Source organism: Streptomyces humicola (genome assembly GCF_024436035.1).
Classification (GTDB): Bacteria; Actinomycetota; Actinomycetes; order Streptomycetales; family Streptomycetaceae; genus Streptantibioticus_B; species Streptantibioticus_B humicola.
Genome location: NZ_JANFNG010000003.1, coordinates 169,251 through 226,142, shown reverse-complemented (window position 1 = coordinate 226,142; position 56,892 = coordinate 169,251). Strand labels below are relative to the sequence as shown.

General features: G+C 70.5%; 53 protein-coding genes and 1 pseudogene (2 of these 54 running past the window's edge). 27 read left to right on the top strand and 27 right to left on the bottom strand.

Annotated features, from left to right (window positions below; genetic code table 11):
- Positions 1-48, top strand: partial view of an outer membrane protein assembly factor BamB family protein gene (locus tag NGB36_RS07050; protein WP_255919246.1) — the end only. 1,185 nt of this gene lie to the left of the window's left edge; 48 of the gene's 1,233 nt are visible here — the last part of the coding sequence; the start codon falls outside the window, past its left edge; the stop codon is at positions 46-48.
- Between the two features lie 13 nt (positions 49-61).
- Here the strand turns inward: NGB36_RS07050 and NGB36_RS07045 are convergent, their stop codons facing one another.
- From NGB36_RS07045 to NGB36_RS07025, 5 genes are read right to left on the bottom strand one after another with little or no spacing between them, the layout of a single operon-like run.
- Positions 62-1,309, bottom strand: coding sequence for a styrene monooxygenase/indole monooxygenase family protein (locus tag NGB36_RS07045; RefSeq protein ID WP_255919245.1), 1,248 nt, complete (start codon positions 1,307-1,309; stop codon positions 62-64).
- A gap of 22 nt (positions 1,310-1,331) precedes the next feature.
- Positions 1,332-1,958: a GTP-binding protein gene (locus tag NGB36_RS07040; RefSeq protein WP_255919244.1), complete on the bottom strand. Its 627-nt coding sequence runs from the start codon at positions 1,956-1,958 to the stop codon at positions 1,332-1,334.
- Between the two features lie 25 nt (positions 1,959-1,983).
- Positions 1,984-2,382, bottom strand: coding sequence for a DUF742 domain-containing protein (locus tag NGB36_RS07035; protein WP_255919243.1), 399 nt, complete (start codon positions 2,380-2,382; stop codon positions 1,984-1,986).
- Positions 2,382-2,936: a roadblock/LC7 domain-containing protein gene (locus NGB36_RS07030; RefSeq protein WP_255919241.1), complete on the bottom strand. Its 555-nt coding sequence runs from the start codon at positions 2,934-2,936 to the stop codon at positions 2,382-2,384. Before NGB36_RS07030 ends, NGB36_RS07035 begins: the two co-directional genes overlap by 1 nt.
- A complete protein-coding gene (locus tag NGB36_RS07025; protein ID WP_255919238.1) occupies positions 2,933-5,404 on the bottom strand; it encodes a sensor histidine kinase in 2,472 nt (823 codons plus the stop codon). The genes NGB36_RS07030 and NGB36_RS07025 overlap by 4 nt, the downstream gene beginning before the upstream one ends.
- Positions 5,405-5,785: 381 nt before the next feature.
- On the opposite strand from NGB36_RS07025, the gene NGB36_RS07020 reads away from it, so the two are divergent.
- Entirely contained in the window at positions 5,786-6,640 is an 855-nt protein-coding gene (locus NGB36_RS07020; protein ID WP_255919235.1) for a hypothetical protein, read from the top strand.
- A 54-nt stretch (positions 6,641-6,694) separates the two neighbouring features.
- Here NGB36_RS07020 and NGB36_RS07015 read toward each other — a convergent pair whose 3' ends face one another.
- Together NGB36_RS07015 and lon are read right to left on the bottom strand one after the other, a co-directional pair.
- Positions 6,695-7,117 (bottom strand): MarR family winged helix-turn-helix transcriptional regulator, encoded by a 423-nt coding sequence (locus tag NGB36_RS07015; protein WP_255919233.1) that lies wholly within the window; start codon positions 7,115-7,117, stop codon positions 6,695-6,697.
- A gap of 113 nt (positions 7,118-7,230) precedes the next feature.
- Positions 7,231-9,696, bottom strand: coding sequence for an endopeptidase La (lon, locus tag NGB36_RS07010; protein WP_255919231.1), 2,466 nt, complete (start codon positions 9,694-9,696; stop codon positions 7,231-7,233).
- A gap of 125 nt (positions 9,697-9,821) precedes the next feature.
- Between lon and NGB36_RS07005 the strand changes: the two genes are divergently transcribed.
- From NGB36_RS07005 to NGB36_RS06990, 4 genes are all read left to right on the top strand, one after another.
- The gene (locus NGB36_RS07005) at positions 9,822-10,526 is read left to right on the top strand and encodes a spermine/spermidine synthase domain-containing protein (RefSeq protein ID WP_255919228.1); all 705 of its coding nucleotides are present in this window, start codon (positions 9,822-9,824) and stop codon (positions 10,524-10,526) included.
- A gap of 64 nt (positions 10,527-10,590) precedes the next feature.
- Positions 10,591-11,337: a response regulator transcription factor gene (locus NGB36_RS07000; protein WP_255919393.1), complete on the top strand. Its 747-nt coding sequence runs from the start codon at positions 10,591-10,593 to the stop codon at positions 11,335-11,337.
- A gap of 119 nt (positions 11,338-11,456) precedes the next feature.
- On the top strand, positions 11,457-12,542 hold the full coding sequence (locus NGB36_RS06995; protein ID WP_255919392.1) for a HAMP domain-containing sensor histidine kinase: 1,086 nt from the start codon (positions 11,457-11,459) through the stop codon (positions 12,540-12,542).
- A gap of 237 nt (positions 12,543-12,779) precedes the next feature.
- Positions 12,780-16,694, top strand: coding sequence for a multifunctional oxoglutarate decarboxylase/oxoglutarate dehydrogenase thiamine pyrophosphate-binding subunit/dihydrolipoyllysine-residue succinyltransferase subunit (locus NGB36_RS06990; RefSeq protein WP_255919226.1), 3,915 nt, complete (start codon positions 12,780-12,782; stop codon positions 16,692-16,694).
- A gap of 61 nt (positions 16,695-16,755) precedes the next feature.
- Here NGB36_RS06990 and fxsT read toward each other — a convergent pair whose 3' ends face one another.
- The 7 genes from fxsT to NGB36_RS06955 form a co-directional block, all read right to left on the bottom strand.
- Positions 16,756-19,743: an FxSxx-COOH system tetratricopeptide repeat protein gene (fxsT, locus tag NGB36_RS06985; RefSeq protein ID WP_255919225.1), complete on the bottom strand. Its 2,988-nt coding sequence runs from the start codon at positions 19,741-19,743 to the stop codon at positions 16,756-16,758.
- 100 nt (positions 19,744-19,843) lie between these two features.
- On the bottom strand, positions 19,844-21,052 hold the full coding sequence (locus NGB36_RS06980) for an FxsB family cyclophane-forming radical SAM/SPASM peptide maturase (protein WP_255919224.1): 1,209 nt from the start codon (positions 21,050-21,052) through the stop codon (positions 19,844-19,846).
- A 120-nt stretch (positions 21,053-21,172) separates the two neighbouring features.
- A complete protein-coding gene (locus NGB36_RS06975) occupies positions 21,173-21,382 on the bottom strand; it encodes a YxD-tail cyclophane-containing RiPP peptide (protein WP_255919223.1) in 210 nt (69 codons plus the stop codon).
- A complete protein-coding gene (locus NGB36_RS06970) occupies positions 21,379-24,678 on the bottom strand; it encodes an SAV_2336 N-terminal domain-related protein (RefSeq protein WP_255919222.1) in 3,300 nt (1,099 codons plus the stop codon). The genes NGB36_RS06975 and NGB36_RS06970 overlap by 4 nt, the downstream gene beginning before the upstream one ends.
- 5 nt (positions 24,679-24,683) lie before the next feature.
- A complete protein-coding gene (locus NGB36_RS06965; protein WP_255919221.1) occupies positions 24,684-25,790 on the bottom strand; it encodes an AAA family ATPase in 1,107 nt (368 codons plus the stop codon).
- Between the two features lie 132 nt (positions 25,791-25,922).
- Positions 25,923-27,914 (bottom strand): VMAP-C domain-containing protein, encoded by a 1,992-nt coding sequence (locus NGB36_RS06960; protein ID WP_255919220.1) that lies wholly within the window; start codon positions 27,912-27,914, stop codon positions 25,923-25,925.
- 52 nt (positions 27,915-27,966) lie between these two features.
- Entirely contained in the window at positions 27,967-28,458 is a 492-nt protein-coding gene (locus NGB36_RS06955; protein ID WP_255919219.1) for a CU044_2847 family protein, read from the bottom strand.
- 107 nt (positions 28,459-28,565) lie between these two features.
- Between NGB36_RS06955 and NGB36_RS06950 the strand changes: the two genes are divergently transcribed.
- The 3 genes from NGB36_RS06950 (at position 28,566) to NGB36_RS06940 (ending at position 30,707) form a co-directional block, all read left to right on the top strand.
- Entirely contained in the window at positions 28,566-28,745 is a 180-nt protein-coding gene (locus tag NGB36_RS06950) for a DUF6104 family protein (RefSeq protein ID WP_255919218.1), read from the top strand.
- 128 nt (positions 28,746-28,873) lie between these two features.
- Complete coding sequence (locus tag NGB36_RS06945) at positions 28,874-29,773, top strand: DUF4097 family beta strand repeat-containing protein (RefSeq protein WP_255919217.1); 900 nt, start codon at positions 28,874-28,876, stop codon at positions 29,771-29,773.
- 1 nt (position 29,774) lies between these two features.
- A complete protein-coding gene (locus tag NGB36_RS06940; RefSeq protein WP_255919216.1) occupies positions 29,775-30,707 on the top strand; it encodes a PadR family transcriptional regulator in 933 nt (310 codons plus the stop codon).
- 31 nt (positions 30,708-30,738) lie between these two features.
- On the opposite strand, the gene NGB36_RS06935 is transcribed toward NGB36_RS06940, so the two are convergent.
- Entirely contained in the window at positions 30,739-31,701 is a 963-nt protein-coding gene (locus tag NGB36_RS06935; protein WP_255919214.1) for a zinc-binding dehydrogenase, read from the bottom strand.
- 381 nt (positions 31,702-32,082) lie between these two features.
- Here NGB36_RS06935 and NGB36_RS06930 point away from each other — a divergent pair, with 381 nt between their 5' ends.
- The gene (locus NGB36_RS06930; RefSeq protein WP_308288813.1) at positions 32,083-33,282 is read left to right on the top strand and encodes an NAD(P)-dependent malic enzyme; all 1,200 of its coding nucleotides are present in this window, start codon (positions 32,083-32,085) and stop codon (positions 33,280-33,282) included.
- An 82-nt stretch (positions 33,283-33,364) separates the two neighbouring features.
- Here NGB36_RS06930 and NGB36_RS06925 read toward each other — a convergent pair whose 3' ends face one another.
- A complete protein-coding gene (locus tag NGB36_RS06925; RefSeq protein WP_255919213.1) occupies positions 33,365-34,117 on the bottom strand; it encodes a class I SAM-dependent methyltransferase in 753 nt (250 codons plus the stop codon).
- Between the two features lie 81 nt (positions 34,118-34,198).
- Here NGB36_RS06925 and NGB36_RS06920 point away from each other — a divergent pair, with 81 nt between their 5' ends.
- The gene (locus NGB36_RS06920) at positions 34,199-34,789 is read left to right on the top strand and encodes a CGNR zinc finger domain-containing protein (RefSeq protein WP_308288812.1); all 591 of its coding nucleotides are present in this window, start codon (positions 34,199-34,201) and stop codon (positions 34,787-34,789) included.
- Here NGB36_RS06920 and sodX read toward each other — a convergent pair.
- Positions 34,786-35,187, bottom strand: coding sequence for a nickel-type superoxide dismutase maturation protease (sodX, locus tag NGB36_RS06915; RefSeq protein ID WP_255919211.1), 402 nt, complete (start codon positions 35,185-35,187; stop codon positions 34,786-34,788). The genes NGB36_RS06920 and sodX overlap by 4 nt on opposite strands.
- Before the next feature lie 139 nt (positions 35,188-35,326).
- Between sodX and sodN the strand changes: the two genes are divergently transcribed.
- The 4 genes from sodN to NGB36_RS06895 all read left to right on the top strand — a co-directional run bounded on the left by sodN (position 35,327) and on the right by NGB36_RS06895 (position 37,853).
- Positions 35,327-35,722, top strand: coding sequence for a superoxide dismutase, Ni (gene sodN, locus NGB36_RS06910; RefSeq protein ID WP_255919210.1), 396 nt, complete (start codon positions 35,327-35,329; stop codon positions 35,720-35,722).
- A gap of 629 nt (positions 35,723-36,351) precedes the next feature.
- A complete protein-coding gene (locus NGB36_RS06905) occupies positions 36,352-36,795 on the top strand; it encodes a large conductance mechanosensitive channel protein MscL (protein ID WP_255919209.1) in 444 nt (147 codons plus the stop codon).
- Between the two features lie 289 nt (positions 36,796-37,084).
- On the top strand, positions 37,085-37,372 hold the full coding sequence (locus NGB36_RS06900) for a hypothetical protein (RefSeq protein WP_255919208.1): 288 nt from the start codon (positions 37,085-37,087) through the stop codon (positions 37,370-37,372).
- Positions 37,373-37,526: 154 nt separating this feature from the next.
- Positions 37,527-37,853: a hypothetical protein gene (locus NGB36_RS06895; protein ID WP_255919207.1), complete on the top strand. Its 327-nt coding sequence runs from the start codon at positions 37,527-37,529 to the stop codon at positions 37,851-37,853.
- Positions 37,854-38,002: 149 nt separating this feature from the next.
- On the opposite strand, the gene NGB36_RS06890 is transcribed toward NGB36_RS06895, so the two are convergent.
- Positions 38,003-38,185 (bottom strand): hypothetical protein, encoded by a 183-nt coding sequence (locus NGB36_RS06890; protein ID WP_255919206.1) that lies wholly within the window; start codon positions 38,183-38,185, stop codon positions 38,003-38,005.
- A gap of 307 nt (positions 38,186-38,492) precedes the next feature.
- Between NGB36_RS06890 and NGB36_RS06885 the strand changes: the two genes are divergently transcribed.
- The 4 genes from NGB36_RS06885 (at position 38,493) to NGB36_RS06870 (ending at position 41,456) form a co-directional block, all read left to right on the top strand.
- On the top strand, positions 38,493-38,813 hold the full coding sequence (locus NGB36_RS06885; protein WP_255919205.1) for a hypothetical protein: 321 nt from the start codon (positions 38,493-38,495) through the stop codon (positions 38,811-38,813).
- A gap of 565 nt (positions 38,814-39,378) precedes the next feature.
- Complete coding sequence (locus NGB36_RS06880) at positions 39,379-39,942, top strand: hypothetical protein (RefSeq protein ID WP_255919204.1); 564 nt, start codon at positions 39,379-39,381, stop codon at positions 39,940-39,942.
- Positions 39,943-40,274: 332 nt separating this feature from the next.
- Complete coding sequence (locus NGB36_RS06875) at positions 40,275-40,565, top strand: hypothetical protein (protein WP_255919203.1); 291 nt, start codon at positions 40,275-40,277, stop codon at positions 40,563-40,565.
- A 348-nt stretch (positions 40,566-40,913) separates the two neighbouring features.
- A complete protein-coding gene (locus NGB36_RS06870; RefSeq protein ID WP_269469935.1) occupies positions 40,914-41,456 on the top strand; it encodes a hypothetical protein in 543 nt (180 codons plus the stop codon).
- A gap of 342 nt (positions 41,457-41,798) precedes the next feature.
- Here NGB36_RS06870 and NGB36_RS06865 read toward each other — a convergent pair whose 3' ends face one another.
- The 3 genes from NGB36_RS06865 to NGB36_RS06855 form a co-directional block, all read right to left on the bottom strand.
- Positions 41,799-42,182 (bottom strand): hypothetical protein, encoded by a 384-nt coding sequence (locus NGB36_RS06865; RefSeq protein ID WP_255919202.1) that lies wholly within the window; start codon positions 42,180-42,182, stop codon positions 41,799-41,801.
- Positions 42,183-42,347: 165 nt separating this feature from the next.
- Positions 42,348-42,626, bottom strand: a complete 279-nt coding sequence (locus NGB36_RS06860) for a hypothetical protein (RefSeq protein WP_255919201.1) — start codon at positions 42,624-42,626, stop codon at positions 42,348-42,350.
- A 313-nt stretch (positions 42,627-42,939) separates the two neighbouring features.
- Positions 42,940-43,356, bottom strand: coding sequence for a hypothetical protein (locus NGB36_RS06855; RefSeq protein ID WP_255919200.1), 417 nt, complete (start codon positions 43,354-43,356; stop codon positions 42,940-42,942).
- A 393-nt stretch (positions 43,357-43,749) separates the two neighbouring features.
- Between NGB36_RS06855 and NGB36_RS06850 the strand changes: the two genes are divergently transcribed.
- Positions 43,750-44,685, top strand: a complete 936-nt coding sequence (locus NGB36_RS06850; RefSeq protein ID WP_255919199.1) for an alpha/beta fold hydrolase — start codon at positions 43,750-43,752, stop codon at positions 44,683-44,685.
- Positions 44,686-44,799: 114 nt separating this feature from the next.
- Here the strand turns inward: NGB36_RS06850 and NGB36_RS06845 are convergent.
- Together NGB36_RS06845 and NGB36_RS06840 are read right to left on the bottom strand one after the other, a co-directional pair.
- Positions 44,800-45,141, bottom strand: a pseudogene (locus tag NGB36_RS06845) (SAM-dependent methyltransferase); the annotation flags it as partial.
- Between the two features lie 141 nt (positions 45,142-45,282).
- A complete protein-coding gene (locus NGB36_RS06840) occupies positions 45,283-46,617 on the bottom strand; it encodes an ammonium transporter (RefSeq protein ID WP_255919198.1) in 1,335 nt (444 codons plus the stop codon).
- 223 nt (positions 46,618-46,840) lie between these two features.
- Here NGB36_RS06840 and NGB36_RS06835 point away from each other — a divergent pair, with 223 nt between their 5' ends.
- The gene (locus NGB36_RS06835) at positions 46,841-47,761 is read left to right on the top strand and encodes a 1-aminocyclopropane-1-carboxylate deaminase/D-cysteine desulfhydrase (protein WP_255919197.1); all 921 of its coding nucleotides are present in this window, start codon (positions 46,841-46,843) and stop codon (positions 47,759-47,761) included.
- 20 nt (positions 47,762-47,781) lie between these two features.
- Here the strand turns inward: NGB36_RS06835 and NGB36_RS06830 are convergent, their stop codons facing one another.
- Positions 47,782-49,428 carry a Na+/H+ antiporter gene (locus tag NGB36_RS06830; protein ID WP_255919196.1) on the bottom strand — a complete coding sequence of 549 codons (1,647 nt, stop codon included), beginning with the start codon at positions 49,426-49,428 and terminating at the stop codon, positions 47,782-47,784.
- Between the two features lie 59 nt (positions 49,429-49,487).
- Between NGB36_RS06830 and NGB36_RS06825 the strand changes: the two genes are divergently transcribed.
- From NGB36_RS06825 to NGB36_RS06810, 4 genes are all read left to right on the top strand, one after another.
- Complete coding sequence (locus tag NGB36_RS06825) at positions 49,488-49,748, top strand: UBP-type zinc finger domain-containing protein (RefSeq protein ID WP_255919195.1); 261 nt, start codon at positions 49,488-49,490, stop codon at positions 49,746-49,748.
- Positions 49,749-49,806: 58 nt separating this feature from the next.
- Positions 49,807-50,358, top strand: a complete 552-nt coding sequence (locus NGB36_RS06820; protein ID WP_255919193.1) for a GNAT family N-acetyltransferase — start codon at positions 49,807-49,809, stop codon at positions 50,356-50,358.
- Positions 50,359-50,623: 265 nt separating this feature from the next.
- Positions 50,624-51,037, top strand: coding sequence for an ATP-binding protein (locus tag NGB36_RS06815; protein ID WP_255919192.1), 414 nt, complete (start codon positions 50,624-50,626; stop codon positions 51,035-51,037).
- Between the two features lie 193 nt (positions 51,038-51,230).
- Positions 51,231-52,124 (top strand): RNA polymerase sigma factor SigF, encoded by an 894-nt coding sequence (locus tag NGB36_RS06810; RefSeq protein ID WP_255919390.1) that lies wholly within the window; start codon positions 51,231-51,233, stop codon positions 52,122-52,124.
- A gap of 38 nt (positions 52,125-52,162) precedes the next feature.
- Here the strand turns inward: NGB36_RS06810 and NGB36_RS06805 are convergent, their stop codons facing one another.
- The gene (locus NGB36_RS06805; RefSeq protein ID WP_255919191.1) at positions 52,163-52,603 is read right to left on the bottom strand and encodes a hypothetical protein; all 441 of its coding nucleotides are present in this window, start codon (positions 52,601-52,603) and stop codon (positions 52,163-52,165) included.
- An 86-nt stretch (positions 52,604-52,689) separates the two neighbouring features.
- Here NGB36_RS06805 and NGB36_RS06800 point away from each other — a divergent pair, with 86 nt between their 5' ends.
- Positions 52,690-53,667, top strand: a complete 978-nt coding sequence (locus tag NGB36_RS06800; RefSeq protein ID WP_255919190.1) for a diacylglycerol/lipid kinase family protein — start codon at positions 52,690-52,692, stop codon at positions 53,665-53,667.
- Between the two features lie 326 nt (positions 53,668-53,993).
- The gene (locus NGB36_RS06795; RefSeq protein WP_109452013.1) at positions 53,994-54,251 is read left to right on the top strand and encodes a WhiB family transcriptional regulator; all 258 of its coding nucleotides are present in this window, start codon (positions 53,994-53,996) and stop codon (positions 54,249-54,251) included.
- A 612-nt stretch (positions 54,252-54,863) separates the two neighbouring features.
- Here NGB36_RS06795 and NGB36_RS06790 read toward each other — a convergent pair.
- Both NGB36_RS06790 and NGB36_RS06785 read right to left on the bottom strand, forming a co-directional pair.
- Positions 54,864-56,321, bottom strand: coding sequence for a sensor histidine kinase (locus NGB36_RS06790; RefSeq protein WP_255919189.1), 1,458 nt, complete (start codon positions 56,319-56,321; stop codon positions 54,864-54,866).
- Positions 56,322-56,680: 359 nt separating this feature from the next.
- Positions 56,681-56,892, bottom strand: partial view of an SIS domain-containing protein gene (locus NGB36_RS06785; protein WP_255919188.1) — the 3' portion only. Its footprint extends 901 nt past the window's final position; the window shows 212 of its 1,113 coding nt (coding positions 902-1,113); its start codon lies off the right edge, out of view; its stop codon occupies positions 56,681-56,683.

Here is a 56,892-nt window from a genome sequence, read left to right as displayed (position 1 = left end):
CTCTACGTCCAGCACGGCAACGCGGTGTATGCGCTGCCAATGGACTGACATGGACCGACGCTCAGCCAGCCGCCACCGACGCGAGATACGCCTGGGCGAGCCCGGGCTCGAAGAACCACTCCTCGAAGTCGGCCGGATTGTCGAAGGCGTTGGCGAACCGGTCGGCCACGGCCTGGAACCGGCCGCCCGCGCCGATCAGTTGGAGCACGTGCTCCGGCGGCGGCGCGAGCATGGCGTTGGTCCACTTGGTGACGTGCTGCGCGTACTCCCAGTACCGGTCGAAGGCGGCCTGCATCCACTCGCGGTCGAAGGGCTTGTCGCCGTGGGAGACGATGCTCTCCAGGTACGAAGCGGCGCACTTCGCCGCGTTGTTGGAGCCCTGTCCGGTGATCGGGTCGTTGGCGACGACGACGTCGGCGACGCCGAGCACGAGGCCGCCGGAGGGCAGCTCGCCGATCGGGTTGCGCACGGTCGGGGCGTAGCGTCCGGCCAGAACGCCGCCCGCATCGGTGAGTTCGACGTCGCGCGCCCGGTCGTACTCCCACGGCAGGAACTGCTTCATCAGCTCCAGGGTGACCCGCAGGTGCTCGCGCGGGTCCTTCACACCCTCGAAGACGTCGAGCGGCCCGCCGGGGATGCCCTCCCAGAACAGGATGTCGCAGGGCCCGGAGGTGGTCAGGCACGGCATGATGAACATCTCGCCGACGCCGGGCACCAGGTTGCACCGCACGGCGTGGAAGTCCGGGTGCTCCGGGCGGGGCCCGAGTCCGTGCACATAGGAGACGGCGAGGGCACGCTGCGGCTTGTCGTACGGGGAACGGGAGTCGTCCCGGCCGAACATCGAGACGAGTTCGCCCTTGCCCGCGGCGACGAGCACCAGGTCGTAGCGGCGCGCGAAGTAGTCGAGGTCCGAGACGGCCGCGCCGTGGATGACGAGTTGCCCACCGCGCTGCGCGAAGGTCTCCATCCAGCCGGCCATCTTCACGCGCTGGTCGACGGACTGGGCGTAGCCGTCGAGGTGCCCCACCCAGTCGATGGGACGACTGGCTGCATCTGGCCCAGGGGGCCCCGCCACCGAGACGCCGAGGCCGTCAATGCGCGGCGCCTGGCTCTCCCAGAAGTTCAGACCGAGGTCTCGTTCGTGCTGCAGGGCGGTGGTGAACATGCACTGGGTGGACATCACCCGCCCCTCGCGGATCTCGTCCGCCGTGCGGTTGGTCATCAAGGTGACCTCGTAGCCGTTCGCCTGCAGGCCGAGGGCGAGTTGGAGGCCGGACTGGCCGGCTCCGACGATGAGAATCTTGCGCATGGATTCCTTCTGGACTTGATATTCAGTCGGGGAGCGAGGCCAGCGCGTGGCCGCACAGGGCCAGCAGCGCCTCGATCACGGAGTCACGGCGGCGCGCATCGCAGATGACGACCGGGATCCCGGCGGGTATCGACAACGCCTCGCGCACGTCCTCCTCCCCGTACTCCGGCGATCCCTCGAAGTGGTTGACGGCCACCATGAACGGCAGCCCGGACGTCTCGAAGTAGTCGAGCGCCGGGAAGCAGTCCGCGAGGCGGCGCGTGTCGGCCATGACGATACCGCCGATCGCGCCGCGCACCAGGTCGTCCCACATGAACCAGAAGCGCTGCTGGCCGGGGGTGCCGAAGAGGTAGAGGACCAGGTCCTGGTCGAGGGTGATACGGCCGAAGTCCATGGCGACCGTCGTCGTGGTCTTGTCGGGGGTCGCGCCGAGATCGTCGATGTCCTCGCTGGCACGGGTCATCAACGCCTCGGTGGTCAGCGGGGTGATCTCCGAGACCGATCCGACGAAGGTCGTCTTGCCGACACCGAAACCGCCCGCGACGACGATCTTGGTGGAGGACGGGGCGCGACTGCGGTCCTTCTGCCACTCCTGCAGGCCGTCCTCCGCAGCGGGCACCGCGACCTCAGGGTCCGCAGGGTCCGCCACGGGAAGCGCCGTCCCCTCACCCGTCTCAGAGCCTTCGAAGTCCACTGAGCACCCTTTCCAGCAGTGCGCGGTCCGGCTGTCCGGGCCCGTGGCCGGTGCCGTAGACGCGGATCCTTCCTTGGTCGGCCAGGTCGCTGAGCAATACGCGGACGACGCCGAGCGGAATGCGCAGCAGCGCCGAGATCTCGGCGACGGAACGCATCCGGCGGCACAGCTCGACGATCGCCCTCAACTCGGGCATCACGCCTGCGGCGATGCCCCCCGAGGTCAGTTCGAGCCGTTCCGCCGGGCCGTCGATCGTCGCCACGAACGTCTCGACGAGCAGCACATGCCCGAAACGGGTGCGGCCGCCGGTGAGCGCATAGGGGCGTACGCGGGAGGGTTTGCGGTCCGCGCCGCGGACCGGTAGCGAGGGCGCGGGCATCAATGCTCGCTTTCGGTCGGCTTGCCCGGCGTGCGGGCCTTACTGAGCTCGCTGCGCAGCTCCGGGGTGAGGACGTGTCCGGCCCGGCCCACGAAGAGCGCCATGTGGTAGGCGACGACGCTCATGTCGCACTCGGGTGAGGCGTGCACGCCGAGCAGGGACCCGTCGCTGATCGCCATCACGAACAGGCAGCCGTTCTCCATCGCGACCACCGACTGCTTGACGGAACCGGCGTCCATCAGCCGCGCCGCCCCGTCGGTGAGCGAGGCAAGGCCGGAGACGACGGTGGCGAGGTCGCCGGATGCGCTGGCGAGGCCTCGCACCGGAGCGCTCGTCCACTGCTCCGGGACGGACGGTGACGGTTCGTCGTCCGCACCGTCCAGACCATCAGCACCGTCCGCCTGGGCGGACACCTCGGACGAGCTGAGCAGCAGTCCGTCGGAGGAGATCACCGCGACGGAGCGCACGCCCGGGACCTCGTCGACGAGATTGGTGAGCAGCCATTGGAGGCTGCGCGCCCCATGACTCAGGTCGTCCGTACTCGACGTGTTCATCCGCGTGCCTCCTCGGAGGAGCTGTCCTGGTCGTCGAAGTCGGTTACGGGACGCGGCAGTTCGATGGTGCCGGTCGCCTCGGCCTCGGCGTCGCGCCGCCCCTCGCGCAGGCCGCGCGCGAAGCCCCCGAGTCGGCGCCGCAGCGTCTCGGCGTCCACCGGCGCACCCGCCTGCTCCCGTGCGGCGGGCTCCCCGCTCAGCCCGCTGGTGCGTGGTACGCGCTTGGGCAGGCCCTTGCCCGTGACGCCGGCGATCTCTGACGCGACGTCGTCGGCGGCGGGACGTGCGTGACGCGGTCGCGCCGGCGCGTCGTCGTGCTCGGGGCGTGCGTGCTCGTCCGGTTCTGCGGCAGCGGCAGCGGCAGCTGCTGCGGCGGCGTGGCGGGTCGGCTGCCTGACCGGCTGCGGTGTCACATCGAGCGGGTCGGCCAGGTCCACGCCGGCCGCCAAGGGAGCGGCGACGGGGGCCGACACGAGCGCGGACGCGCCGTCCGTACCCTGCGCGAGGTCGTCCGGCGGGCGGACGACGAGGGTGCGGGGGATGACGACGACCGCCGCCACGCCGCCCTGCTTCTGCTCCCGCAGCTGCACTCGGATGCCGTGCCGGCCCGCCAGCCGGGCCACCACGTACAGGCCGAGCCCCGCCGTCGCCGCCGACTCGTCCGGGTGCGCCTCGCCGAGCAGCTGGTTGAGTTCGGCGAGCCGTGCCTCGGGGATGCCGATGCCCTCGTCCTCGACGGAGAGCATCACCTCTCCGTTCTCCAGCAGCCAGCCGGAGACGCGTACTTCGGCCTGCGGCGGGGAGAAGGCGGTGGCGTTCTCTAGCAGTTCGGCGACGAGGTGACTGGAGTCGTCCGCGGCGAAGCCGGCGAGCTGGGCCCGCGGCAGGAACGAGATCTGCACCCGCTCGTAGCGGTCGATCTCGGAGATGCCGGCGCGTACGACGTCGATCAGCGGGACCGGCTTGGCGAGCGCGCCCGCGGTGGTCTCCGCCCCGGCGAGCACGAGCAGGCTCTCGCTGTTGCGCCGCATCCGGGTGGCGAGGTGGTCGAGCTTGAAGAGGGTGGCCAGCTGCTCGGGATCGTGTTCGCGGTCCTCCAGGCCCTCGATAAGGGCGAGTTGGCGTTCGACCAGAGCGAGCGTCCGCAGCGAGAGGTTGACGAAGGTCGTGTGGACGGCGCCCTGCAGAGCCGAGATGCGCTCGGCGAGCGCGTCCTTCTCCGCCACGAGTGCGGCCTGCCGCTGCCGCAGCTCGTCCCGTTCCCCGGCCGCCGCGTTGCGGGCGCCCACCAGCCGTACCCGCTCCTCCTCCTGTTCGACGGCCTCGGTGCGCAGCCTGGCGGCGTCCTGGGCGAGGCGTTCGACGGCGAGGGCGACGGCGGCGAACTCGTCGCTGCCGGTGAACGGCACCGGCGGCTGCGGGTCGCGGGCGTAGCGCTGCAGCGTGGCGAGCGGGCGGGTGACGGCGCGGGCGGTCTGGACGCCGATGCCGAGGGCGAGCAGCGCGCACAGGGCGACGAGCGCGATGCGCAACTCCAGTGCGGTGACGTCGGAGCCCCGCAGTGCGCTGAGCCTGGTGGTGTCGTCCTGGGCGAGAGAGGCCTGGACGGCGCGCATGCGGTCGAGCCGTGCGGACAGCCCGGCCTCGACGTCGGAGGTCTTGAGGGTGTTGTCGGCGCTGGTCAGATAGGGCTTGGCGGTGAGCCGGGTGAGATAGTCCTCGGCGGCGGTCACATCGCTGCCGGTGACCGTCTGCGCGTACTGGGTCTGCGCGCTCGGCGAGGCGGTGGCGGCGAACTCGGCGAGCGCCGCCTGTTCCCCGACCCTGGCCTGCTGGGCATCGGTCACCAGCGGCTCCTCGGTGCCGCCCGCGGTGAGCGCGGCGACGAGCAGTCCGCGTTCGGCCGAGGCCTGCGAGACGGCGCGGGCGAGCGCGGGGCCCGCGCTGGTGTCCGGGGAGGCGGCGCGGGAGGGCAGCGCACGGGCGAGGGCCCCGCTGACGGCGTCGAGCGCGTTCAGCAGCGGGGTGTACGAGTCGAAGACGTCCTTCGCGGAGCCGGGGCCCGACAGCGCAGTCTGCCGGAGGTGTTCGAGGCCGCCGAGTGAGCTGCGCACGGTGGCGGCGACGCCGGCGAGGTCCGAGGAGCCGCCGGTGTCGAGGGAGGCGGCGGCCTGGGTGACGTCTGCGGCCTGGCCGTCGACGCGCTCCCGGTCGTTCTCGCTGAGCCCGAGCCCGGAGGCGGTGCTGCGCCCGCCGGCGACGAAGGCGGCCATCGCGTCGCGCTCGTCGGCGAGCGAGTGGGAGAGCGCGATGGCGTTGGTGTTGAGGCGGGCGAGCTGGAGCAGCCGCTGGGACTCCGAGAGGTTTCCGACGGCCGCGGCGAGGCCCGGGGCACCGGCCGCGAGCACGGCGATCACGGATATCAGCAGGGCGGCAAGCAGCCGCTGTCGTGTCCGCGTTGTCCGCACCGGTTCTCGCATTCCTGTCTCGTCCGCCGCTGCTTCCGAAGTGACGACAAATCACAGTTGGGCACCAGCGCCAAGCGCGGATGTGCAGCCGCTCCTGGCGCTTCCCCCCGATGCGTTCACGTTGCGTTGTGTGCTTGTGCGCGTGCCAGGCAATCATGCCGAGGCACCCGAAGGAGTGAACAACAAGCGGAAGTTCGCCTTCAACTCGGCGGCGGCTCAGGGCGGTCGGCTCCATGGGCCAGGGTTTTGAACTCCCGGCGGCCTCCTGGAAAGATGCCCACCCACATCGCGGGTGCCTGGGCGCGCGAGGGCGAGGCAGCGGATCGCCACAGGTCAGGTGTGCGCCACGGCGTTCGAACGCCGTTCGGGCAGACTGTCCCCATGCGCATCGAGACCGCCACGGAGCCGGGCAGCCCGCAGCGGCCCGACGAGGACTTCGCCGCCGTCGCCCTGCCCGCTTCAGGACAGGGCGGAACGCTGGTCCTGCTGGACGGGGTCACCCCGCACCGGGACGGCACGGGCTGCGTCCACGGGGTGCCCTGGTACGTCGCCCGGCTCGGTGGTGCGCTGCTCGAACTGTCCGCTTCGCGGCGGGATCTGACGCTCGCCGACTGCCTTGCCGAGTCGATCGCCCGCACCGCCGCAGCCCACGCCGGAACCTGTGAGCTTTCTCATACGCATACGCCGCAGTCAACCGTCGTCCTCGCGCGCTGGGACGAGGAGGCGGTCGAGCATCTGGTGCTGTCGGACTCGGTGTTGCTCATCGAGGGCGAGAGTGGGGATGTACGGGCCGTGCTCGACGACCGTCTCGACCGGATGCCGGAGCAGGTGCGGGCCATGCGCGCGGCCGTGCGGGCGATGGAGCGCGGGTCGGCGGAGCGGGAGGCCGCGGGCGCCGCGTACGGGCGCGCGGTGGAGGCGCTGCGGAACGCCGTGGGCGTCGAGGGGGCGTTCTTCACCGCGGCGGCGGACCCTGCGGTGGCGCGGCTCGCGGTGACGGGGACGACGCCACGCCGGGCGGTGCGGGCGGTCGCGGCGCTGACGGACGGGGCGGGCCGTCTGGTCGAGGTCTTCCACGAGGGCGGCTGGGCGGACGCGTTCGCCCTGCTGCGCAAGGAGGGCCCGCAAGGCCTGATCACTCGCGTCCGCGCCGCGGAGTCGGCGGACCCCACGTGCACCGCATACCCCCGCGGCAAGCGCCACGACGACGCCACGGCAATCCTGGCCGTGATCTGACGATCGCGGTGGCGGGAGGTCGGGCACATCACCTACCGCAACCGGGACGGCGCCTCACTGTTCCTCGCTCAGCAGATTCAACTCCCGCAACAGCCTCGCGAGCTCGCGGATGTCATCACGATCCCACTGCGCCAGGCGCAGGCGATACCGTTCCCGCCGCGCGTCCCTGACCCGTGTGAAGCGGCGGTGCCCCTCCGGCGTCAGCCGGACCAGCGCCGCCCGGCCGTCCGCCGGATCCGGCTCGCGGCTGACCAGCCCCAGCTCCTCCAGCGCACGCAACTGCCTGCTCATCGTCGCCTTGCCGACGCCGAAGTAGGCCGCCAGGTCGGTGGCCCGCTCCGCCCCCGCGTCCTCCAGGCGTTGCATCAACCCGTAGGCGGCGGGTTCGAGGTCGGGGTGGACCTGGCGGGCCATCTCGCCGGAGGAGGCGCGGGCACGGCGGTAGAAGACGGTGATCTCCCGCTCCAGTGCGTCCATCTCAGGGTCCGTGCCCCAAGGCTCACCGGTTCCGTCCTCTGCCGCCGTGCCCACGCCTGCCCCTTCCGCTGCTCACCCCCAGTATTTCGCAGCAGGGTATTGCGCGGCCGGGCCTACGCCGCGGTCGCCATCACCTGCTCGGCGCCGGCGCGCTCCAGCGCCAGCTCGATCACCTGGCGGACGTCGGAGACCGCGTGCACCTCGAGCCGTTCCAGCACCTCGGCCGGGACGTCGTCCAGGTCGGCCTCGTTCCGCTTGGGGATGATCACGGTGGTGACCCCGGCCCGGTGCGCGGCGAGCAGCTTCTGCTTGACCCCGCCGATCGGCAGCACGCGCCCGGTCAGGGACACCTCTCCCGTCATCGCCACGTCGTCGCGCACCCTGCGCCCGGAGAGCAGCGACGCCAGCGCCGTGGTCATCGTGATGCCCGCGCTCGGCCCGTCCTTGGGCACCGCGCCCGCCGGGACGTGCAGGTGCACGCCGCGGTCCTTCAAGTCACCGACCGGCAGCCCCAGTTCCGCGCCGTGCGAGCGGAGGAAGGAGAGCGCGATCTGCGCGGATTCCTTCATCACATCGCCCAGCTGACCGGTGAGGGCCAGGCCCGTGCCGCCGGTCTCCGGGTCGGAGAGCGACGCCTCGACGAAGAGCACGTCACCGCCGGCGCCGGTGACGGCGAGGCCGGTCGCCACACCGGGCACGGCCGTGCGGCGCTCCTCCGGGTCCTGCGCGGACTCGGGCGTGTGGTGCGGCCGTCCGATCAGGCGCCGCAGGTCGTCCTCGCCGACGCTCACCGGCAGAGTGAGCTCGCCGAGTTCGTGCTGGGCCGCCGCCTTGCGCAGGATCCTGGCGATGGACCGCTCCAGGTTCCGTACTCCGGCCTCACGCGTGTACTCGCCGGCGAGCTTGCGCAGGCTCGCCTCGTCGACCGTGACCTCCTCCGGGGTCAGACCCGCCTTCTCCAGCTGGCGCGGGAGCAGGTGGTCACGGGCGATGACGATCTTCTCGTCCTCGGTGTAGCCGTCGAGCTGCACGACCTCCATACGGTCGAGCAGCGCCTGCGGGATGGTCTCCATGACGTTGGCGGTGGCGAGGAACACCACGTCCGACAGGTCGAGCTCGACTTCGAGGTAGTGGTCGCGGAAGGTGTGGTTCTGCGCCGGGTCGAGGACTTCGAGCAGGGCGGCGGCCGGGTCGCCCCGGTAGTCGGAGCCGACCTTGTCGATCTCGTCGAGCAGCACCACCGGGTTCATCGACCCGGCTTCCTTGATGGCGCGGACGATACGGCCGGGCAGGGCGCCGACGTACGTCCTGCGGTGACCGCGGATCTCCGCCTCGTCGCGCACGCCACCGAGCGCCACGCGGACGAACTTCCGGCCCATCGCGCGCGCCACCGACTCGCCGAGCGAGGTCTTGCCGACGCCGGGCGGTCCGACGAGCGCGAGCACCGCGCCGCCGCGACGCCCGCCGACGACGCCGAGGCCGCGATCGAGCCGGCGCTTGCGCACCGCCAGGTATTCGGTGATGCGTTCCTTGACGTCGTTCAGTCCCGCGTGATCGGCGTCGAGCACGGCGCGCGCGCCGGGGATGTCGTAGGCGTCCTCGGTCGTGGTGTTCCACGGCAGTTCCAGGACGGTGTCGAGCCAGGTGCGGATCCAGCTTCCCTCGGGCGAGGCGTCGGAGGCGCGTTCGAGCTTCTCGACCTCCTTCAGCGCGGCTTCCCGCACCTTCTCCGGCAGGCCGGCGGCCTCGACGCGGGCGCGGTAGTCGCCCGCCTCGTCCTCCGGGTCGCCGTTGAGCTCCGCGAGCTCCTTGCGCACCGCGTCCAGCTGGCGGCGGAGCAGGAACTCGCGCTGCTGCTTGTCCATGCCCTCCTGGACGTCCTTGCGGATGGTGTCGGCGACATCCTGCTCGGCGAGGTGGTCGCGCAGCCAGCTGGTGGCCAGGCGCAGCCGCTCGACGGGGTCGACGGTCTCCAGCAGGGTGACGCGCTGGCTGACGTCGAGGAAGGGCGAGTAACCGGAGTTGTCGGCGAGCTGGGAGACGTCGTCGATCGCCTGGACGCGGTCGACGATCTGCCAGGCGCCGCGCTTGCGCAGCCAGCTGGTGGCGAGCGCCTTGTACTCCTTGACGAGCTCGGCGACGGCACCGGGCGGCTCGGTCGGCTCGGGTTCGGTGATCTCACTGCCCTCGACCCACAGCGCCGCGCCCGGTCCCGTGGTGCCCGCGCCGATGCGCACCCGGCTCAGGCCACGGATGACCGCCCCGGGGTCCCCGTCGGCGAGCCGGCCGACCTGCTCGACCGCGCCGAGGGTGCCGACGGCCGCGTATTCGCCGTCGATGCGCGGTACGAGCAGCACGCGTGGCTTGCGCGACGCGCCAGAGGAACGGATGCCGGGCACGTGGGTGTTTCCGGAGTCGGTGGATTCCACTGCCTGCGCCGCCTCGACGGCGGCCCGCACCTCGCTGTCGGTCAGGTCGAGCGGTACGACCATGCCGGGCAGCACCACCGCGTCGTCGAGCGGCAGGACGGGCAGGGTGAGCGGCGAGGGGGCGTGAGACGCCGGGGAATCAGCAGCCATGATCTCTCCCTAGGCAATCAAGTTGAGTTGCATTGACTCAATGCTTCTGAGGCCCCCTGGTGTTCCCGGAACCGTGTTCGCTCTGAGCGATCAGCCCCCGACGCACCGCTCGTTAGCCTGGCGGCATGTACGCGGGACGGGAGCCGGAGGAGCAGAAGCAGGCCGTGACCGTCGAGCGACGCGACGGCCCGTACAGCGAGGTGGTGCTGCGCAGGCGTGGCGGGCGGTTCGAGATCATCGAGAACGGCTGCTTCCTGATGGACACCTCCGACGGGCGCTCCGAGCGGCTGCTGGTACGCGCCGCGCTCGACGCGCTCGATGCGCTCGCACCCGGTCGCAACGGCCTGTCCGTGCTCATCGGGGGGCTCGGCGTCGGCTTCTCGCTCGCCGAGGCCGCGGCCGAGCCGCGCTGGGAACGCATCGCCGTCGTGGAGCGGGAGCCCGCGGTGATCGACTGGCACCGCACGGGACACCTGGCGCCGTTCTCGGAGCACGCGCTGGACGATCCCCGGGTCGAGATCGTCGAAGCCGATCTCGTGGCCTACGTACGCGAGGCGGGCGCCACCTACGACGCGCTCTGCCTCGACATCGACAACGGCCCGGACTGGACCGTCACCGACTCCAACGACTCGCTCTACTCCCCCGACGGCCTCGCCGCCTGCCGCAGGCGCCTGGCGCCCGGCGGAGTCCTCGCCGTCTGGTCCGCGCAGCCCTCGGCCGCGTTCGAGGACGCACTGCGGGCCGCGGGCTTCGAGCAGGTACGGACCATTACCGTGTCCGTTCCGCGGGGAGTGCCCGATGTCGTCCACATCTGCGCGCAGCCCGCGTAGCCTGCGACCTGCACTGCCCCTTACGCTGCTGGGCAAGCAGCGCGACCGAGTGGGGCGGGGCCCGATGGAGAACACACAGACGAGCACGACGCACGGCGCAAGCGGCACGCCGATGACGGGTACGCAACGCCGCGTACTCGTCGTCGAGGACGACCCGACGATCGCCGATGCGATCTCGGCACGCCTGCGCGCCGAGGGATTCCAGGTGCACACCGCGGGCGACGGCCCCGCCGCCGTCGACACCGCCCATGCCTGGCAGCCGGATCTGCTGGTGCTCGACGTCATGCTGCCGGGCTACGACGGCCTCGAAGTCTGCCGCCGGGTGCAGGCCCAGCGGCCCGTGCCCGTGCTGATGCTCACCGCGCGGGACGACGAGACGGACATGCTCGTCGGCCTCGGCGTCGGCGCCGACGACTACATGACCAAGCCGTTCTCGATGCGCGAGCTCGCCGCCCGGGTGCACGTGCTGCTCAGACGCGTCGAACGCGCCACGGTCGCCGCCCGCAGCCCGCGCGGCGGCACGCTGCAGCTCGGCGACCTCGCCATCGACCATGCGCAGCGCCGGGTGCGGGTACGCGGCGCCGACGTCCACCTCACGCCGACCGAGTTCGACCTGCTCGCCTGCCTGGCGCAGACACCGCGCGCGGTGCTCTCGCGCGAGCAGCTGCTCGCCGAGGTGTGGGACTGGGCGGACGCCTCGGGCACCAGGACCGTCGACAGCCACATCAAGGCGCTGCGCCGCAAGATCGGCGCGGAACGCATCCGAACCGTCCACGGCGTCGGCTACGCGCTGGAGACCCCGGCGCCGTGACGGCGGAGCCGGGCGGCTTCCGACTGTGGCCGCGGAGCCTCGACAGCGGACGTGACGGACGGGACGGGCACGCCGGGCGCCGTCGGCTCCGCCGGTACCGCGGGCTCGGCTGGGCCGGGCTGTGGCAGCGCGTCTGGGAGGGGCTGCGCCCCGTCGACCCGTTCCGCTCGATCAAGGCCGCGCTCGGGCTGCTGGTGATCACCTCGGTGGTGGTGACGACCTTCCTGGTCTTCGTCGCGATCCACTCCGACACCGAACTGCGCGTGATCACGATCTTCTCGATCATCACGTCGATGCTGTTCATGCAGTTCGTCTCGCACGGGCTGACCTCGCCGCTGCGCGAGATGACCGTGGTGGCCCGCGCGATGGCGCACGGCGACTACAGCCGCCGGGTGCGCACCGGCCGGCGCGACGAGCTCGGCGAGCTCGCGGTGACCTTCAACAGCATGGCCGCCGACCTCCAAGCCGCGGACCAGCACCGCAAGGAGCTCGTGGCCAATGTCTCGCACGAGCTGCGCACCCCCATCTCAGGTCTGCGGGCCTTGCTGGAGAACGTCGTCGACGGCGTGTGCGAGGCCGATCCGGAGACGATGCGCACAGCACTCGCACAGACCGAGCGCCTCGGCCGTCTCGTGGCCGATCTGTTGGATCTCTCACGTCTCGACAGCGGAGTGGTGCCGCTGAACGCGCGCCGCTTCGAGGTGTGGCCGTACCTGTCCGATGTGCTGAAGGCGGCCAGCATCAAACCGGGCGTGGCGATGGCCGTCCCGTCCCACGGGCGCTCCCGCAACGACGTCCACCTGCACCTGGACGTCTCGCCGCCGGAGCTCACCGGTTACGCCGACGCCGAGCGGCTCCACCAGGTGGTGTCGAACCTCGTCGACAACGCGGTCAAGCACAGCCCGCCGAGTGGCCGGGTCACCGTCCGCGCGCGGCAGGGGGCGACTCCGGAGAGCCTGGAGCTCGAAGTGCTCGACGAGGGTCCGGGCATCCCCGAGTCGCAGTGGACGAAGGTCTTCGAACGCTTCAGCAGGGGCAGCGGCCCGGCCGCGAACGGTCCGGGAAGCGACGGCGGGACGGGGTTGGGCCTGGCGATCGCCCGCTGGGCGGTGGAGCTGCACGGTGGCCGGATTCGTGTGGCCGAATCCTCACGCGGATGCCGCATCCACCTCACTCTCCCGGGTAGGGACCCTGCGTCGGGTTGACTCTTAATCCGGTAAGCGAACCGTAATCCCGCCGGTCAGGCGCGTGCGTGCAGGCGACAAGGGGGCGCAGGCGCCCAAAAGGATGCCGATTTCCCGCCAAAGAGCTGCGTCAAACCAGGTTCCGGGTGTGATGTGCGCGACGACCGCGCCTTGTAGCCTGCACCGACCCCCCCAGTAGGCGTAGCCTTTATTTCCGCTGTCCATCACCTTGTGAAGCGGAAGAGGGCGGTTGCCGCCGTGTCGTCACAGTCCCCCAACACATCGAGTGTCTCGACCGAGGCCGACGGGCAGGGCACGAGCCCTGCGGCCGGATTCGGAGCGAACGAGTGGCTCGTCGATGAGATCTACCAGCAGTACCTCCAGGACCCGAACTCCGTAGACCGAGCCTGGTGGGACTTCTTCGCCGACTACAAGCCGGGGGCGGCGGCCGGCACGGCCACGCCCGCTTCCCCGGCCGCTCCTGCCGGCCCGACTGCGCCCCCCGCGCCCCCCGCGGGCGCCGCGCCGCAAGCGCCGAGCACGTCTGCCGCGGCCACGACCGCGAACGGGACCGCCGCCGCCCGGCCCGCCGCACCCGCAACTGCCACGGCCACCCCCAACGGGATCACCGTCACGGGCACGACCGCCGCGCCGCAGGCGCCGGCACCCGCACCGACCCGCGAACCGGCGAAGCCCGCCCCGGCCGCGGCGCCCACGTCGCCGAACGGCACCCCGGCCGCCGCGCCGGCGAAGCCGGCAGCCGCAAAGCCGGCCGAGGCGGCACCGGCCGCGAAGCCGGCCGAGGGCGGCCCGGAGTACGTCACCCTCCGGGGGCCGTCCGCCGCCGTCGTGAAGAACATGAACGCCAGCCTCGAGCTGCCGACGGCGACCAGCGTCCGGGCGATCCCGGTGAAGCTGCTGTTCGACAACCGCATCGTCATCAACAACCACCTCAAGCGCGCCCGCGGCGGCAAGGTGTCCTTCACGCACCTGATCGGCTACGCGGTGGTGCAGGCGATGAAGGTCATGCCGTCGATGAACTACTCCTACGCGGAGAAGGACGGCAAGCCGACCCTCGTCAAGCCCGAGCACGTCAACCTCGGTCTCGCCATCGACCTGGTCAAGCCGAACGGCGACCGTCAGCTGGTGGTCGCGGCGATCAAGAAGGCCGAGACGCTCAACTTCTTCGACTTCTGGCAGGCATACGAGGACATCGTCCGCCGCGCCCGCGCCGGCAAGCTGACGATGGACGACTTCACCGGCGTCACCTGCTCGCTCACCAACCCCGGCGGCATCGGCACCGTCCACTCCGTGCCGCGCCTGATGCCGGGCCAGAGCGTGATCATCGGCGTCGGCTCGATGGAGTACCCGGCGGAGTTCCAGGGCACCTCGCAGGAGACCCTCAACCGTCTCGGCGTCTCCAAGGTCATGACGCTGACCAGCACCTATGACCACCGGGTGATCCAGGGCGCCGCCTCCGGCGAGTTCCTGCGCATCATGCACCAGCTGCTGCTGGGCGAGAACGGCTTCTACGACGAGATCTTCGAGTCGCTGCGGATCCCGTACGAGCCGGTCCGCTGGCGCCAGGACATCGACGTCGCCCACGACGACGACGTCACCAAGGCCGCCCGCGTCTTCGAGCTGATCCACTCCTACCGGGTGCGCGGCCACGTCATGGCCGACACCGACCCGCTGGAGTACAAGCAGCGCAAGCACCCCGACCTCGACATCATCGAGCACGGGCTCACGCTGTGGGACCTGGAGCGCGAGTTCGCCGTCGGCGGCTTCGCCGGCAAGTCGATGATGAAGCTGCGCGACATCCTCGGCGTGCTGCGCGACTCGTACTGCCGCAGCGTCGGCATCGAGTTCATGCACATCCAGGACCCGAAGCAGCGCAAGTGGATCCAGGACCGTGTCGAGCGCCCCCACTCCAAGCCGGAGCGCGAGGAGCAGCTGCGGATCCTGCGCCGCCTCAACGCCGCCGAGGCGTTCGAGACGTTCCTGCAGACCAAGTACGTCGGCCAGAAGCGGTTCTCGCTCGAGGGCGGCGAGTCGGTGATCCCGCTGCTCGACGCGGTGCTCGACTCCGCGGCCGAATCGCGGCTCGACGAGGTCGTCATCGGCATGGCCCACCGCGGCCGCCTCAACGTGCTGGCCAACATCGTCGGCAAGTCGTACGCGCAGATCTTCCGCGAGTTCGAGGGCAACCTCGACCCGAAGTCGATGCACGGCTCCGGCGACGTGAAGTACCACCTGGGCGCCGAGGGCACCTTCACCGGCCTCGACGGTGAGCAAATCAAGGTCTCGCTCGCCGCCAACCCCTCGCACCTGGAGACCGTCGACCCGGTCGTCGAGGGCATCGCACGCGCCAAGCAGGACCTGATCGGCAAGGGCGGCACGGACTTCACCGTGCTTCCGGTCCAGCTGCACGGCGACGCGGCCTTCGCGGGCCAGGGCGTGGTGGCCGAGACGCTCAACATGTCCCAGCTGCGCGGCTACCGCACCGGCGGCACCGTGCACATCGTGATCAACAACCAGGTCGGTTTCACCGCCGCCCCGGCCGCCTCGCGCTCGTCGTTCTACTGCACCGACGTCGCGCGCATGATCGAGGCGCCGATCTTCCACGTCAACGGTGACGACCCGGAGGCCGTGGTCCGCGTCGCGCGGCTCGCCTTCGAGTTCCGCCAGGCGTTCAACAAGGACGTGGTCATCGACCTGATCTGCTACCGCCGCCGGGGCCACAACGAGGCCGACAACCCCTCGTTCACCCAGCCGCTGATGTACGACCTGATCGACAAGAAGCGCTCGGTGCGCAAGCTCTACACCGAGTCGCTGATCGGGCGCGGCGACATCACGCTGGAGGAGGCCGAGCAGGCGCTGCAGGACTACCAGGGCCAGCTGGAGAAGGTCTTCACCGAGGTGCGGGAGGCCACCGCGGCCCCGGCCGAGGCCGAGATCCCGGTGCCCGCACAGCAGTTCCCGGTCAAGCTCGACACCGCGGTCTCCCAGGAGGTCGTCAAGCGGATCGCCGAGTCGCAGGTGAACCTGCCCGAGCGGGTCCACGTCCACCCGCGGCTGCTGCCGCAGCTGCAGCGGCGTGCGGCGAGCGTGGAGGAGGGCACCATCGACTGGGCCATGGGCGAGACCCTCGCATTCGGTTCGCTGCTGATGGAGGGCACCCCGGTCCGGCTCGCCGGCCAGGACTCGCGCCGCGGCACCTTCGGACAGCGCCACGCCGTGCTGGTCGACCGGGTCACCGGCGAGGACTACACCCCGCTGCTGTACCTGTCCGAGGACCAGGCGCGTTTCACGGTCTACGACTCGCTGCTGAGCGAGTACGCGGCGATGGGCTTCGAGTACGGTTACTCGCTCGCCCGCCCGAACGCACTGGTGATGTGGGAGGCGCAGTTCGGCGACTTCGCCAACGGCGCCCAGAACATCGTGGACGAGTACATCTCGGCCTCCGAGCAGAAGTGGGGGCAGACCTCCGGCGTCGTGCTGCTGCTGCCGCACGGCTACGAGGGCCAGGGCCCCGACCACTCCTCGGCCCGTATCGAGCGCTACCTGGCGCTGTGCGCGCAGAACAACATGACGGTCGCGATGCCCACCCTGCCGTCGAACTACTTCCACCTGCTGCGCTGGCAGGTCCACAACCCGCACCACAAGCCGCTGATCGTCTTCACGCCGAAGTCGATGCTCCGGCTGAAGGCCGCGACGTCGAAGGCGGAGGAGTTCACCAGCGGTGGCTTCCGTCCGGTCATCGGCGACGAGGCGGTGGACCCGCTGGCCGTGCGCAAGGTCGTCTTCTGCTCCGGCAAGGTCTACTACGACCTCGCCGCCGAGCGCGAGAAGCGCGGCGCGATGGACACCGCCCTGGTGCGCATCGAGCGGCTCTACCCGCTGCCCGGCTCCGAGATCCAGGAGGAGTTGGCGAAGTACACCAAGGCGCAGAAGTACGTGTGGGCCCAGGAGGAGCCGGCGAACCAGGGTGCCTGGCCGTTCATCGCGCTCAACCTGATCGACCACCTCGACCTGGTGCTCGGTGCGGCGCCGGACAACGCCGACCGGCTGCGCCGCGTCTCGCGTCCGTCCTCGTCGTCGCCGGCGGTCGGCTCCGCCAAGCGGCACCAGCAGGAGCAGGCCCAGCTGGTGGCCGAGGTCTTCGAGATCTGAGCCGCCGGTCCGATCGGCACAACCGAGCCGCAGCCCGTCCGAGCCCGCCGGAAGGCGGTGCTCAGGCGGGCTGCGGCTCGAAGTCCCAGTAGGGGCGCTCGCGCCTGCGGACCGACATGGTGTGCGGGTGCTGCGGGCCGAGGGTCTCGGCGAGCTGCTCCAGCGCCTCCTGCTCGGTCTTGGCCGCCTCCTGGCTGCGGCGCAGTGCCCGCAGGTCCGCGGCGAGCGCCGCCTTGCAGGAGAGCGTGAGCGGCTGGGTGTCACCGAGCACCGACTTGGCCTGTTCCAGGGTGACGCGGCTGAGCTGGGCGGCGCCCTCGTCGTCGCCGACGAAGCTGCGGGCGCCCGAGGCGTTGAGCGCGCAGCCGAGCGTCCACGGGTGGGCCGGGCCGACCGCCCGCGCCATCTCCTCCCTCGCCCGCTCGCCGATGGCCAGCGCTTCCTCCCGCTCGCCGTACTCCCACAGCACCAGCCCGACGTTGCCCGCGGTGCCGATGGCGTACGGGTGGGCCGGGCCGACGAGGGCGCGGTAGCGCTCGGCGACGGACTCGGCCAGCTCGCGCGCCTGGTTCAGATCGCCGTGCTCGCGGATGAAGGTCGCGTAGTCGGCCTGCACCATGAGCGTCTCGGGGTGACGTGGCCCCTGCGTCTGCTGGAAGCGTTCGACGACGCTGCGCATCAGCGCCTCGGCGGCGAGCAGGTCGCCGGTGCGCCGCATGCACAGCGCCAGGTTGTGCTCGGCGCGCATGGTCTGCGGGTTGAAGCGGTCCATGACCTGGCGGTGCACGCGGACGTTCTGCTCCTGGCGGGACATGGCCTCCGGGTAGCGGCCGAGCAGGCGCAGCGTCCAGGCGTAGAGCAGGCCGGAGTGGAGGGTGAGGTGGTGCCGGGGGCGCAGCAGCCGTTCACGGACGCGCAGATTGAGGCCATGGAGTTCGAGCGCCTCCTCGTAGCGGCCGAGCAGGCCGAGCGCGACGGCGAGGTTGCTGCGGTCCTGCACGGTGCGCGGCGCCTCGTCGCCGAGCAGCCGCGTGTAGGTGCGCACGGAGCCCATGAACAGTTCGCGGGCCTCTTCGTAGGCTCCGAGCGCGAGCATGCTGCCGCCGAGGCTGTTGCGGGCCCAGAGCACGTCGGGGTCGTCGGGCTCGCGGGACTCGCTGAGCTGGGCGACGGCGGCGCGGCCGACGGCTTCGGCCTCGCGGTAACGGCCGCAGCGCCGCAGCATGTTGGCGTGCATCAGCAGCATGACGAGCATGGTGGGGTCGTCGGCGGCGAGCTGGTTGCGCCAGCGGGCGACCGTGAGCTCGCACAGCCGCAGGCCCGAAGTGTTCTCGCCGCGCACCTTGAGGTATTCGACGCAGTTGATGATCAGCTGGCGTACGTCGGGGTCGCTGCTCTCCAGCGCGCCTGACGGCTCCAGGTGCGGGATCAGGTCGGCGTAGCGGGACCATTCGCGGGTGTCGCCGGGGGTGCGGGGGTCGGCTCCGGCGAGCACCCGGCAGGCGGCGGCGGAGAGTTCCTCACGGCGGTCCTCGGTGAGGTTGCTGAGCAGGAAGCCGTGGTAGAGGCGGTGCATCTGCACGGTGTCGACGAACGGCTCGCGCTCCGGGCCCTCGACATAGTCCATGCGCACTGCCGTCGATTCCGACAGGCGGCGCAGCGCGGTGTGCCAGCGGATCGGGTCGGCGGCGAGCGCAGCCAGGTGGTCGGGCAGGTCGGAGGGGCGGGCGGTCTGGACGAGCCGTACGGGGACGGCGTCGGGCGCGAACAGGCCGAAGAGTTCCAGCAGTTCGGTCGCCTCGGGGCTGCGCTCCTGCAGCGTGTTGAGCGTTATCGACCAGCTGGTCTGGAAGCCCATCGAGTAGTCGGACGAGATGCGGATGGCGATCTGGCTGGGGCTGCCGCGCCGGATCAGCTCGATGTAGTCCTTGGCGGACATGGTGTTGGTGGCGAGCCACGCGGAGGTCTGGGCGAGCAGCAGTGGCAGGTCCTCGACGGCGTCGGCGAGCGCGTCGGCCTCCTCGACGGTGAGCCGTTCGGCGGTGCGGCGGGCGTAGGCGATGGACTCGGTGCGTTCGAAAGGGCGTACTTCGAGCTCGGTGACGGTGCCGGTGGCGGCCCAGCCGCGGCTGAGGGTGGTGATCAGCACGTGGCCGTTGCCCTCCGGGATCAGGTCCTCGACCTGCTCCATGTCGTCGGCGCTGTCGAAGACCAGCAGCCAGCGACGGTAGGGGGTGCCGGTGCGCAGCGCCTCGTGGACGGCGCGGATGCGGTCGCCGAGCTCCTGGCCGGTCTCCAGGCCGAGGCGGGGGGCGAGGGCGGCGAACTGCTCGCGTGCGGTGGCGCGGAAGCTCGCGCTCACCCACCAGACGATGTCGTAGTCGTTGCCGAAGCGGTGCGCGTACTCGGCGGCGATCTGGGACTTGCCGACGCCGGAGATGCCGCGCAGCGCACAGCGGGCGCCCGCCCGGCCGCCGGCTGCGAAGTTTTCGTGAAGCGTTTCGAGGGCGGCGTCGCGCCCGGTGAAGCGGACGTTGCGGCGCGGCAGGCTCCAGACAGCGGGCGGGTCGTTGGGGAAGCGTGGCGCGGAGGGGTCGGCTTCGGGTTCCGCCGCGGCCGGGTCGAGGCCGAGGCGGCGCAGGGTGCGGCGGCGGGCCTCGCGCGCATCGAGGTCGCGCAGGTCGACGGGGCCCAGCGGGGCGGCGGTGGGCGGCAGCGCGCGGGTGGCGACGCTGACGGCGGCGAACCGGTCGATGTTCGGCGGGACGACGGTGCGCAGCGCCTCCGTCCACTCGGTGTCGGAGCGCGGGCCGAGGGAGAAGTACCAGTCGTCGAGGACGAGCAGGACGCGGCCGGGAGCGTCGAGCAGGCTGCCGAGCGCGTCGGCGAGCGTGATCTCCATCGGCGGGTCCCAGCGCAGGAGCACGGTGCGGTGTCCCAGCCGTTCGAGCTGGTGCGCGATCCAGGCCGCCCAGGGCCGGTTGAACCCCGCGTAGCTGATGGTGATGGGCTCACGCGGGCCGCCGCCCGCCCGTGGCTTCTCGGCCATGCGACCGTCTCCTCACTTGAGCCGGCTCACTTGAGCTGGGATTTGACTGCCTATCAGGCACAATATCCCAGCGGGTGGTTGGTCGCGGGTACGCCGACGCCTACTGGCCACCCGCCCAGGCGATCGCGTCGAGCTCCGTGGACAAACGGCGGGCGATGTGCCTGATCAGGTGTTCCAGGTCGTGGCAGTAGACGGACGGGTGGCGGAATCCGCTGCCGTGCCGGTAGCGGTGGGTGTAGTTGCCACCGCCGCAGACGCGGACGACGGGGCAGCCGCGGCAGGTGGCGGCGAGCCCGTCGAGGCCCAGCTGGCGGGAGGCGACACCGGGATGGTCGAGCGCGTCGTCGAAGGTGTGGCGGAAGACGTCGAGGCCGGTCGCGGGGGCCTGTTCGTACGCGGTCTTGAGCGAGTCGACCTGCTCGATGGCTCCGTCGGTGTCGACGACGAGCGCCGCAGTCGGGGAGAGCCCGATCGATTCCGTGGTGCTCTCCATGCCCAGCAGCAGGGCGATGATCTCGGTGAACAGCCTGATCCGGGGTGCGCCGGCGCTGCGGTCGTCCCACCACAGGTCGAATGCGGTCGCCAGCCACCGCCCGTACGGGGCGGTGCGGGAGGGCAGGCCGGGCGGCGGGTTGGTCCAGTTGGCGTGCGGCAGGAGCAGGTCGAGGCGGGGCGGGAGCAGCGCGGTGAGCGAACGGTACACCTCGGCAGGGTTCGTGGCGATGTCGACGGTGCACAGCAGTCCGGCGTACGAGGCGGGGTGGCGGGCGAGCAGCCGGGCGGCGCGGGAGACCGCGGGCCAGGAGGGGCGTCCGGCGTGGTCGGCGCGGCGGGCGTTGAGCGCGGCGGTGCCGCCGTCGAGACTGATGCCGATGCGGATCCCGGCGTCGGCCAGGTCGGCGAGCACCGATGCGGTGAGCCGGGTGCCGTTGGTCTGCACGGTGACGGCTACCGCGCACGTCGCCGGCAGTGCGGAGCGGACGGCAGCCGCGTAGTCGAGGACGGGTCCGGGGCCGGCCATCAGTGGTTCGCCGCCGTGCAGGTCGACGCGGATCTCCTGCAGGTGGTGGCGGCGCACGTGTTCGGCGATGCGCAGCGCGGTCTGCCGCATGGTGGATGCGTCGGCGCGGGCGGGGCGGCGGCGCCAACTGGTGTCCGCTCCCTGGTAGATGTAGCAGTAGGAGCAGGCGAGGTTGCAGCGGCTGTGCACCTTCAGGACGAACTGACGCAGCGGGACGGCACGTCGTCCGGCCGCGCGCAGGGCGGGTACGTCGAGCGCGGCAATCGGCCAGGGGGCGGGGGTCACCACTCAGCGTGGATGACCCCTGCGGGCGTGCCGCAAACGTTCCACGTCCACAGCTGACCGATTTTGACCGCCTGACGCCTTGATACGACCAATGAGTCGATCAGTCGGGCGGGATCGGCGAGATCAGTCGGGTGAGATGCCCGGCGAGTCCTCGTGGTACGCGACGGCCTGCTCCGCACGCCCGGCGCGGCGCCGCAGCCCGGCGAGCACGGCGCCCAGCACCGGACGGGTGGTTCGGGCCGCGAGCTCGTCGAGGTCCACTCCGGTGTAGTCGGGAAGCGGCTGCTTGCCGCCCGCCGCCTCCCGCTTGTATTCGTCCTGCACGCTCGTCACGCCGTTGCCTCCAACGCGAGCATCCGCTCGCGGGTCGAGCGGGCCTGCGGACCGCCCGCCGCACCCGAGCGCTGCCACAACTCCCAGGCCGCACGGTAGGACTCCAGCGCCCGCGCCGGGCCCGCCGTCAGTTCGAGCACCGCCCCGCGCAGATGGTGGGACTGGGCGGCGAGCAGCATGTCACCCGCACGCACCGCGTCCTCCGCGGCGCGACGGAACGACTCTGCGGCATCGTCACGTCTTTGCGCCGCGCCCGGATCCTGTGCCAACTCCCGGAGCACCTGGCCGAGTTCGAGCCAGGCCTGCGCCGATATCCGCGGGTCTGCGGCGCCGCGCGCGGCGCGCGCCAGTATCCACTCGGCCTCGTGCAGATCGGTCGGCGCGCCGCCCGAGGCGCGCCGCTGCCGCAGCGCACGCCCGAAGAGCAGCCTGCGCTCGGCGAGGCGGGGGGCGCTCTCGGGGGTCTGCGCGAGCGCTTCCCGCAACACCCGTACGCCGTCGGTCGCCACCGCGATGCCGCCGCCCTGCTGCGCCCATTCGACCAGCACCCGGCCGCGCTCGGCGAGCACCTCGGCACGCACCGGGTCGTCGATCTGCACCAGACGCTGGGCCCCGGCCAACGCGGCGTCGGCCTCGGCGAGTTCGGCGGTGTCGCCGGTGTGCGCGTAGCGCGCCGCGTAGGCCCGCGCGAGGCGGCGCAGGCAGTCCAGCTCCAGCTCCCGCTCCGGGACGCCGGCCGCGGCCTCCAGCGCGCGGCGCAGCTCCGCGACGGCCTCCGGCGCACCGGGGTCGCCGGCGGCGGCCTCCCGCGCCTCGGCGAGCTGCAGCAGCACCCGGCACAGCCCCGCCGCCTGATCCGGAGGCGAACCGGCAACGGTCTCGAAGTCCGCGACGGCCCGCAGCGCAAGCGAGCGCGCCTCGTCCGCGGCCTCCCGCGTCCGGGCATCCTGCGCCAGTGCCAGCAGCAGCCCGCCGCGCGCCAGCCAGGCCTCCTCAGGAAAGACGTCGGCGTACGGCCAGGAAGCGATCGTCGTGTCCAGGCGTGCCTGCGCCTCCTGGAGCACCGTGCGGTCGAGGGTGCGCCCGTAGCGTTCCCCCGCGATCTCGGCGCTGCGCAGAGCCACATCGAGCAGCGGGCCCGGGCCCGGTGCGCCGCGCAGCAGCGCGAAGGCGCGGTCGAGGTGAGCCGCGGCCTCGTCGAGCGCCCGTGGGCCGGGGTCCTGCCGGGCCATGGCCTGCAGCACGCAGCCGAGGACGAAGTGCGCCCGCGACGCATCGGAGTCCGCCTGCGCCTGGACGGCGAGCTCGACGGCCCCTCGCGCCGTCCGCTCGGCCTCCGCCAGCACGTCATCGTCCTGCCGCGCCTTCCAGAGGCTGAGCAGGCACTCGGCGAGCAGGGTCCGCAACAACAGGAACCGTTCGGGCCGGCGCTCGTCGGCGGGCACCGAGCGCAGCAGCCTGATCGCCTCCCACAGGTCACGGATGGTGCCCTGCCGCTGGAAGCGCTCCAGCCGTTCACGCGCCCGCTCGGCGACCCGTCCCGGGTGTTCGATCACCACTCCGCCGGATGGCGGCGAGCCCGTGCCGTCGACCACCCGGAATCCACGACCGTCCGAGCCGAACTCCTCGGCCACCGGCCCCACGCCGCCGGGCTGGAACCTCAGCAGAACCTTCCGCGCCACCTCGGCGAACGCCCTCGGCACCGGCACCTGCGCCGTACGCGTCGCCTCTCCGCCCGTCCGGGCGGAGGATCCCGACAGATAACCGACCGCCATCGCCGGGAAGTTGCGTGCCCGCCGCCCGAAGACCCGCTCGATGTAGAGCGAGCAGTGCTTGAGCACCAACGACGCCTCGCCCAGGCTGAGCCTGCGCAGCAGTCCGTCCTGCACGCCCGGCGCGAACTCGTACCACGGCCCGCCGTCGCGGCGTTGGTCCTCGCTCTGCCCGCCCGACGGTTCGTCCGACGGTTCGTCCGCGGGTACGAGCAGCCCGCTCAGCAGCACCTCGGCCATCTCGACCGGCCCGGTCTGCGGCATCATCGCCCGCTGGACGAGCTGCATCACCCGGTACGTGAGCGGCGCCGCCGACAGGAACGCCGCCAAGTGCTGTGCGGCGGGCGAGGAGACGGCCTGGAACTCCCGCAGCAGTTCCTCCGCGGAGCGCCGCTGCCGGGGTTGGGGCTCGGCTCCGGGGTGCCGGCCGTGCACCCAGGCGGCGCAGGCGTCCACCCAGGAGCGAGCGGTGCCCGACACCGTCCGCGCCCAGGCGCCCAGGCCCGCCTCGGTCGGGGCCAGGACCGGGACGGCGAGCGAACCCGGCTCGCGCACGGTGCCGCGTCTCCTGCGCGGGGTGAACTCCAGGCGCCCGCCCGCCTCTTCCCTGCCACGCAGCATGCCGGGCTCGGCGGGCAGCAACGTCCGCGGCCACATGCGCTGCGGCAGCGGCTGCACGACGGCGACCGGACCGGTGCGGGCGAACCTGTGCAGCAGACGCTGAGCGGCGCCGCCCCGCCACAGTGCGCCGGAGCAGTCGCTGAGCAGCAGGGTGACGGTGCGCCCCGTGGGGTCGCGGAGCCGGTCCGCGGACGCGAGCGGTTCGCCGCCGGGTGCGGCTGCCACACCCGCCTCGCCGTCGGGTCCGGGGCGCAGGTAGTGCACGGCGACGTCGCGGAAGGCGCCGACCTGTTCGCAGACCAGGCGCAGCTCGTCCAGCATCCGGTCCCACACGACCATGGACGGCGAGTCGTCCATCACCAGCAGCAACGCCGCCTGTTTGCGCCGCACTTCGCCGAACACGGGCAGGATGTGCCCGGCACGGGCGCTGCGTTCCGCGGTGGCGGCCTCGTCGAGCGGGCCGCGCGGCCCGGCCGTGCGCGGGCGGTAGCGCTGCAGCGGGCGCAGGGCGCGCTCGAGAGGGAGCAGCCCGGGGAAGGCGGTGGCGACGGGTACGCGGATCTGGGTGCCGTCCTCGGACGCCGGGGTGTCGGACGGGCGTACGGCGTGCACGGGCAGCGGCCGCTCGCGTGATCCGTCGGCGGGAGGGCCGCTCGGGTCGCGGCCGGTGCGCTGCTGCCCCCGGTCCTGCTCCTGCTCCCGGCCGCCCTGCCGGCGGTCGCCGATCGTGGCCGGAAACCGACGCTCCCCGCCGGTACCGGTATCACGTCCGTCCTCGTCGGCCGCGTCCATCCACTGGGCGAGCCACAGCGCGTCGGAGAGCCCCTCTGCGTCCGGAGCCATGCCCGCCGCGCGCAACCGGTCGATGAGCTGCGCGAGCAGGGCCTCGGGCGCCGGCGGCACGGGCCTCACCTCACCCGGTTGAGCGGCTGCATGAGTTCGTCGGCGAGGCGTTCGCGCGTGCCCGGATCCTCGTCCCGGGCCTGCTGGGTGAGGTAGATGGCGTTGAGCAACTGATCGGCGGAGCGCTGCTCACCGGGCCTGCGGTCGAGGAACTGCTGGATGATCGCGGCGTTCCGCTCGGCCGCCTCGGGCCCGAAGTGGGCCCGCACCATGGCGGCGAGCCGCTCCTCGTCCGGCGTGTCGAGCCGCAGGTGGATGCAGCGGCGCAGCAGCGGCGCGGGGAAGTCGCGTTCACCGTTGCTGGTCAGGACGACGAACGGGAAGGCACGGCAGCGCACCCGCCCGCCGCGGACCACGACCCGGCCGCCGTCGTCGTCCTGCACCTCGACCTGCGGATGGCGCTCCGCGATGCGTTCGAGCTCGGGGATGGCGAACTCGCCCTCCTCGAGGGCGTTCAGCAGGTCGTTGGGCAGGTCGATGTCGCTCTTGTCGAGCTCGTCGACGAGCAGCACACGGGGTTTGGCAGCGGGCAGCAGCGCGGTGCCGAGCGGGCCGAGCCTGATGTAGCGCCCGATCCCCTCGGCGATCGTGTCTGTGGCGCCAAGCGCCTCGGTTGAGGGCGCGGGGTCCCCGAGGCCGGCGGCCAGGGGCGGGAGACGGGTGGGCGTCCTCGCCTCGCGCTCGGGCGGGGCGCCGGTCGCGGTCCGGGAGATCTGCAGGTCCTGCAGGCGTGCGAGTGCGTCGTACTGGTAGAGGCCGTCGCGCAGCACCGTACGGCTGACGATGGGCCAGCGCAGCACCCGGCCGAGCCCCAGTTCGTGGGCGACGGCGTGGGCGAGGGTGCTCTTGCCGCTGCCGGGCTCACCGGTGACGAGCAGCGGGCGGCGCAGGTACAGCGCGGCGTTGACGAGTTCGAGTTCGACCGGGCCGGGGCGGTACTGCTCGGCGAGGTCCTGCTGGAGGCCGAGGCGGCGGGTGGAAGCGGTGTCGATGGGCGCGGGCGGGCTGACGAGCGGGTAACCGTCGAAATTGCGCCACGGTGGAGGGCCTGGCAGGCGGTCGATGCCGTCATGCGGTCGTCCCGTGCCGCGGTAGATGAGCCACTCGTTCACAACGCGCTCCTCACACAGGCAAGGAGGAGGTGTCACGGGCCGTGCACCCCCTACGAATGTACCCAGTAGCACAAGGGCGAACGATGATTTCCGGACGCCCGGACCGCTCCTGCGTCACGTCAACTCGCCCGCTCAGCCGGTGAGTCCGGGCAACGGCAGGTGCGCGTCGTCGTAGAGCAGCACCAAGTCCTCGACCCACCCCCGCTCCGGCCGGGCGTCGTATCCGTACGCGCGCAGCTTCCGGACCGCCTCGGGCAGATCGGCGGCGGCGCCGACGCCCGCCAGCAGCGCGTCCGCCTCGCGCCGGAAGGCGACGCAGTCCGGGCCGCAGGCGTCCGGCGGATGGTCGGCCGTCCGCCACAGCGCCAGGCCGTGCCCGGCGTCGAGCGCGTCCACCATGGTGAGCAGGCCCTCTCCCTGACCGACCGGGCCGCACAGCACGGGCACCGCCTCCGCGGGCGCGCCGCGCAGCAGCTCGTACCCGGGGCTGCGGTCGATCACGTTCAGCGGCAACGGCTTGAGACCGGCGAGACCGGCGACGTGCGCCCACCGGCCGAGCCACTCCACGGGCGGCGGCACGCGTTCGACGTCGCGCACCACCACGGGCCTGCGCGCGCCCATCGGACGCGCCGGGGCGTAGGCGCGGCGCCTGCCCGGCGTCCACAGATGGGCCCTGGTGTCGAAGTGGTGGACGGGCAGGGCGATTTCGACGGCGGCGGGGCTGCCCGATTCGTCGGCCCGGTCGAGGGCGATGGCCAGCGGCGCCTGCACCTGCCGCACGGCCTCGTCGAAGGCCACGCCGTCGCGCTCGTCGCAGACCTCGGCGATCTGACGGTGGTCGGGCGCATGGACGAGCTGGATCTCCCAGCGGAACCTGACGGGCCGGTTCTCCTCCCAGACCACGGGCGCCAGCGCCACGAGCACCGACGAGTGCGCCGTGGCCGACGCCGTGGCCGACCGCGCCAGCTCCACCAGGCGGGTGCGGTCCGCGGCGGGCAGCGCAAGGCCGCGGTCGAGCGCCCACTCCTTCAACTCCGCGGCACGATCCGGGTCCTGCCCGCTCACCTCGTCCGCGACGAGGACGAGGTAGATGAGGAAGGCGAGCAACTGCTTGCCGTCCTCCGGCTCGTAGAGCAGCCCGTGTCCGTCCCGCCAGGCGACCGGCAGCGGATCGCGCACCGTGCCCGGGCCGAGAACACGCTCGACGAGACGCTGTACCACGCCGCCGCCGCGTGGCGGCGGCAGCGCCGCGAGCAGGCCGAGTGCCTTGGCCCGGTCGAAGGGCGACCACTCCCCGATCACGTCCGACAGCCGCCCCTGGACGTCGATCCAGGTGGCGCGCGCCTCGGGGCGCGGGCGCTGCTGCTGGTAGTGCCAGAGGTCGTGGGCGCGGACGAGCTCCTGGTACGGGTCGGGGCCGGGCGCCAGCTCGGGTACGAGCGGCTCGCTCGCCGCCAGGTCGCGCAACGCCGTGAGCAGGACGGCCTTGCCGCCGTCCCGGCTGCGGCGGCGCGCCTTGACGACACCGACGACCCGGCCGTGCGCGAGGTCGACGACAAGACCACCGGAGACGCCGTCCGGAATCTCGGAGTCAGGGCCCAGCCGGAAGACGTCGAGGCGGTCGTTGCCGGGGACGGTGCAGGTGCCGTCCCACGCCTCCAGCTCGGCCTGCTCACCGAGAGGCCTGTCGCCGGCGGGCCTGCGCCATCCGTAGGCGGCGACCTGACTGCTGACCGGCGGCACGGCGCGGTCGGAGAGCCATGCACAGCTGTGCGGGGCCTCCTCGGTGAGCCTGATCAGCGCGAGGTCTGGGGCGAGGTCGGCGCCGCGCTCGTCGTCGCGGTCCCAGACGGCCATCGACTCGGGGTGCGGGAGCGCATAGACCGCCCGGCCCGCGAAGAGGCGGCCTGCGATCCGCACCCCGACAGCGCCGCCGCCGACCCACCGCCTGCGGCCCGACGAGTCGCGGCGCATCAGGACATGAGCGCAGGTGAGCACCCAGTGCGGGGCGATCAGCAACCCGCTTCCCCAGAATTCGGAGGCCTCGTCGTGCGGGTCGGCCTGGACGGCGACGGCCGCCTGCCTCGCCAGGTCCCGCAGCCGGGCCTGCGCTTCGCCGGTCATCCGCCTCCCCGTTGCTATCCGGTCTTTCCCAGGTCGTGGGCAGTGTCCGGTCTCAGCTGTCCGTGCCGGTCCCGCCGGGCTCGCCCTGCCTCTCCGTGGTGCCCCGCCGCTGCGGCGCCGCGGGCGGCAGCGTGGGCATCGGCGGCACGGCAGGCGGCAGGGGACGGTCCGGCAGCGGCGCGCTGCGGCCGAAGCGGTCGCGCCAGGTGAGGGTGACGGTGAGGGCGGCCTTTGCCTCGCTGTCGGCGAGCACGCTGATCACCGCTCCTGATTTCACGGCGAGTTCGACGCCGAACTCCACGCTCACCTCGTCCGGTGCCGCCTGCGCTGCGGCGTCCCGCACGGATGCCGCGACCCCGGTGACGAGCTCTCTCAGGTGCTGAACGCGGGCGACGACCTTGTCGAGGGCGCCGACGTCCTCGTATCCGCCGTATTCGGTGTCATCGGCGTAGTCCGCGTCGTCCCCGTGAGCCGTCACCGGGGACAGCCGGGCCCACACCTCCGTACCGTCCGGTAGCGCGATGCGCTGCGCCCGATCCCCCACGACGCCTCCCGCTCGCCCGATCGAGTGAAAGATCAGGCTAGCCCCCGTGTCCGTATCCTGACCAGGTAGACCGCAGATCGATCCATCAGAGCATCCCGGAGCACCCCTTGTACTTCACCGACCGCGGCATCGAGGAGCTGGAGGACCGGCGCGGCGAGGAGGAGATCACTTTCGAGTGGCTCGCCGCACGCCTGCAGGAGTTCGTCGACCTCAATCCCGAGTTCGAGATCCCGGTCGAGCGTCTCGCCACCTGGCTCGCCCGCCTCGACGAGGAAGAGGAGGAGTAGCCCGCCCTTACCCCATCCCACTCCCCCTCGTTCCGTTCTTTCCAGGCCCCTTCCCATTCCAGAGGGACGCGATATATCGTGTAGGCATCGAGAACGCGATATGTTGCGTCCGCGTCGGGAGGCCGGGGATGTCACACGAGACACACACCGTGGCGGAGCCACAGAAGATCACCTTCGAGGGGCCCGTCAACGATCTCCATGTCCGCATCGTCGGCGGCACCGTCAATGTCGTCGGGAGCGAGGACGGCGCCGCGCGCCTGGAGGTCTCCGAGATCGAGGGCCCGCCGCTGATCGTCACGCGCGACGGCGGCACCCTCACCGTCTCGTACGAGGACCTCCCCTGGAAGGGCCTGTTCGGCCTGCTCGACCGCAAGGGGTGGAAGCGGCACGCGGCGGTCTCGCTCGCCGTACCGGCGGACACCTGCGTCGAGCTCGGTGTCGTCAGCGCCCACGCCGTCGTCTCCGGGATCTCCTCCCGTACCGCGGTGCACGGCGTCAGCGGCGACGCCACGCTGGTCGGCATCTCGGGACCGGTCAACGCCGACACCGTCTCCGGCAGCGTCGAGGCCCAGGCCCTCTCCGGCGACTTGAGGGTGAGCTCGGTCTCCGGCGACCTCACCGTCGTCGAGGGCACCGGTTCGAAGGTGAGCGCGGACTCGGTCAGCGGCAACATGGTGCTCGACCTGGACCCGTCCGCCGGCGCCGACGTGCGGCTCACCACCGTCTCCGGTGAGATCGCGATCCGCATCCCGGAGCCCGGGGATGCCGAGGTCGACGCCAACACCACCAGCGGAGCCGTCTCCTGCGCCTTCGACGAGCTGCGGGTCAGCGGCGAGTGGGGCGCCAAACGGATCTCCGGCCGGATGGGCAGTGGCGACGCACGACTGAGGGCGACGACGGTCACCGGGGCCATCGCCCTGCTGCGTCGACCACGGGTGGGCGGCACGGAACCACAGGACCAACCGCCGGCAGAACCGGCAGAACCAGCAGAACCGTCGGACAGGCCCTCGTTCGGGAAGGACGCCTGACATGGCCCCCGTCTTCGGCCACGGCCGCCTGCGCCTGTACCTGCTCAAGCTGCTGGACGAGTCCCCACGCCACGGCTACGAGGTGATCCGGCTGCTGGAGGAACGCTTCCAGGGCCTCTACGCCCCCTCCGCCGGCACGGTCTACCCGCGCCTGGCCAAGCTGGAGAAGGAGGGCCTGGTCACCCACACCACGGAGGGCGGCCGCAAGGTCTACTCCCTCACCGACTCCGGCCGCGCCGAAGTGGCGGCGCGCCAGGGCGAGCTGGAGGACCTGGAGCAGGAGATCCGCGACTCCGTCTCCGAACTCGCCGCCGAGATCCGCGAGGACGTCCGCGGCACGGCGAGCGACCTGCGCCGGGAGATCCGCGAGGCGGCACAGCAGACGCGCAGCCGGCCGGGTGGTGACTTCGGCCGGATGAAGCAGGAGTGGAAGGAACAGGCGCGGCAGTGGAAGGAGGAGAGCCGCCGCGCCAAGGAGGAGGCACGCAGCGCCCGCCGGCAGGCGCGCGAGGCCCAGCAGTTCGCGCGCGACGAGGTGCAGCGGCTCGTCCGCCGCGTCCAGGACGAGATGCAGGACCACATGCGCCAGGGCGACTGGCAGAGCGCGATGAAGGAGGGCCTCGCCGAATTCAGCCGCGAGATGCGGCAGTTCGGCCAGTTCGGCCGTACCACGGCCTGGCCCGGGTACGTCAGGCCCGGACCCGCGGACGAGACGACCGAGGAGGAGTCCGCGCCCGAGTGGGCGAAGGAGGACCAGGAGTCCTCCGGTGACCCGGTGCGCGACCTGGAGCGGCTGCTGGACAGGTTCCGCGACGACATCCGCGACGCCGCCCGCGACCACGGCGTCGATGCCGGCCAGCTGCGCGAGGCCAGGCGTCATCTGTCGACGGCGGCGGCGCACATCGTCGCGGTCCTGCGCAGCCGCAAGAGCTGAGGCAGCCGGGAAGGGCCGACGCCCTCAGACCTCAGACGGTGAGGACCACCTTGCCGAAGAGGTCGCCGCCGGCCATCTTCTCGAACCCCTCGCGCGCCCGGTCGAGCGGCAGCACGGAGTCGATCACCGGGCGCACGCCGGTCGCCGCACAGAAGCTGAGCAGGTCCTCGAGCTCGTCCTTGGTGCCCATCGTCGAGCCCACGACCTTCAATTCGAGAAAGAAGATGCGGGTCAGTTCGGTGGCCTTGGGGTTCGGACCGCTGGTCGCGCCGGAGATCACCAACGTGCCGCCCGGCCGCAGCGACTTGACCGAGTGCGACCAGGTGGCGGCGCCAACCGTCTCGATCACCGCGTCCACCCGGTGCGGCAGGCGTGCGCCCGGCCCGAACGCGGCCTCCGCCCCGAGGTCCTCGGCCCGCTTGCGCTTGGCCTCGTCCCGGCTTGTGGCGAAGACGCGCAGCCCCGCCGCCTTGCCGAGGACGATCGCGGCGGTGGCGACCCCGCCGCCCGCACCCTGCACGAGCACCGAATCCCCGGGCCGTACACCGGCGTTGGTAAAGAGCATCCGGTAAGCGGTCAGCCACGCCGTCGGCAGGCACGCCGCCTCCTCGAAGGTGAGCTCCTTCGGCTTGCGCAGCACGTTCCACACCGGAACCGCAACGCGTTCGGCGAAGGTGCCCTGGTAGCGCTCCGTCAGGATCGAGCGCGGTTCGCGCGGCCCGACGCCGTGCCCGGACTGGCCGATCACCGAATGCAGGACGACCTCGTTGCCGTCCTCGTCGATCCCGGCCGCATCGCAGCCGAGGATCATCGGCAGGTTCTCCTCGGACAGACCGACGCCCTGCAGCGACCACAGGTCGTGGTGATTGAGCGATGCCGCCTTGACGGTGACGGCCGTCCAGCCGGGAGCCACCTCCGGCTCGGGGCGCTCTCCCAGCTCCAGCCCGTTCAGCGGTTCTTCCCGGTCGATCCGTGCGGCGTAAGCGGCGAACATGACCTTGAAACTAGACCCGTGGGAGGGGCGCCACCAGTCCACCGGGCGGGAAGCGACGCACATCACCCGTGGTCCATCCGCCGCATGTGCGAAAATGGGGGAACGGGCGATCCCCGAAACCCCATCGGGCCGGTACACGGGCCGGACCGTGTTGGGTCGCGCTGTACCGCGCATCACGACGCGCAGCACGAGTCGTTCACGCCGTTCCGAGCCGCGCTCAGGCCGGGCTCCGGACACCTTGGCGAGACTTTATCGACTCGTCAGCGGATCACTCTTCCGGTAGAACGGATCTTTCACCCCTCATCCCGGGGCCAAGCCCCGCCTTCCCCCGCACCCGGGGGAGGTACCCTCAGCATTTAATTTCGACAAAGGGGTCATAAAGTGGCAGCGGAGATCGTCAACCCTCGCAGCGAGACGGAGGACCAGGACATCATCGATCCCGTCTTCGCGCTCCACCGTGGCGGCAAGATGGAGATCTCCGCCACGGTGCCGGTGCGCGACCGTGAGGATCTGTCCCTCGCCTACACGCCTGGGGTGGCACAGGTGTGCACGGCGATCGCCGAGCAGCCCGAGCTGGTCAACGACTACACGTGGAAGTCGCAGGTCGTGGCCGTGGTCACGGACGGCACCGCGGTGCTCGGGCTCGGTGACATCGGTCCCGAGGCGTCGCTGCCGGTCATGGAGGGCAAGGCGATCCTCTTCAAGCAGTTCGGCGGGGTGGACGCGGTGCCGATCGCGCTCGCCACCACCGACGTCGACGAGATCGTCGAAACCGTCGTCCGGCTCGCCCCGTCCTTCGGCGGAGTGAACCTGGAGGACATCTCCGCGCCCCGCTGCTTCGAGATCGAGCGCAAGCTCCAGGAGCGCCTGGACATCCCGGTCTTCCACGACGACCAGCACGGCACCGCGATCGTCACCCTCGCCGCCCTGCGCAACGCCTGCCGCCTGACCGGCCGCGACCTCGGCGACCTGCGCGCGGTGATCTCCGGTGCGGGCGCGGCGGGCGTCGCGATCGCCAAGATCCTCATCGGCGCCGGCATCGGGGACGTCGCCGTCACCGACCGCAAGGGCGTCGTCCACGCCGAACGCACCGACCTCACCGACGTCAAGCGTGAGCTCGCCTCGTTCACCAACAAGGGCGGCCTGACCGGCTCACTGGAGGACGCGCTCGCCGGGGCGGACGTGTTCATCGGCGTCTCCGGCGGCACCGTGCCTGAGCCGGCGGTGTCGAAGATGGCCGAGGGCGCGTTCATCTTCGCGATGGCCAACCCGACCCCGGAGATCCACCCCGACATCGCGCACAAGTACGCGGCCGTGGTCGCCACCGGCCGCAGCGACTACCCGAACCAGATCAACAACGTCCTCGCCTTCCCCGGCATCTTCGCGGGCGCACTCCAGGTGCGCGCCACCACCATCACCGAGGGCATGAAGATCGCCGCCGCGGAGGCGCTCGCCGCCGTCGTGGACGGCGAGCTCAGCGCGGACAAGGTCATCCCGTCCCCCTTCGACGAACGCGTCGCGCCCGCCGTCACCAAGGCCGTCGCCGCCGCGGCCCGCGCGGAGGGCGTCGCCCGCCGGTAGGCGCACAAAGGCGGGGCGGGCCCGGACGAACCGGGCCCGCCCCGCCTTTCGGATCAGTCCCGGATCAGTCCCGGCCGAAGGGCTACTTCAGGCCGAGCACGATCGCGTCCGTCACCGACCGCCACACGCAGCGCGCCTCGCCGAACCCCGCTTCCCTAAGTGCCTGCGCGTGCCATTCGACGGGCTGGAATTCGCCGTCCGCATGGCTGCCGAAGATCTCGTAACGGCGCGCCACCGGCTCGGCCAGCCGCTCGTCCGCCGCCGCGGTCATCCACCACGTCTCCCAGTCCAGGACCCCTGCCGCCTGCTCGCGCTCCATCCGGGCGTGGCGCAGCGCCCGCTCGGCGGCGTTGAGGCGGGGCGTGGACTCGTCGGGCATGTGGTCGGCATTCATGAACACACCGCCGTCCCCCAGCACGCCCGCGATCCGGCCGTAGAGCTGCCGAAGCGGCTCGGTGCACAGCCAGTGAAGCGCGGTGGCGGTGAGGACGGCGTCGTACCGGGTGTGCGGCAGGCGCTGCGTCCACTTCGCATCCTGCAGGTCCGCGGTGACGAAGGTGATCCTGTCGTCCCCCTCGAAGTACCCACGGGCGATGGTCAGCAACGCGGGGTCCAGGTCCACCCCGGTCACCCTCGCGTCGGGGAAGCGCCGCAGCACGCGGGCGGAGATGCTGCCCGTGCCGCACGCGAGGTCGAGCACGCGCGGCGCCGGGCCCGCCACCGCCTCCACCATGTCGAGCATCACCCGGAAGCGCTCCTCCCGGTCGGGCAGATACCACTCCTGCTGCCGGTCCCAGCTGTCCTGCCATGCTTGCCAGTCGGTCACTGCGGTCACAGCATCCTCCTCGAGTGTGTAATACCCTTGGACCCGTCACGTCTATTACCGACACTAGCTCGCGCGGAGTAAGGACCACAAGTGGAACTGGCTTATTACTCAGACTTCGCCGTGCGGCTCGTCAACACCGAGCAACCCGAGCGCGGCGAGGACACGCTCACCTCCGTCGAGGCCGTCCGCGAGCTGTGCGGAGCGAGCACTCAGATCGCCCGCCGTGCCGGCGAGGCCGACGTGACGAAGCTGCGCGCCGTGAGGTCGCGGCTGCGCTCGGTCTTCGAAGCCGCCGACGCGGGCGACGAGGTGCGCGCGGTCGACCTGCTCAACGCGCTGCTGCTGGAGTTCCCGGTGAGCCCGCAGATCTCCGGCCACGGCTTCCTCAACGAGCAGGGCCGCCCCCAGTGGCACATGCACCTCGCCGACCACGCCACCAACGCCACCGCCGGCTACACCGCGACCGCCTGCATGGGCCTGGCCTGCCGCCTCGCGGAGCTCGGCGTCGACCGCCTCGGCATCTGCCAGGCATCCCCGTGCCGCAACGCCTACGTCGACACCTCGACCAACCGCTCCCGCCGCTACTGCTCCGACCGCTGCGCCACCCGCGCCAACGTCGCCGCGTACCGGGCGCGCAAACGCCAGGAGCAGCAGGCGCGGCAGCAACCGGACCAGGGCTAACGCGCGCCGCGCAGCCGCCGCACCGGCCGCAGCGCAGACGCCGCCCACCCGAGCACCGCCCGCAGCGACCCCTGCCACCTCAGCTCACGCGGCGGCCGGAACCTGCCGAGCACCCGCGCGAGCACCATCTCGTCCGGAACCGCCCCGAACGTCCGGCTGTCGGACTCTGCGAACGGATTGTCCCCCAGCACCCACCACCCGCCGTCGCGGCGCTCCACCGCCCGCTTGACGATGAGCAGATCCTGCTGGAGCGGATGGCGCAACACCACCACGTCGCCCGGCCGGACCTGCGCCCCATGCCGGACGAGGAGCTGGTCCCCGTGGTGCAGCGTCGGCACCATCGAGGGTCCGGTCACCTCGGCAAGTCCGTACGGCAGCCTGGCCCCCTGCTCGCGCATAACGCGCCTCCTGTCAGATCCTCCACCGGCACCAGGGTGACACCAGACTTTTGTCCTAAGCACCAGGGGGCACCCGAGAAATGGGGCCCGGCACGGGGTAATGTCCCACGTGCACAGACGATCACGAGGAAGGACAGCCATGTTCTCTCGCCTGTTCGCGCCGAAGGTGAAGGTCAGCGCCCACTGCGACCTGCCCTGTGGCGTTTACGACCCGGCCCAGGCCCGCATCGAGGCCGAGTCGGTCAAGGCAGTCCAGGAGAAGTACCAGGCCAACGAGGACTCCGACTTCCGCACCCGCGCCATCCTCATCAAGGAGCAGCGCGCCGAGCTCGCCAAGCACCACGTCTCGGTCCTGTGGAGCGACTACTTCAAGGCCCCGCACTTCGAGAAGTACCCGCAGCTGCACCAGCTGGTCAACGACACCCTCAAGGCCCTGAGCGCAGCGAAGGCCTCCAACGACCCGAAGACCGGCCAGAAGGCCCTCGACCTCATCGCTGAGATCGACAAGATCTTCTGGGAGACCAAGAAGGCCTGATCTTGCATCAAACGCTTGACCTGCGATAACACCACTTTCGCAGGTTCGCAGCCCGCACCCGGTCCGCAAGGCGCCAACCACGGCGTCGAGGTCGGACCGGGTGCGGGCTTTTTTCACCCGGCCGCGGCTGCGCGGAGGTTCCACCCGGTCTTCCAACGGCGGCAGTTGACGGGCGTGCGAACGCCCGCCCGCATGGGGCGAATGTCGAACGTCACCGGGATCGAACCGAGTTGTTCGTGCGCGGAGCCAGATCCCGGCCCCGCCGACCCACCCCGGGCCCTCCGGGCCGAGCGGTCTGCGCGCAGTCACCCGTCCGGACCGCCCAGTAACGCCCTGCCGCGACTCTGCGCGGTCTCCGGATGCGCGGCAGCCAGCAGCGACGCCCGTCCCCGGTCGTCGGTGTAGATGTAACCCGGCCTCTCCGGGTCCCGGCATTCGGGGCCGTGGCCCGCGAGACGCAGCGTTCGCAGGCCGCCTCGAGATCCATCGGGCCGGGCCGCACCCGGTTTTCCGGTCGCCTACACCTTCGGATGCGCGATCCCGCGCGTCACGCTCCCTTCCCGCACACTGGACCATTAGTTTTCTGATGACAAATCAGATAATTCGACACCGAACGGGGAGAAACAAAGATGCTCAGGGGATTCAAGAACTTCCTGATGCGGGGCGACATCGTCGTCGTGGCGGTCGGACTGATCGTCGCGCTCGCCTTCAGCACGCTCATCAAGTCATTCACGGACAGCGTGATCAACCCGATCATCGCGCGTGCGCAGGGGGGCCGGACGTTGGGACTGGGATGGCAGCTCGGCCGGCCCGGCAACAAAGCGACCTTCCTCGATCTCGGGTCGTTCATCTCGGCGATCGTCTACTTCATCATCTTCATGGCCGTCGTCTACTTTCTGATCGTCGTGCCGTACAAGAAGTTCCAGGCGCGGCGCGGTGTCACCGCCTTCGAGGAGCCCGGCCCGGTCAAGACCTGTCCCGCCTGCCTGTCCGACGACATCCCGGCCGCGGCCGGCAAGTGCCGTTACTGCGGGACGGAGCAGCCTCCGGCGGGCGCGGCGCAGCGACCGTAAGGCCGCGCACGCCGCGGGGCCACTTCGGGGATTGATTCGCGTAGGGGCCCCTCGTGTGCAGTACGGCCGAACGGGTTGTTCTCCGCAAGGGGGCCCGGCCCGTTTCGGCGCCTCGATGCCCTGGCTGAGCAGGATGCGGGTCAATTCCCCGGGCCGGGTGATTGCTCGCAACGATTTTTACAATCGAGCGCTTCGCTGAGCGGCACACGGGACATTTCGCATTAACCTCCCATCACTGTATGAAGTCGGTCTGATGCAGACCGCATCCGTCTCAACCAACGGAGAAGAAATGCGCAAGCTTCAAAAGGCCGTCGTGGTGGCCGTCGTGCTCGGCAGCGTCGGCTTCGTCGGCGCCGGCACCGCTTCCGCCGACGGCTGGGGGCAGGGCGTCGACCAGGCCGACATCACGCAGAGCACCCAGTGCAGGTCGCACGACCTGAACGTCGATGTCCTCGGCGCGGTCGGGGCCCTGAATGCGCTGGCGGGCAGCCTGCTCAACGGCGAGGGCAACCCGGCTGCGCAAGCCACCAAGCTGGGCTCGACCATGGGCTGCAACAACGGCGCCCTCAACAGGTAAGGCCACCGGCAGTCGAATAGGCAATGGAGAAATGGGTCCCGGCGTCCGAGCCACAGGTCCGGCGTCGGGGCCCATTTCTCAACCTTCTTCAGGGCCCGGCGCGGGCCGGTACTCGGTGCATCGTCCGGGCGTTGATCGCAAAGGAAGGCAGCACATGTTCAGTCGGAAGAAGATCGCAGCCGTGTCGGGGCTCCTGATCGGTCTGGCCATGACCTGCGCCGGTGTCGCCCAGGCGGACGATGCAGGACCCTCGAGCGGCTGCACGACGGACGACCAGGGCAACGTCACCTGCATGCAACAGGGCCAGAACAACTACACCAGCAAGGACGGCAGGAACGTGGTCCAGCAGTCTCGGGACTGCTCGACGACCTACCGGCAGGGCAGCGAGGCGTGGCCCGAAGTCGGCGTGGGGCAGACTGGGACCACCAGCACGGAGACCGGGCCCGCCATCAACTGCTCCAACTCGTACTCGCAGCCGTAGGGCCTCACGCCGGCCCGCATCGTCGTGCGCTGAACCTCAAACGGTGGATGGCCGGACCGGGTTGATCCCGGGGCCGGTCATCCACCGTTTGTGTTCCCGCACCGCCGTCCGGCAGCCTTCCGGGCTGCCGGACGATCAGCTGAACAGCCCTAACCGAGCAGCCCCTTCAACGGCAGTTCGCCGAAGTGCAGCCCGCCGATGTCGGAGGCAGTCTTCACGGGTTCACCGAGGAGGCCGCTGACGCCTGAGCCGGGTCCGTCGGCATGGGCAGGGACGGAGAGGGCCCCGGCGAAAGCGAGGGCTCCCACAAGGGTGGCGAGTGCACGGCGCATGGCGACTCCTGCTTCACTTCGTGACATTTGGGGTGCTGCTTGCACCCTTCCACCCGGAGCGGACAGGCTCCGACCCCCACGCCAAGCGATCACCCGATCGTACGGTTGCGAGGCCCGACCACTTCGCCCTTCAAGGGAGTTGACCCCCTCGAACCACCCGGTGGTTGTGCGATGGGGCCGTACGGGTGGTTCGCCATGGAGCATCCGAACGCCCTGTACCGCTCGGCGACACGCTGGGGCTAACTTCCATAACCGTACGAAGTCGGTCTATTGCAGACCGCTTCGCACTCAATCAATGGGAGAAGAAATGCGCAAGCTTCAAAAGGCCGTCGTCGTGGCCGCGACGCTCGGCAGTGTCGGCTTCATCGGTGCCGGCACCGCTTCCGCCGACGGCTGGGCGCCGGTCTATGGCCAGCCCGTGTACGGCTACAGCCAGCCCGTGTACGGCTACAGCCAGCCGGTCTACAGCTACAGCCAGCCCGCCTACAGCTACAGCCAGCCGGTCTACAGCTACAGCCAGCCCGCCTACAGCTACAGCCAGCCGGTCTACAGCTACAGCCAGCCCGCCTACGGCCCGCCGATGTACGGCTACGGCCAGCCCGTCTACGGCCCGCCGATGTACCGCTGACCGACGGTCACGGCGCGCCGGGCGGCGGCAGACAACGGCGAGAGCGACCCGCCTCCGGCAGTCGAAACAGGTGATCGAGAAATGGGTCCCGGTGTCCGAGCCTTGCGGCTCGGACACCGGGACCCATTCTTCGACCCTCTTTCAGGACCGGACGCGGGGCGGACCGTCTCCACCGAAACGGGTGCCGTGCAACGGCTCCCGTGACCGGTCCGGAGGTGGGTCGTTGGGTTGGGGGAGGGGATGGCGATCAGTCCGTGGACCGCCACCGGCGGAAAGGCGCTCCCCCCGGCGTCAGGGGCGGCCCTCGGCGGCCACTGACAGGCCACGTCGGCAAACGTGCTGTTGGAAAGACCAGAGGAGAGGCGATGGGGTCCGCCGTTCGGCTTTGCGCGGCGTTGGAGGACAGCGCAGCGAGTGCTGACGCGGGCCCGCGGGAGGCTTCCGCTGTAGCCCAACACGGGGCGCACGGCGATGCGAATCGCGCCTTCGGCTACTGTTAGTGTGCGTAAGCTCGCAATAAGTAATCACACCTCCGCATACATGTGAGTGAAGGACCAGGGGTTCCATGCGCAAGCTTCAGCAGGTCGCAGCCGTCGCCGCAGCAGCGGTAGGCGGTCTGTCCACCATCGGTGCCGGCGTCGCCTTCGCCGACGCTCCTCCCCCCGTCGCATACAACGGCTACGCTCCGGAGCAGATGGCCCCTCAGCCACAGCCGATGGGGTATCAGCCACAGGGGATGGGGTACCAGCCGCAGATGGCGCCCCAACCGCAGATGATGGCCCCTCAGCCACAGATGATGGCCCCTCAGCCACAGATGGCACCACCACCGCAGATGGCCCCTCAGCCGCAGCCGGTGGGATACCAGCCGCAGATGGCCCCTCAGCCGCAAATGGCGCCCCAGCCCCAGGCGGTGGGGTATCAGACGGAAACGGCACCGCCGTCGCAGGTTGTTCCCCAGGTCGTCCCGCAGGTTGTCCCGCAGGTGGCGCCCCAGGTGGCCCCGCAGGTGGCCGCTCCGCGGTGGCTCCCGGAACTGGTACCGCAGGTGGCCCCCCAGTTCGTCCCGCAGGTGGCCCCGAATCTGGGCGGCCAGTTCTCCCCGCAGCTGTCACCGCAGGTCGCCCCATAGGCCGACCGGCAGCCGGGCACGCCGGAGCCTCGAGTCCGACGCCACCTCAGGAGACGCTCATGCATGGGCCCTTCGGGAATCAACCCCCGAAGGGCCCATGCATGTGCACTACAGCCGAACGGGTTGTTCTCCACGAAGGGTCTTGGACTGTTCCAGCGCGTCGATGCCCGGCCCTGACCAGGATGCGGGGCATTCCCCCGACCACCTCATTGCCCGCAGTGGTTCTTCACCGGAGCGCGCCTCTGAGCGGTGCGGCACTTTTCATACTAGCTTCTATAACTGTATGAAGTCGGTCTATTACAGACCGCATCCGCTCAACCAACGGAGAAGAAATGCGCAAGCTTCACAAGGCCGTCGTGATGACCGCCGTGATCGGCAGCGTCGGCTTCCTCGGTGCCGGCACCGCTTCCGCCGACGGCTGGGGCGGCGGGGGGTTCGGCGAGCTCGGCGTCTCGCAGAGCGCCCAGTGCAAGTCGCACGACCTTAACCTTGACGTCCTCGGCGAGGTCGGGCTCCTGAACGGCCTGGCGGGCAACGCGCTCAACGGCGAGGGCAACCCGGGTGCACAGGCAAGCTCGTTGGGCTCGTCCATGGGCTGCAACAACAGCGCCTTCGGCAAGTAGGGCCACACATAGTCGAAATAGACAACGAGAAGTGGGTCCCGATGTCCGAGCCGCAAGGCCCGGCGCCGGGGCCCATTCTTCGGCCTCTTCCATGGGTCCTTCGGGATGGCCCCCCGAGGGGCCCATGCATCTGCACGACAGCCGAACGGGTTGATTTCGCGGTCCAGCACCTCGCGTCAATGCCCCAGACCGACCGGGATACGGGCATTCTCCGGCCGGGTAACCCGTTCGCAGTTTGCCCTGCGGCAGGGCGCGCCGCTGAGCGGTGCGGTGCTTTTCATACTAACTTTCGTTACCGTACGAAGTCGGTCTACTACAGACCGTATTCGCTCAACCAACGGAGAAGAAATGCGCAAGCTTCACAAGGCCGTCGTGATGACCGCCGTGATCGGCAGCGTCAGCCTCATCGGTGCCGGCACCGCTTCGGCCGACGGCTGGGCGCCGGCCTATGGCGGCCAGCCGGTCTACGCTCAACCTGCCTACGTCCAGCCCGTCTACGCTCAACCTGCCTACGCCCAGCCCGCATACGCTCAGCCCGTGTATGGTCAGCCCATGTACGGTCCGCAGGCCTCCGGTCAGCCGTCCTACGGTCCGCAGGCCTCCGGTCAGCAGGGCTACGCTCAGCCGTCCTACGGCCGGCAGGACGACGACTGGGGTCGGGGGGACGACGACGGCTGGCGCCACGGGGGCAGGGAAGAGGGCCGTCGCGACGTCGACGTCAAGCAGGTCACCCAGTGCAGGTCGCACGACCTGAACCTGGACATCCTCGGTGAGGTCGGAATCGCCAACGGCCTGCTGGGCAACGCGCTCAACGGCGAGGGTCACCCTGGCGGGCAGGCCACTCACCTGGGCTCGACCGCAGGCTGCAACAACCAGGCTCTCAGTAAGTAGTGGAGAACGGGTCCCGGTGTCCGAGCCGCGGCGCCGGGACCCGCTCTTCGACGTTCGCCGGAGCCCGGGCCGGGACGGTTCGCGTGGCGCGTCCGGCCGCGGATGAGGGCAGGCATGCGGAAGTCCGCGCCGTACGCGCGGACATGGAGGGCCTCGGTGCTCGGTCACGTGTACCGGGTACGCGCCGCGAGAATGGATCCGGATGCGGGGATCGCGGAAGTCGGCGCGCAGCTGAGCGCGTGGGTCGTGTGGCCGACGACCACGTCGGCCGGGCACTCACGATTCCGGCTGCAGATCAAGGCCGAGTCGCCTCAACCCGGTGCGGCCACCACGGTGTGGGATTCAGGGCAGAAGGAAGCTGGGCAGCGTGAGGCCGTCGGGCAGCGACGCATTGTTGTTCCGCGGCAGGTTGTTGGAGCAGCTCATCTTCGGCCCGATCTCCGTAGTCGAGGTCGCAGTGCCGCCGATGTTGATTCCGGGCCACAGCAGGCGGTGCCGGGAGGCCGTCGAGCAATTCTGCGTCTGCTTCACCTTCACCACGATGTGCTTGCCGTCCTTGGTGGTGTAGATGGTCTGGCTCTTCCGGACGCAGGTGACGTTGCCCTGGCCGTCGCGCTTGCAGCCGTTCGACGGCCCTTTGCCGTGCGCCTGGGCGACGCCGACGCAGGTCATGGAGAGGCCGCCCAGAAGCCCCAGGACGGCTGCGATCTTGTTCCGACTGAACATGTGATGCGTTCCTTTGTGATAAGGCCCGGACGTTTGTGATAAGGCCCGGACGCTGCACACGACCCGCGCCCGGGCTCAGAAGAAGGTCAGAAATGGGCCCCGGCGCCCGGCCCGTGGCTCGGACACCGGGACCCATGCTCAATCACTCACCTGACTGCCCGACGTTCAGAAGGCGCTGTTGCTGCAGCCCATGGACGAGCCCATGTGAGTGCCCTGGCCACCGGGGTTGCCCTCGCCATTGATCAGGTTGCCCGCCAGGCCGTTCAGGATCCCCACCTCGCCGAGGACGTCGAGGTTCAGGTCGTGCGATTTACACCAGACGCCCTGCGAGACGCCGAGGCGGCCGCCACGCCCCCAGCCGTCGGCGGAAGCGGTGCCGGCACCGATGAAGGCGACGCTGCCGAGCACGGTGGCCACCACGACGGCCTTGTGAAGCTTGCGCATGTCTTCTCCGTTGGTCGAGCGGATGCGGTCTGTTACAGACCGACTTCGTACGGTAACGGACGTTAGTATGAAAAACGCCGCGCCGCTCAGCGGCGAGCCTCCGTGCGAGATCACTACAAGCGATCACCCGACCCGGGGCCTGCCCCGCACCCTGGCCAGCCCGGGGCATCGACGCGCCGGAAACCGACGGACGCTCGGCGGCGAAACCAACCCGTTCGGCTGTACTGCACATGAACGGGCCCTTCGGGGATCGAGACTCGAAGGGCCCGCAGTGGGCGTCGCGCGTGGCGACTCCCGGCGACTCCCGATGGCTTCAGTGATGGATGAAGGGGCTGACCGACTGACTGCAGGCTTCGCCGTTGGTCTCCGGGGTGGCGAGCAGGCCGACCGGGACGTTGGCCTCGAGCACCGCCTGCGGACTGCACTCCTGGTACGGGTGGAAGAGGTTGTCCTGCTCCCGCGGGGGAGCGAGCTGCGGGGAGACTTGCGGCTGCAGATCCGGGGCGAACTGCGGGGACAGCTGAGGAGCCAGCAGCGGGCCCTGCTGCGGAGGGGGCAGCTGCGCCTGCGGTGCGGCCATGTGCGGCTGCATGGCCGTCCGGCCCTGCTCCGAGGCAGCACCGTTGTACCCGACGTGAGGAGCGTCGGAGAAGCTGACGCCGGCTCCGATCGTGGAGAGGCCGCCCACTGCTGCTGCGGCGACGACCGCGACCTGCTGAAACTTACGCATGGAACCCGTGCCCTTCGTGGTCTGATTACGCATTGCCAGTATGCGCACACTAACAGTAGCCATCAGAGTGGGTTTCGCATCGCTCCACGGCCCGTGTCGGGCCACAGCGGAGCCCCCCACAGATCCGCGACAGCACTCGCCGCGCCGCCCTCCATCGCCCGCGTCATGCGTCGCGCGCCACGCATCACCCAACCGAGCGACTCAACTTCAGGCGACGCCGCTGCCGCCGACACACTCATTAAGGCTAATTACGATCACATATGACCTAATGAGCAATCATGGGAATTCGGTCAACGCTCCCTTTCCCCCGGAGTCCATATGCGCTCTGACATCGACACCGCACAGGACACACCCTCGTCAGCGTCCGGCCCACGGTCACCGGAACATGTGCCGATGCATGTGCCGATGGAGGAGCGGACGCTCGCGTTCGAAGGCTTCGCATACCACTGCCGCATTCTTCATCAGGACCGCCCGCAGACCGTTCCGTTGGTGCTGCTGGGCGGTTCCTCACAGAACCGTTTCGCGTGGCTGCGACACGAGAAGTGGCTGACCCCACAGTGCACGATGGTCACGGTCGACCTCCCCGGGTACGGGGCCGCGGACTTCCTGCCCGCCCGCTACGGCCTGGACTTCCTCGCCGCAAACGTCCGGCACATGCTGACAGAGCTGGGCATGCCGAAGGTGAACCTCATCGGCACCTGCTTCGGTGGGGCCATCGCCCTGCGCTTCGCTCAGCACTACCCGAGCTATCTGGCACGGCTGGGGCTGGTCGGCATGACCAAGGTCATTCCCGATGATTACGTCGATGCCGTACCGCGCTGGACGCGGATGTTGGAGCGCGGCGACCGCGCACAGATCGCCACCGAACTGGTCCAGCGGTTCATGTCCCCGGCCGGCACTGGTCTGGTGCGTAAGCACGAGGTCGTCTCCCGGCTGCTCTACGCACAGTTCATGAGGCAGTCGGACGAAGAGATCAGGATGTCCGTGGAGCACAACGCGCGGCTGCTGAGCCACGAGTGGTATCGGGACGAGCCGGTGCCCGCCGTGCCGTCGCTGGTGTTCACCGGCGAATGCGACACGCTCTGCCCGCCCGCCATGGGCCGCGAGGTCGCCGCTTCGCTGCCCGCTTCGTCCTTCACCACCATCAAAGAGGCCGACCATCTGGCACCTGTGGAACGGATGGCGGAGTTCGCCGACGTGATCGTCAGGTTCTGTACCGATCAACCGCTCACCGGCCTGCCGTACTGCAACCCGATCGAGTCACTGGGCGCCGCCACGCAGGCCGGTGACGGACCGCCCAGTCCCCTTCGGGCGCCGGCGCACATCTGACCCGGTGGGTGGGCACCAACCCTCAAATATGTGCGATCCCCCCGCCGACCTGACCCGGTGGGGGAATCGCCTCCCTGGCCTGCCATAGGCCCGTTCCGTCCCGCAAAGGACACGTCAGATGCGGTCGGCCGCGATGAGCAGGTAGTGGAAGCTGCCTTCCTTGTAGGCGGTGGGGAACGGCTCCTCGATCCCGGTGGCCACCGAGGACTTCGCCCGCAGCTCCCAGTACGGGATCGTCTGCGCCGTCAGGTCGACCACGCCGATCGGGGCCAGCCCGCCTGCCGCCATGGCCTCGAAGTAGCGGCTGCGAGGGTGGACGTTGCAGGTGTAGTGCTCGTCGATGCGGCTGACGGCCTTGGAGCGCCCACCCGTCACGTCGTTGTAGCAGCCCGTGATGCAGACGTAGCGGCCGCCGAACTCCAGCAGCCGGGAGAACTCGCCGAAGAGCTGGATGAGAAGCAGCAGGGTGTACGGAAACGAAACGTCAATCGGTGCCCGCTGCGGTGGCGACACCGAGCGTGAAATCCGTACCCGGCCCGGCGGGACGACGGCCAAGAGATCCCGTCGGACCGGGTACGGCGCCCGGGAGTCAGCCCGTCAGCCGGTCAGGACGAGCTCTCCGTCGGCGTCGGGGTCGGTGTCCGGGGCCGAGGCCGAGGCGACCTGCACCGCCGGCTCCTCCTGCTCGGTGAGGACGTACGCCGTCTCGCCGTGCAGCGCCAGGTCCAGGCCGAGTTCCTCGTCGTCCTCGCTGACGCGGTTGCCGGTCACCTTCTTCAGGACCAGGGCGAGCGCAGCCGTCACGGCGAACGACCAGGCCATGACCACGACGGTGGCCAGCGCCTGCTTGCCGAGGAGCGAGAAACCGCCGCCGTAGAACAGGCCGTTGGAGACTGACGGGTTGACCGACGTGGTGGCGAAGAGGCCGACGCAGAGCGCTCCGAGCACACCGCCGACGAGGTGCACGCCCACGACGTCGAGCGAGTCGTCGTAGCCGAACCGGTTCTTCCACTCCACCGCGAAGCAGCACAGTGCGCCCGACGCCACACCGATGGCCAGCGAGGCGAGCGGGCTGACGTAACCGGCGCACGGGGTGATCGCGGCGAGGCCGGCGACCGCACCGGCCGCGGCGCCGAGCGTGGTGGCCTTGCCGTGCCGGATGCGCTCGACGGCGACCCAGGTGAGCATTGCCACGGCGCCCGCGGTGTTGGTGTTGATGAACGCAGTGGCGGCGAGCCCGTTGGCGCCGAGAGCGGAACCGGCGTTGAAGCCGAACCAGCCGAACCAGAGCATGGCCGCCCCGATGAGCATCAGCGGCATGTTGTGGCTCTTGAGCTCCTTCTGCGGCCAGCCGCGCCGCCGTCCCAGGAAGAGGCACAGGGCGAGAGCGGCGGTCCCGGCGCTGGCGTGGACCACGATTCCGCCGGCGAAGTCGACGGCACCGAGCTTGGCCAGCCAGCCCTCGGGCGAGAAGAGCCAGTGCGCGACCGGGCCGTAGACGAGGACGGACCACGCCACGACGAACGGCACGAACGAGCTGAACTTCCAGCGGTCGGCGGTCGCCCCGGTGATCAGTGCAGGGGTGATCACCGCGAACATCATCTGGTAGATCGCGAAGACCAACGGCGGGATGACGAGCGCCGTTCCGAGGCCGGGAACCGCCTCGTCCATATGCGCAAGACCCGCGAAGTGCAGGTCGCCGATGAGCCCGTTGCCCTTGCCGAAGGCGAGCGAGTATCCGACGACCACCCAGACCACGCTGACCAGGCCGATCGTGATGAAGTTCTGCATGATCACGGCCAGGACGTGCTTGGCACGCACCATGCCGCCGTAGAAGAAGGCGACGCCCGGCGTCATGAACAGCACCAGTGCGGCGCTGATGAGAACCCACGCTGTGGCGCCGCTGTCTATGTGCGCAAGATCGATTTTCATGAACCTTCCCAGTGGATCTTCCCGGCCAGTTTGATCATTTTCCGCATCGTGGAATTATCTTTTCGAATGGAGGAACGTTATGGGCATCCAGAGAGCGCGTCAACGATTTGTTGCAGGCATGTTGTGAACGGTTGATTCCTGGCGCGTTTTGCGCGAAAGACAACGTTGGCCACGGGGGATCCGCACCCGGAATTCGTTATCAAGCCGTCACTAGAATTGGCACGTGATCACACCGCCGCCCTCCGTCTCACCGCTTCCAGTGCTGCCCTCGCCGATCGAGGAGGCCGAGGATGAGCGGCTGGACCGCCGCGGGATACGACTGCTGCTCAAGCGCGACGATCTGATACACCCCGAACTCGTCGGCAACAAATGGCGCAAACTGCATCGCAATCTGCTCGCCGCGCGTGAATGCGGACATGACACATTGCTGACCTTCGGCGGCGCCTACTCCAACCACCTGCGGGCCACCGCCGCCGCGGGCCGGCTCTTCGGCTTCGCGACCATCGGCGTCGTACGGGGGGACGAGCTGGCGGACCGGCCGCTCAACTCCTCGCTCGCCTGCGCGGCCGGCGACGGCATGCGGCTGCACTTCACCGACCGCGCGACCTTCCGCCGCTACCGAGCCATCGATGATCCCGCGGTGGCCGCGGAGCTGGCCGACCGCTTCGGGCGGTTCCACCTCCTCCCCGAGGGCGGCAGCAACGCACTCGCCGCCCTCGGGTGCGCCGATCTCGGGCGCGAGCTGCGCGGACACGCCGACGTCGTCACCGTCGCCTGCGGCACCGGCGGCACACTCGCCGGGCTCGCGGCAGGACTCGACGCGGGACTCGACGCGGGAACGCAACGGGTGATCGGATTCCCCGTTCTCAAAGGCGGTGCTTTTCTGGCGGACGACATCGAAAGGCTCCAGAAACAGGCGTTCGGCAGACCTCGCGGCACCTGGTCGCTCGACGACCGTTTCCACTTCGGCGGTTACGCCCGCACCAGCCCCGAACTCACCGAATTCGCCGCCGACTTCGCCGGACGGCACGGCCTGCTGCCCGACCCCACATATGTCGCGAAAATGCTGTACGGGATCTTCGAACTCGCCCGGGAGAACGCCTTTCCGCCCGGTACGCGCGTCGCTGCCGTCATCACGGGGTGAACCGCGGAGCGCCCGTCCCGTTACGGTTCCGGGCGCTCGGCGGCGGCCTCCTCCAGGTCGAGGCGGCGCAGCAGGGTCCGCAGCATCTCGTCGTCGATCCGCCGCTCGTCCCGCAGCCGTACGAACACCTCGCGCTCGGCGCCGATCATCTCCTGCGCAAGCCGCCGGTAGGTGGCGTCGGCCGACTCACCCGTCACCTCGCTGACCCCGCCGAGCCGCTCCCACACCGCGTTGCGCCGTCGCTCCAGCACGGTGCGCAGCCGGTCCGCCAGCGGCGACGGCAGTGCGTTGCCCGGCTCCGTCAGCCTCCGTTCGAGCCGCTCCTCGGCGGCCTGCGACGCCTCGCTCTGGGCCTGTGCCTCGATGAGCGTCTCCCGGCGGAGGTCCCGCTGCGGCAGGTCGAGACGCCGTACGACTGCGGGAAGGGTGAAGCCCTGCAGCACCAGCGTCCCGATCACACAGCTGAAGGCGAGGAAGAGCAGCAGATCGCGGGAGGGGAACTGCCCGCCGCTCTGCGTCGTCAGCGGGATCGAGAAGGCGACGGCGAGCGAGACCACCCCGCGCATCCCGGCCCATGAGATGACAAACGGCGTCGTCCACGTCGGCGCCGGATCCGCCTCCCGAACCCGCCGGAACAGGCGGCGGGGCAGATAGGTGGCGGGGAAGGTCCACACGAACCGCGACAGGATCAGCACGGTGAGCAGCACGAGCGCGTACCCGGCCGCCTGGGGCAGGCTGTGGTGGCCGAGCCCCTTGACGACGACACGCAGTTGCAGGCCGATGAGCGCGAAGACCGCCGACTCCAGGATGAACGCGACCATCTTCCACACCGCGGCCTCCTGCAGCCGGGTGGCGAAGTCCACCTGGAAGGAGTGGTGCCCCAGGTAGAGCCCGACGACCACCACGGCGAGCACCCCGGACGCACCGGCCCGTTCCGCCGCGGCGTAGGCGACGAACGGGATCAGCAGCGAGAGGGTGTTCTGCAGCAGCGGCTCGCGCAGCCGGGTGAGCCGGATACGCAGCCAGTGCAGCGGCACCATCAGCACCAGGCCCACGCCGACGCCGCCCACCGCCGCACGCAGGAAGTCGCCGATCCCGTGCAGCCAGCCGATGGACGTGCCGACCGCCGCCGCGAGCGCGACGCGGTAGGCGGTGATGGCGGTGGCGTCGTTGAGCAGCGACTCGCCCTGCAGAATCGTCACCATCCGGGCCGGGAGCCCCACCCGCCGCGCGATCGCGGTCGCCGCCACCGCGTCGGACGGCGCGACGACGGCACCGAGCACCAGGGCAGCGGCCAGCGGCAGCCCAGGGATCAGCAGGTACGCTGCCGTGCCGATCAGCGCGGTCGCAAAGAGCACATAGCCGACGGAGAGCAGCGCGACCGGCCGCAGATTGGCGCGCAGACCGAGATAGGAGCTGTCGAGCGCCTCGGTGTGCAGCAGCGGCGGCAGCACGAACGGCAGCACGAGATGCGGGTCGAGCCGGTAGCCGGGGACACCCGGGATGTACGAGACCGCAAGGCCCACGGTGACCAGCAGCAACGCCGCCGAGATCCCCGTCCTGCGCGCCGCGCCCGCGACCGCGGCGCTCCCGGCCACCAGGAGCAGCAGCGCCGCCCCGCCCGTCGCCACCGCCCCCGCGCCCGCAGTCGCGCCCGCACCAGTCATGCTCCGCCGTCCCCGCTCCGTATCTGCCGCTCCTGCTGCACCCGCCTAACCTAGGAATCATGAAGGAGTGCGCACATGTTCCGGAGCTGCCGCGCCCCGAACCGGCCGCGCTGAGCGAGACCTGCCTCGAATGCGTGGCGGCCGGCACCCACCCCGTGCAGCTGCGGCTGTGCCTGCGGTGCGGGCATGTGGGCTGCTGCGACTCCTCGACGTACCGGCATGCGGGCGAGCACTTCCGGGAGACCGGACATCCGGTGATGCGTTCCTTCGAGCCCGGTGAGAGCTGGCGCTGGTGCTACGTCGATCAGCGGCTCACCTGATTCCACGTTCCACACAAGCCACAGCTGGTTGTCACAGCTTCCGGTTAGCCTTGAGGGCATGATTCGTGCCGCATCCGCTTCCGACGTCCCGGCGATCCATGCCATGATCCGCGAACTTGCGGAGTGCGAGCGGTCGCTCGGGGACGCGCGGGCGACCCCTGCACAGCTGCGCGAGGCGCTGTTCGGTGCGCATCCCGCCGCCTTCGCGCTGATCGCGGAGGACGACTCCGTGCAGGAGCCTGTCGGCTTCGCGCTGTGGTTCCGCAACTTCTCCACATGGACCGGCACCCACGGGGTCTACCTGGAGGATCTGTACGTTCGCCCCGCGGCGCGCGGCACCGGCCATGGCAAGGCGCTGCTCGCCGAGCTCGCGCGGATCTGCGTGGAGCGCGGTTACGAGCGGTTCGAGTGGTCGGTGCTCGACTGGAACGAGCCGTCGATCGGCTTCTACGCCTCGCTGGGGGCGAGGGCGATGGACGAATGGACGGTGTACCGGTTGTCGGGAGAGCCCTTGCGGGCGCTGGCCGCAACCGCCGCGCCCGCCTCACCGGTCTCCGTCGCCCCGCCCGTTCCGCGTCAGGCCAACGACGCGATATCTCTTTCGAATTGAGACCACAAACCCCTGCCACTGTGTGTACTCATAGGCTTACCATGAGTGACAACAGCGGGGTTCCGGGCTCCGGTTCCCTCGTGGGAAAGGCTGCGCTTGTTCCGGGCGACACCGGGGCACAGATCGCGATACCGTCGCTGACGGTCCGCGCCGACTCCGGCCATCCGGAGTATGCGGACCGTGTGACGTGCCGGTCCGCCGCCACCCCGCGGTGGACCGGGCAGACAATCCAGCTCAATCACCGTGTTCCACCTTGGAGGTGAGGGTGTCCCAGATCGCAGGCGAGCCCGGGTCGAAGGACTTCGTGGAGGTCCGGCTGCCCGCGGCGGGGGCCTACCTCTCGGTACTGCGTACGGCGACGGCCGGACTCGCAGCCCGGTTGGACTTCACCCTCGACGAGATCGAAGACTTGCGCATCGCCGTGGACGAGGCCTGCGCCATCCTGCTGCAGCAGGCCGTCCCCGGAAGCGTGCTGTCGTGCGTCTTCCGGCTGGTCGAAGACGCTCTGTGGGTGACCGTGTCAGCCCCGACCACCGACGGCCGCGCGCCCGAGCGCGACACCTTCGCCTGGACGGTGCTCTCCGCACTCGCCGGCGAGGTGGACTCCTCCGTGGCCGAGGACAACACGGTCAGCATCAGCCTGCACAAGAAGCGCGGCGCCGGACCCGGACAGTCGTGAGGTCTGATCATGACGGCAACCCGCAGCTCCGGACCCCGGTGGGGTCAGCGCGTCCCGGCCCGACAGCGGGCCGGTAACGGTACAACCGTGCACGGATCGGGGGACCGCCGTGAGTACTGAATCTCCTCGGGAGCTGACGCCCGGTGTGCCTGTCGACAACACCGGCAGGCACACCGGTCCCGCCGGGCGCGGCGTGGCCGTGCCCTCCCAGCCCGACCGGCCTGCGTTCACGGCCCGAAGGCATCAGGCGCGCCACCACCCCGTGCCGCGCACCGACGGAACGGACCACGCGGAGCAGGCCGATCCCATGGACCAGCACGAGCAGCACGACCCGCACGACCGGGCCGGCGCCCGAGCGCTCTTCATCGAGCTGAGCAAGCTCCCTGAGGGCTCCCCCGAGCGCGCTGAGCTGCGCAACCAGCTGGTGCAGATGCACCTGCCGCTGGTCGAGCACCTGGCTCGACGCTTCCGCAACCGGGGCGAGCCGCTGGACGACCTCACCCAGGTCGCGACCATCGGGCTGATCAAGTCGGTGAACCGTTTCGACCCCGAACGGGGCGTCGAGTTCTCCACCTATGCCACCCCCACGGTGGTGGGCGAGATCAAGCGGCACTTCCGCGACAAGGGCTGGGCGGTCCGCGTTCCCAGGAGGCTGCAGGAGCTGCGGCTCGCGCTGACGACGGCCACCGGCGAGCTCTCCCAGGAGCACGGCCGTGCGCCCACGGTCCACGAGCTGGCCGAGCATCTGAAGATCTCCGAGGAGGAGGTGCTCGAAGGACTGGAGTCGGCGAACGCCTACAGCACGCTCTCCCTCGACGTTCCCGACACCGACGACGAGTCCCCGGCCGTCGCCGACACCCTCGGTGCCGAGGACGACGCGCTGGAGGGGGTGGAGTACCGCGAGTCGCTCAAGCCGCTGCTCGAACAGCTGCCGCCGCGCGAGAAGAAGATCCTGCTGCTGCGGTTCTTCGGCAACATGACCCAGTCGCAGATCGCCCAGGAGGTCGGGATCTCCCAGATGCACGTCTCGCGGCTGCTCGCCCGCACTCTCGCCCAGCTCCGCGACAGGCTCCTCGTCGAGGAGTGACGAGCGGCGGGGCGTGACGAGGCCGCGCCGGCAGGCCGTCAGCCCTCGGCGGCCCGGCGGATGCCCAGCGCGTCCGCCGCCGCCGGGTGGACGAGCAGCACGAGTTCGGCGATGGCGACAACGCCGAGCGCCACGGCGGCGGCGAGCATCGCAGCACCGTAGTGCGCCATGGTCCAGGCCGCTGGCAGGGCGATGAGTTCGATGATGAGCACCGGCCCACGGCTCCAACGCCGGGCGTGCCACAGCCCGTACGCCGCGGCGAGCGGCAGCGCGGCCATCGCGAGAACCGTGAGGCCGCCCATCTCGGCCTCCTGGACACTCGCCGGATGCCCGACGATCGGCATCGCCATCATGTACACGCCGCCGAGCGCCAGCGCCACGCCCTGCAGGGCGGCGAGTGCGGCAGCGGCGGTCAGCCTGCGCGGCCGCCGCGCGGTGGTGTCCGCGGCTTCAGGCGCGGTCTTCTGCTGGGAGCTCACCTCAGCAGGGTAGCCCGGCACTCACGCCGTGGAGCGGCCCGGCCCTCGCAGGGCCCGGGTACCGGTGGGTAGGTAGTCTTCCACTCATGCGCGCGCTTCTCGTGGTCAACCCGACGGCCACCACCACCGGTGCGCGGACCCGGGACGTCCTCATCCACGCGCTCGCAAGCGACCTGAAGCTGGATGTTGTCACCACCGAGTACCGCGGTCACGCCCGGGACGCCGCACGCCGCGCCGCGGAGGGCGGCGAGATCGCCCTCGTCGTGGCCCTCGGCGGCGACGGGACCGTCAACGAGGTGGTCAACGGCCTGCTGCACAACGGCCCTTCGCTCGAGGCACTCCCCCGTCTCGCGGTAGTCCCCGGCGGCAGCACCAACGTCTTCGCCCGCGCACTCGGCCTGCCCAACGACGCGGTGGAGGCGACCGGCGCGCTGCTCAACGCGTTGCACGAGGGGAGCGAACGCACGGTCGGCCTCGGCCGGGTCAGCGGCACCCCGGGCACCGAGGACGAGGGGGTACCGTCGCGCTGGTTCACCTTCTGTGCGGGGTTCGGTTTCGACGCCGGCGTGGTCGGCCGGGTGGAGCAGCAGCGGCAGCGCGGCAAGCGCTCGACGCACGCTCTCTACATGCGTCAGGTCGCACGGCAGTTCCTGGGCGAGCGGAACCGGCGCCATGGGTCGATCACGCTCAGCAAACCCGCCGACGGTACGGTCGAGACGATCGACGAGCTCGTGCTCGCCATAGTGTGCAATACCTCTCCGTGGACGTTCCTCGGGAACCGTCCCGTCTACGCCACGCCCGAGGCCTCCTTCGACACGGCCCTCGACGTGCTCGCGCTCACCAAGCTGTCGCCGCTGCCGGCCGCCCGTCACGGGTCGCAGCTGCTCCGTTCCACAGCGGAGCGCGGGCCCAAGGGCAAGCACGTGGTGTCCCTGCACGACCTCACCGAGTTCACCTTGCAATCCCAGGCGCCACTGCCGTTTCAGGTCGACGGTGACCACCTTGGGCTCCGTGTCAGCGCAACCTTCACAGGCGTACGCCGTGCACTGCGTGTGATTGTGTGAGTGGTAGGGCCCAAAGTCCTTTCACTCGAACGTTTACCCTCACCTGCACCCCATGGAAGTACGGCTGTGATCGACGCGACACCGAGGAATCAAAAAAAACTTCCAGGAAGGGGTTGTATCCGCCGCCGAGGTTTGCGAGTCTCTTCTTGGCGATCGGAAGGGGCCTTCCACGGAACCCCATGGAACCCCTCGAAAGCCCGAACCCTCCTCTTCCTTCCGCGGTCCGCGCCAGGAGACTGGCTGTCGGTCCGTTGTTTCGGGAGGATTCGTGAAAGCGTTCACATTCACAAGCACGTGACAGCAACACACCAGGAGTTGGAGCAGACATGGACTGGCGTCATCGCGCCATTTGCCGCGAGGAAGACCCGGAGCTCTTCTTCCCGATCGGCAACACCGGTCCTGCGCTGCTGCAGATCGAGGAAGCCAAGGCCGTCTGCCGTCGCTGCCCCGTCATGGAGCAGTGCCTGCAGTGGGCGCTGGAGTCCGGTCAGGACGCCGGTGTCTGGGGTGGCCTCAGCGAGGACGAGCGCCGCGCGATGAAGCGCCGCGCCGCCCGCAACCGGGCGCGCAACGTCAGCGCCTGACGCCCGCCCTTCGTGCCCGAACGTCACGGCGCGGCCGTACAACACACGTACGGAACGCAGTGACCGTCCCCGAGCCGCAGCGCGCAGAGCCGTGATCGCGCAGCACAGAGACACAAGAGCACAAGGCAGTAGGCAACAGCCCCGGTCGGTTCCGACCGGGGCTCGATGCTTTCCGGGCCCGAAGGGCCCGTGCCCAACACCTCATGCTCCGGGGGGCTTCGCCCCCCGGGCCCTCCTGCGGTGACGCGTGCTCTGAGACCCCCCCGGGAACTCGGCCCGCGAACCCCCGTATGACACATGCTCCGTGACCACCATCCCGGGAGCTTCGCCCCGAACCCCCGGTGACACATGCACGGGACCCACCCCGCCCGAGGGCGCCCTCCCGACGCACCGCCACGCGGGCCCTACTCCCCCGAACCCTCGACGACACCCGCCCCGGAACCACCATCCCGGCGGCTTCGCCCCCCGCGCGCCGGGCCCACCACCGGCGGGAATTCGCCTCTGTCGCAACGCACGCTGGAGCGCACCGTCGCTGAGGGCTTCGCCCCCAGCCTCTGCGGGCACGGTCGTCGAGCCCGGGGCCCGTTCTTCTTGCCCGGCGCAGGGCGAGCGCTAGGGCTCGGGGTCGGCGAGGGGGATGTCCAAGGTCACGCGGGTGCCGCCGGAGGGGGCGGGGGTCATGTCAAACGTGCCGCTCAACTCCCCTACCACCAGCGTGCGGACGATCTGGAGGCCCAAGTTCCCGGCACGTTGCGGGTCGAAGCCCTCGGGGAGGCCGCGGCCGTCGTCCTCGATGGTGATCAGCAGACGGTCGGAGCCGCGCACGGCGCCCACCTCGACCCTGCCGCGCCGGGCCGGGCCGAAACCGTGTTCCAGGGCGTTCTGGAGCAGTTCGGTGAGCACCATCGACAGCGGCGTCGCCGTCTCCGCGGTGAGGATGCCGAAGCGGCCCGTGCGGGACGCCGTCACCCGGCCCGGCGAGAGCTCCGAGACCATGGCGATCACACGGTCGGCGATGTCATCGAACTCGACCCGCTCGTCGAGGTTCTGCGACAGCGTCTCGTGGACGATCGCGATCGAGCCGACCCGCCGTACCGCCTCTTCCAGCGCACCGCGTGCCTTGTCGGAGTCCATCCGCCGTGCCTGGAGCCGCAGCAGCGCCGCCACCGTCTGCAGGTTGTTCTTCACCCGGTGGTGGATCTCCCGGATGGTGGCGTCCTTGGTGATCAACTCCCGTTCGCGGCGGCGCAGTTCGGTCACGTCGCGCAGCAGCACCAGCGAACCGATCCGCGTTCCCTTGGGCTTGAGGGGGATCGCGCGCAGCTGGATGACGCCGTCGCCGCCCTCGACCTCCGTCTCGCGGGGTGCCCAGCCGCTGGCCAGCTTCTCCAGCGCCTCGTCGACGGGACCGCGCGAGGGCGCGAGCTCCGCGGTGATCTTGCCGAGGTGGAGGCCGACGAGATCGGCAGCGAGCCCGAGCCGGTGGTAGGCGGAGAGGGCGTTGGGGCTCGCGTACTGCACCACGCCCTCTGCGTCGAGCCTGATCAGACCGTCGCCGGCGCGCGGCGAGGCGTCCATGTCGACCTGTTCGGCAGGGAAGGGAAACGATCCTGCGGCGATCATCTGCGCGAGGTCGGAGGCGCTCTGCAGATACGTGAGCTCCAGCCGGCTCGGTGTGCGCACCGTGAGCAGGTTGGTGTTGCGCGCGATCACGCCGAGCACGCGGCCCTCACGTCGTACGGGGATGGACTCGACCCGTACCGGCACCTCCTCGCGCCACTCGGGGTCGCCCTCGCGCACGATGCGTCCCTCGTCGAGCGCCGCATCGAGCATCGGGCGCCGGCCGCGCGGAACCAGGTGGCCGACCATGTCGTCCTGATAGGAGGTGGGCCCGGTGTTGGGCCGCATCTGCGCCACGGAGACGTAGCGCGTCCCGTCGCGCGTGGGAACCCACAGCACGAGGTCGGCGAAGGAGAGGTCGGAGAGCAGCTGCCACTCCGAGACCAGCAGGTGCAGCCACTCGAGGTCTTCGGTCCCGAGTGCAGTGTGCTGGCGTACGAGGTCGTTCATGGAGGGCACACCGTGAGCCTACTTGCGTCGCGGGGGTAGGCTCGCATCCAGCCACATGCGGACTCTTTACTTGTGGACTCCTGCTTGTGGACTCCTGTGGACAGCGAAGAGTGGTCTAGTCCACAATTGAAACAGCATCGCTTCCGCCCTCCCCGCACAGGAGGACGGAACGAGGCCCTCGGCGCCTTCTGCCCTGACTGCGCCTCGGGCCTCTTCGAGTCGGCCGAACCGGCCGCGGGGAACCGCACACTCCGCGGTGCAGGAGCCGACTGGCAGCTCCGGGCTGCGGCGCTGAAAGGGCTGAGGGTCCCTTCCCGGCGCCGCGGCCCGCGGCGTCAGCCGCTCACCACCTACCTCACCTACCTCGTCTCGGTGACCTTCGCCAGCGCACGCGGCGCGTCCGGGTCCTGGCCACGGGCGATGGTGATCTCGTAGGCGAGCATCTGCAGCGGGATGATCTCCAGAATCGGCTGGACCTCCTCCGCGACCCCCTCCGTCGGCAGGACGAACCCCGCGGAGGCCGCCTCCACCTGACGCTCGTTGCCGATGACGACGAGATCGGCGCCGCGCC

Coding starts and splice junctions, on each gene's coding strand:
- NGB36_RS07045 (WP_255919245.1), bottom strand. CDS start 1,309: ATGCGCAAGATTCTCATCGTCGGAGCCGGCCAGTCCGGCCTCCAACTC.
- NGB36_RS07035 (WP_255919243.1), bottom strand. CDS start 2,382: ATGCCCGCGCCCTCGCTACCGGTCCGCGGCGCGGACCGCAAACCCTCC.
- NGB36_RS07030 (WP_255919241.1), bottom strand. CDS start 2,936: ATGAACACGTCGAGTACGGACGACCTGAGTCATGGGGCGCGCAGCCTC.
- NGB36_RS07020 (WP_255919235.1), top strand. CDS start 5,786: ATGCGCATCGAGACCGCCACGGAGCCGGGCAGCCCGCAGCGGCCCGAC.
- NGB36_RS07015 (WP_255919233.1), bottom strand. CDS start 7,117: ATGGACGCACTGGAGCGGGAGATCACCGTCTTCTACCGCCGTGCCCGC.
- lon (WP_255919231.1), bottom strand. CDS start 9,696: ATGGCTGCTGATTCCCCGGCGTCTCACGCCCCCTCGCCGCTCACCCTG.
- NGB36_RS07005 (WP_255919228.1), top strand. CDS start 9,822: ATGTACGCGGGACGGGAGCCGGAGGAGCAGAAGCAGGCCGTGACCGTC.
- NGB36_RS07000 (WP_255919393.1), top strand. CDS start 10,591: ATGGAGAACACACAGACGAGCACGACGCACGGCGCAAGCGGCACGCCG.
- fxsT (WP_255919225.1), bottom strand. CDS start 19,743: ATGGCCGAGAAGCCACGGGCGGGCGGCGGCCCGCGTGAGCCCATCACC.
- NGB36_RS06960 (WP_255919220.1), bottom strand. CDS start 27,914: ATGACCGGCGAAGCGCAGGCCCGGCTGCGGGACCTGGCGAGGCAGGCG.
- NGB36_RS06945 (WP_255919217.1), top strand. CDS start 28,874: ATGTCACACGAGACACACACCGTGGCGGAGCCACAGAAGATCACCTTC.
- NGB36_RS06940 (WP_255919216.1), top strand. CDS start 29,775: ATGGCCCCCGTCTTCGGCCACGGCCGCCTGCGCCTGTACCTGCTCAAG.
- NGB36_RS06935 (WP_255919214.1), bottom strand. CDS start 31,701: ATGTTCGCCGCTTACGCCGCACGGATCGACCGGGAAGAACCGCTGAAC.
- sodX (WP_255919211.1), bottom strand. CDS start 35,187: ATGCGCGAGCAGGGGGCCAGGCTGCCGTACGGACTTGCCGAGGTGACC.
- sodN (WP_255919210.1), top strand. CDS start 35,327: ATGTTCTCTCGCCTGTTCGCGCCGAAGGTGAAGGTCAGCGCCCACTGC.
- NGB36_RS06905 (WP_255919209.1), top strand. CDS start 36,352: ATGCTCAGGGGATTCAAGAACTTCCTGATGCGGGGCGACATCGTCGTC.
- NGB36_RS06900 (WP_255919208.1), top strand. CDS start 37,085: ATGCGCAAGCTTCAAAAGGCCGTCGTGGTGGCCGTCGTGCTCGGCAGC.
- NGB36_RS06895 (WP_255919207.1), top strand. CDS start 37,527: ATGTTCAGTCGGAAGAAGATCGCAGCCGTGTCGGGGCTCCTGATCGGT.
- NGB36_RS06890 (WP_255919206.1), bottom strand. CDS start 38,185: ATGCGCCGTGCACTCGCCACCCTTGTGGGAGCCCTCGCTTTCGCCGGG.
- NGB36_RS06885 (WP_255919205.1), top strand. CDS start 38,493: ATGCGCAAGCTTCAAAAGGCCGTCGTCGTGGCCGCGACGCTCGGCAGT.
- NGB36_RS06880 (WP_255919204.1), top strand. CDS start 39,379: ATGCGCAAGCTTCAGCAGGTCGCAGCCGTCGCCGCAGCAGCGGTAGGC.
- NGB36_RS06875 (WP_255919203.1), top strand. CDS start 40,275: ATGCGCAAGCTTCACAAGGCCGTCGTGATGACCGCCGTGATCGGCAGC.
- NGB36_RS06870 (WP_269469935.1), top strand. CDS start 40,914: ATGCGCAAGCTTCACAAGGCCGTCGTGATGACCGCCGTGATCGGCAGC.
- NGB36_RS06865 (WP_255919202.1), bottom strand. CDS start 42,182: ATGTTCAGTCGGAACAAGATCGCAGCCGTCCTGGGGCTTCTGGGCGGC.
- NGB36_RS06860 (WP_255919201.1), bottom strand. CDS start 42,626: ATGCGCAAGCTTCACAAGGCCGTCGTGGTGGCCACCGTGCTCGGCAGC.
- NGB36_RS06855 (WP_255919200.1), bottom strand. CDS start 43,356: ATGCGTAAGTTTCAGCAGGTCGCGGTCGTCGCCGCAGCAGCAGTGGGC.
- NGB36_RS06850 (WP_255919199.1), top strand. CDS start 43,750: ATGCATGTGCCGATGGAGGAGCGGACGCTCGCGTTCGAAGGCTTCGCA.
- NGB36_RS06840 (WP_255919198.1), bottom strand. CDS start 46,617: ATGAAAATCGATCTTGCGCACATAGACAGCGGCGCCACAGCGTGGGTT.
- NGB36_RS06830 (WP_255919196.1), bottom strand. CDS start 49,428: ATGACTGGTGCGGGCGCGACTGCGGGCGCGGGGGCGGTGGCGACGGGC.
- NGB36_RS06825 (WP_255919195.1), top strand. CDS start 49,488: ATGAAGGAGTGCGCACATGTTCCGGAGCTGCCGCGCCCCGAACCGGCC.
- NGB36_RS06820 (WP_255919193.1), top strand. CDS start 49,807: ATGATTCGTGCCGCATCCGCTTCCGACGTCCCGGCGATCCATGCCATG.
- NGB36_RS06800 (WP_255919190.1), top strand. CDS start 52,690: ATGCGCGCGCTTCTCGTGGTCAACCCGACGGCCACCACCACCGGTGCG.
- NGB36_RS06795 (WP_109452013.1), top strand. CDS start 53,994: ATGGACTGGCGTCATCGCGCCATTTGCCGCGAGGAAGACCCGGAGCTC.
- NGB36_RS06790 (WP_255919189.1), bottom strand. CDS start 56,321: ATGAACGACCTCGTACGCCAGCACACTGCACTCGGGACCGAAGACCTC.